This is a genomic window from Arthrobacter sp. SW1 (assembly GCF_001766675.1).
GTDB lineage: Bacteria > Actinomycetota > Actinomycetes > Actinomycetales > Micrococcaceae > Arthrobacter.
Genome location: NZ_MJLT01000012.1, coordinates 337,366 through 391,285 on the forward strand (window position 1 = coordinate 337,366; position 53,920 = coordinate 391,285).

Below are 53,920 nucleotides of genomic sequence, written 5' to 3' on the forward strand. Positions count from 1 at the left end.
ATCCTGGGTGTGACAGCGGGTGCGTCCCTCGGCGCAGTGTCGGTCTTGGTTTTGGCCGGCGGCGGTGCGGGTGGTTTGAGCGGTGCCGCCGCTGCGATCGGCTTGCCGTTGGCGGCCGGAACCGGGGCACTCCTGTTCGGGGGCGGTGTCTTCCTGTTGGCGATCCGCCGCGGGCAGGACGTCCTGGACAGCAACCGCATGGTGCTGGTGGGCCTCGGCGCCACCGCCCTGGCAACCAGCCTCGTGACGTGGATACTGACGCTGGGTGATGTCACCAACGCCGCGGCGGCCCTGACCTGGATGACAGGCTCCCTGAACGGGCGGGACTGGGCCGCCGTCGGTCCGATCATCCTGGTGGCGCTGCCACTGCTGTTGGCGGGCGCGGCCGCCGGCCGCTGGCTGCTCCTGGGTGCTTTCGACGACAACACCGCCCGCGGCCTGGGCGTCCCGCTGCGGCGAAGCCGCCCCCTGCTTTTGCTGCTGGCCGTGTTGCTGGCTGCGGCGGGTACTGTCATGGCCGGTCCCGTGGCGTTCGTGGCGATGGTGTGCCCGCTGGCGGCGCGCTGGCTGTGCGGGACAGTGGTCCCGCCCATGGCGGCGACGGCGTTGCTTGGCGCGGCGTTCGTGGTTCTTTCCGACCTCGTGGCCGGTTTCCTGTTGCCCAACGCGCTGCCGGTGGGAGTTTTGACAACCGTTCTTGGTGCGCCGGTATTGATCGCACTTGTGTTCCGCGCCCAGAGGAGGACCTCGTGAACCACCCCGTCTTGCCCGAGGAAGGTGTCCTGTCCGCAGAAGGCCTGAGCCTTGGTTTCGAGGACCGGGTTGTAGTCCGTGAACTGGATCTGACCCTCGAGCGCGGAAGCGTCACCACTATCATCGGCCCCAACGGCTGCGGCAAGTCCACCCTGCTCAAGGGCCTGTCCCGGCTCCTGAAGCCGGGAGGCGGCCGCGTCCTCCTGGACGGGAAGGATCTCCGTTCCTTTTCCCAGAAGGCCATCGCCCAGCGCATTGCCGTGCTTCCACAGACGCCCATTGCCCCCGCGGGCCTGACCGTGTCCGAACTGGTCACCCGCGGGCGGCATCCCCGCCAGAAGTGGTACCAGCAGTTTTCCGCCGGTGACGAAGCAGCGGTTGCCGCCGCCCTTGAGGCCACCGACGTTTCGGACATTGCGCACACGGCCCTCGAGGACCTTTCCGGCGGCCAGCGGCAGCGGGCCTGGATCTCCATGGCACTGGCGCAGGAGAGCGACATCCTCCTGCTGGACGAACCCACCACGTACCTGGACCTGGCGCACCAAGTGGAGGTCCTGGAACTGGTGCGCCGGCTGAACCGCGAACTCGGCCGGACCGTGGTGATGGTCCTGCACGATATTTCCTTGGCCGCCCGGTACTCGGACCGCATCGTCGCCATGAAAGACGGCGTCATCGAAGCACAGGGCAGCCCGTCCGAGGTGGTCACCGAGGAACTGCTCTGGTCCATTTTCGGTCTGCGCGCCCACGTGGTCCAGGAGCCGTCCGAGGGCCGGCCGCACGTCATCCCGCTGGGAAATGACGCCGCGGCAACGACGGCGCCCGGACTGCCTCCCGTTGAATCCGGACTTCCCGTCGAACCTGGGATCGCCGGCAAAGCGGCCCTTCCCGAGTCGTCAGGGTTGACGGCCTGACCCTGACGGCCTGAGCCGCTAGGCGGTCAGCGCGCGCCAGAGGAACTGCTGGCTGCGCGCCTGCAGAGCCGCGGCCTGCCGGTTGTCCGAGGCACCCGCGTGCCCGCCTTCCAGGGTTTCGTGGAACCAGACGTTGCGGATGCCCATGGCCTGCATCCGCGCGGCCATTTTGCGTGCCTGTACGGGGCCCACCCGGTCATCCGAGGTGGACGTCCAGATGAAGGTTTCCGGGTAATCGACGCCGTCGCGCAGCAGGTGGTACGGCGAGAAGGTCCGGATGAACTCCCACTGCTCCGGAACATCGGGGTCGCCGTATTCGGCGATCCATGAGTAGCCGGCGGACAGCTTGGTGTAACGGCGCATGTCCAGCAACGGCACACCGCAGGACACCGCGGCAAACAGTTCCGGGTACTGCGTAAGCATGTTGCCCACCAGCAGCCCGCCGTTGGAACCGCCCACGCAGCCCAGCCGCTCACGGCTGGTGACTCCGCGCGCCACCAGGTCCCGGGCCACCGCGGCGAAGTCTTCGTAGGCGCGGTGCCGCTTTTCCTGGAGGGCGGCGCGGTGCCAGGCCGGACCGTACTCGCCGCCGCCGCGGATGTTCGCCACCACGTACACGCCGCCGCGTGCACCGTCAGCAGTCATGCCGTCCGCAGGGGCTTCGGAGGACGCCGGAGCGGTGCGCCGCTCCAGCCAGGCCCGGCCGATCGCTCCGCTGTACGCCGGCGTACGCGACACCTCGAATCCGCCGTAGCCGGACAGCTGGGTGGGGTTGCCGCCGTCGAGCACCAGGTCCTTGGACGCGATCTGGAAGTACGGCACCCGGGTGCCGTCCGCGGACACCGCGAAGTGCTGCTGCACTTCGTAGGCGGAGTCGTTGAAGAACGACGGCGAGGTCTTGACGACGGCGTGCGTGCTCGCGACGGCGGCCCGCGCCCCGGCAGCGGCTTCGCCCGCCGTGAGCGTGCCCCGCATCAAGGTGGTGGGTGTGGTGAAGCCGGTGGCCACGAGCCAGAAATCGTTGGCGGCGCCTTCGCTCTCGTCTTCGTCGTCCACGGCATAGGCGTTGACGTCATGCAGCGGAGGGCAGGCATCCAGCTGCGTCATGGCCCAGCCGCCCGATCCGCCGCTGGCGTCTTCCGCGGCATGCCTGCCTGCAGCGCCCTTGCGGGACGGATCGAGCACCAGGATCTTCGAGGAGACGTCGCTGAGCAGGTTCAGGATGAGGAAGTCCCGGGTCCAGCTCCAGGACTGCAGGGAGGTGCGCTCGTCGGGAGTGAACAGCACCGTGAATTCCCGGGCTCCGCCGAGGTACCCTTCGAGCTCGGCGGCCAGCAGGCATCCGGCCGGGAACACGGCGTCGGCGGCTGCTCCGCCATCCACGGAGGCACCGGGAACGGCCCAGTCCTGGCGGGGCCGGAACAGCAGCCACTGGCGGTGGGTGCTGATGTTGACGTCGGTGGGGACCTCGATTTCGAGCCAGCCGCCGTCGCGCTGCAGGTAGGTGCGCTGGTTGAAGAAGTCGATCCAGTCCACGGCGAAGGTGCGCTCGAAACCGGGCGTGGAATCGTGCGCCACCAGGGCCATCATGTGGTCTTCGGGGATCTCGAAGATGCGCTCGGCCTGGTCCAGGCTCTGGCCGCGGGACAGCTTCACGCCGGTGCGGGCGTAGGAGGACGTGGTCTTCGGCAGCTCTCCCGCGGTGCTTGCGACCAGGAGGGTGTCGGCGTCGAGCCAGCCCACGTTGCCCTTGGCCACCGGAAGGTCGAAGCCGCCGTCCGCGGGATCCACGAAGCGGCGCTGTTCGACGTCGAACTCGCGGTAGCGGTTGGCGTCGCCGCCGTCGGGGGAGAGGGAGACCATGGCCAGGCGGTACGGTTCGCCCTCGGCCGGGCGCAGGAACGTAGCCCCGTGGAAAACCCACTCTTCGCCTTCCTCGGCGGCCAGTGCGTCGACGTCCAGCAGCACGTCCCATTCGGGTGCCTCGCTGAGGTAGCTCTCCCAGGTGGTGCGGCGCCACAGGCCCTTGGGGTTCTGCTTGTCGCGCCAGAAGTTGTAGTAGTGCCCGCCGCGCTTGGTGACCATGGCGATCCGGTCCGTGGAGTCCAGCACCTCGAGGATCCCGGCTTCCAAGGCCGCGAAATCCGCGTCATCCAGCAGTTCTTCCGTACGGGCGTTCTGTTCCCGGACCCACGCCAGCTGCTCCTCGCCGTGGATGTCCTCAAGCCAGATGTTCTCGTCAACGGGTTCCGGAGCGATGCCCCCGGCAGCTGTGGTGGTCATTGCCCCATCGTAGGCGGGCCCTCCGACAAGGAAGCAAGTCCCGGTGAAAGTAAGCTTGGGCGGTGGGCAATTCGCAAAGGACCAAGGTTGTAGTGATCGGCGCAGGGCCCCGCGGCACCAGCGTCCTGGAGCGGCTGCTCGCCAATTGGGCGGCCTCGGCGCCGTCCGGCCGCACCCTGCAGATCGACGTCGTTGACCCTTTCCCGGCCGGACCGGGCAGGGTCTGGCAGCCCGGCCAGTCGCGGCTGTACCTGATGAACACGCAGTCCTTTTACCCCACGCTGATCCCCGAAGACCCCGCCCTTGCCGCCCCGCTGGCCGGCGGCAGCTTTGACCGCTGGAGGGAAAAGCGCCGCGGCGACGGCCACGGCCTCGGCCCCGAGGAACAGGCCGAACTCGCGGAGCTGTGCTCCGGCGACTTCCCCAGCCGCGCCATCTACGGGCGGTACCTCAGCGAAACGCTCGCGGAACTGTTGGACCGCACGCCGGACGGCGTCGAACCCGTCTTCCACCGCAACACCGCCGCATCGGTGCGGAAGAACGCGGACGGAACGTTCGACGTCGAACTCGACTCCGGGGAGCACCTCACCGCCGACGCCGTGGTCCTGGCCCTCGGGCACCTTGAGTCGCAGCTGAACGCAGAGCAGCGTTCCTTTGCCGAAGCCGCCGTCGGCCTGGACCTGCTGTACCTGCCGCCCGCCGCGCCGGCCGACGTCGACTGGTCCCTGGTGCCGGACGGCGAGCCGGTGCTGGTCCGCGGCATGGGCCTGAACTTCTTCGACGTCATGGTGCAGTTGAGCGTGGGCCGCGGCGGGCGCTTCGAGGCTGCGGAGGACGGCCCGGGCACCCTGCGCTACGTCCCCTCCGGCCGGGAGCCCAAGATCATCGCGGCGTCCCGGCGCGGCACCCCGTACCGGGCGAAGGCGGGACTGGACGGCTACTACCCGAAGTCCATCCGGCTCCGCTACCTGAGCGAGGAAGCGCTGGAGCGTTTCACCGCAGCGGGGATCCGCCCCGGCTTCGACCACGACCTCTGGCCCCTGCTCCACCGCGACACCCTGGGGGCCTACTACTCCACGCTCGCCAAGGCCCAGCCCGCGGCCGTCAGCGATGCGGAGGAATTCCTCGAAGCACTCGAGGACGCCCTGCAGCCGCACGCCCACGCCGCCGGCAGCTGGGAGAAACGCGTAGCGGAACTGGTGGACAAGCACGTGGCGGCCCCGCGCCGCCTCGATCTGCCGGGCCTCGCCGCACCCCTGGCCGGACGTTCCTTTGCCGATCGCCGGGAGCTGGCTGCCGCCGTCGTGGAATACCTCGACGACGACGCCCGCCGCTCCGCCCTCGGCGAGGCGGACCCCATGAAAATGGCGATCGGTGCCCTGCACACCGGCCGTGCCGTGCTGAAAAGCGTAGTGGCCGACGGCGGCATCACCGATGAATCCTGGCTCGCCGAACTGCGCGGCTGGTTCGAGTCCTTCGTCGAGGGGCTGGCCAGCGGCCCGCCCGCTCTCCGCATCGAGCAGCTCGCCGCCCTGGCGCGCGCCGGCGTCGTCAGCTTCACCGGTCCCGACCCGCGCTTCAGCGTGGACCGCGCACGGAAGGTCTTCTCGGCGTCGTCCCCCTGGGTGGGCGGCGCACCCGCCACGGCGAAGACGCTCATCGAGGCACTGGCCCCCGCCAACCGGGTGGGCACCACCGCGTCGCCGCTCATGCGGCAGCTGCTGGCCGACGGCCTGGTGCGCCCCAAGGTGATGATGGGCGGCGAGGGCAGCCCGGTCCAGGCCACCGGGCTGGACGTCGAGCCGCATCCGTACCGCGCCGTGGGTGCCAATGGCTCGGTGACCGGCCGCCTTTACGTGCTGGGGCTGCAGTTGTCCGCCAACCAGTGGGGCACGGCCATCGCCGCGGAGGCCGTTCCGGCGGACGGCCCGGCATACCGCAGCGGGCAACGGACCCTGCGGGACGCCGACGAAATCGCCCGGGACATCCTGTCGCTCTAAACGGCGCCGCGGCTTAAACGGGACATGCCCTCCCTTCGTTCTGAAGGGAGGGCATGTCCTGTCTTGTTAAGGGGCTGTCAGCCCTTCAGGCACTTCTGGTATTCGATCCAGGCAATCGCGTACCGGATCCAGCCGATGAAGTCGTACCACTTGGTGGGCGGAACCGGGGCGGTGCACTTCGGCGGCAGCGGTGCGGCCACCTTGACGGCGGTCTTCACCACGGTCCCGGATTCGACGGCGGTCAGCACCAGGGTGCCCGTGCCCGCGGCAGCGGACGCCGGAACCTGGAGGTTCACCGTGGCGGCACCGCCGCTCACCGGAACCGAACCGAGCTGCGTTGCCACGCCCTTCGCGTCCGTGAACACCGCGGTGAGCGACGTGTTCACCGGGCTGCCGAGCGAGGTGAGGTCCAGCTTGGAGACGGCCAGCGCCATGGTGTCCCCGCCCTTGACTTCGTCGGCGGTGGTGTTGACCACGGCCACCGAGCGGCGGGCGAAGTCCGGCGAGACCGGCTTGTGGTTCTGCAGGTACTTGATCCAGGCATCCCGGTCCACGAGTCCGCTGTCCCGGGTGTCGGCGCCTTCCTTGAAGATGCGGAAGTTGTCGCCGCCGCCGGCCAGGAAGCTGAAGGTGCCGACCCGGTAGGACTTCGCGGGGTCGATCAGTTCGCCGCCCACCCGGATGGAGGTGACGCGGTCACCCGCCGGCCGTGCAGCATCGTAGCTGTAGTTGACGTTCTTGGACAGGCCCAGCTGCAGGTACGGGCGGCTGGGAACCGTGCCGTCCGGGTTGGTCTGCCACTGCTGCTCCAGGAGCGTCTTGAACTGGGCACCGGTCAGGGAGGTGGTCCAGAGGTTGTTCACGAACGGCAGCACCGCGTTGGCCTCTGCGTAGGTGATGGTTCCGTCCGGTGCGTAGTACAGCTCGTTGCGCAGGCCGCCCGGGTTCACGACGCCGATCTCTGCTCCGCCCAGCTCCGGCGCCTTGAGCGTGTCCACAAGGGAGTCCGCCACGAGGTTGCCCAGGGTGGATTCGCTCGAACGGTCGTCGCGCTTGGGTGCGCCGCCCGCGGGATCCGGCGTGAACGCCGTCGTGATATCCGCGGTGACCGTGCCCACCGGCTGGTTCCCGACGACGGCGGCCTCGGCAAGTGCCTTCTCCACGATCGTCTTCACCTGGGCCACCCGCGGGTACGTTGCGGACAGATCGGTGGTGATGCGCTTGACGTTGGACGCCGTGAACGCGGTGACGGCCTTGCTGGCGGCGTCAACGGTCAGGGTGATGCGGCCGATGTTCTCGCCGTAGTTGCCGGTCTGCACGATGGGACGGGTCTTGCCGGTGGGCTGGCCGTCGGCGCCGTACACAGGGGCTTCCCAGGCGTATTCCTTGTGGGTGTGGCCGGTGAAGATGGCGGCCACGTCCGGACTGGTTTCCTTGACCAGCTTGGCGAAGGGGCCGCCGGCGGCGACTTCCTGCTCCAAGGTGGCGCCTTCGGGCGTTCCGGCACCGGCGCCGTCGTGGTTTTCCACGACGATCACGTCGGCGAGCTTCTCCGCCTTGATCTTCGCGGCAACGCGGTTGATCGCGTCCACGGGATCGCCGAACTCAAGGTCCGCCACGCCGGCAGGGGACACCAGGGTGGGCACTTCCTGGGTCACGGTGCCGATCACGGCCACCTTGATCCCGTCCATGTCCAGCACGGTGTACTCCGGCAGGACCGGGGTGGTGGTGCCCTTCTGGTACACGTTGGCACCGAGCATCGGGAACTTCGCGTTGCTGCCGCCCGCGATGACGCGGTCCCGCAGGTCCGGCCAGCCGCCGTCGAACTCGTGGTTGCCCACGGCGGAGGCCTTCAGTTCGAGCGCGTTCAGCACGTCGATGGTGGGCTGGTCCTTCGCAACGGCGGAGGCGAACAGGGAGGCACCGATGTTGTCGCCGGCCGAAATGAAGGCGGTGGGGCCGGTGGCCTCGGCACGGAGCTTTTCGATGGTGCTCGCGAACAGGGCCGTGTTGGAGTCGATGCGGCCGTGGAAGTCGTTGATTCCCAGGAACTGCAGGTCAACGCTCACCGGCGTCTCCGCCACGGGCAGGTTCAGGCCCACCAGTACGGGATCGTGGTCGCTGGCGCGGAATTCGTCCGCCACGTAGTAGTTGCCCACATTGCTGTTATAGCGGCTGTACTCCAGTGCCACCGACTCCACGGAGTTGATGTTCCAGATATCGGTTCCGGTCACGGTGGCCTTGGCTGCCGGGGAGGCCAGGACGTGGTCCAGGGAACCCACCATGCCGCCGAAGAGGTACGAGTGCTTCCCGGTGCCGGACTCGAGGTCGGTGTATCCCGCGTCGCTGAGGACCTTGATGGGATCCTCCTGCGAGTACGCGTTGAAATCACCGATCAGGAACACCTTGTCCGTGCCCTTGGCGGCCTGCAAATCGTTGGCGAAGGCCAGCAGGGACTGGGCCTGCTTGGTGCGGGCGAGGTTGGAGGCGCCCTGGCCCTTGTCGGTGTCGTCCGGAGTGGCGGCGGAGCCCTTGGACTTGAAGTGGTTCACGATCGCGATGAACTTCTTGTCGTCCGCGGCGCCTACCGGCTTGAACACTTGGGCCAGCGGCTTGCGGGCGCTGGCGAAGGCCACCGTGTCATTGTGGATGATCGACTCACCGATCGGTTCGGCAACCGCCTTCTTGTAGATGAATGCGGTGCGGATCATGTCCTCGTCGCTGAGCGGCGGGGCGTTGGCGGGGGAGCGCACGTAGTCCCACACACCCGGGGTCTTGACGTTGAGGGCCTCCACCAGCTTGGCCAGTGCATCGTCCCGGTCCTTGCCGAACTGTGCGGAGTTCTCGATTTCCTCGAGGGACACGACGTCGGCACCGGCCTTGGTGATGGCGGCGACGATCTTGGCCTGCTGGCGCTCGAAGTTCTCCGCATTCGCGGCACCGCGGGCGTTGCAGCCGTCCTTGACCGTGATGGGGTTGCCGTCCCGGTCAGTGTAGAAGTTGCAGCCGGTGAGCTGGTCGCCGGTGGTGGGGAAGTAGTTCAGCACGTTGAAGGACGCGATCTTCAGGTTCCCGCCCACCTCGGCCGGCCCGGCCGGACGGCTGGCGGCGAAGGAAGCCGGCTGCACGGCCTCAGCCGTTGCCGGCGTGAGGTGCGAAAGCGGCTGGAACTTCCAGGCGTTGTTGCCGTAGCCGAGGATCACGTTGGTGCGGAAGGTCGCGGCGGAACCCACCCGGACGGGATCCGTGGTGCTCAGGTAGGGCAGCGGCATGGCCTTGGTGGTGGCGTCCTTCAGGAAGTTGGTGGAGGCGCCGTCGTCGAGCTTGATGGCGCGGCGCGCGTTCTCCGCGGCGATCGCGGTGTTCTCCGCCGTGCCGTAGGCGGCCAAGGCGTTCGGCTGGACCAGCGGGGTGGTTCCTGCTGCCAGGCCGATCTCGCCGTACTGGTTCAGGGCGTAGTTGTCGGTCACCGTGTAGGAGCCCTGCGGGGCCAGGAGCATACCTTCGTAGCGCTCGCGGGTGGCGTCGTCGGCGGGCAGGGCGAAGTTGCTGGGCTTCACCTCGGGTGCGGCGTCGGCCAGGACCTTCAGCCCGGCAGCTTCCACCGTCAGCTGGGTCTGGTTGGCGAATTCGCTGACCGTTCCCGTGAGCTCCAGGTAGTCGCCGCTGTGCACGGAGGCCGCCGTCGCGGGCGAGTAGACGAACAGGCCGTCCGACGCCGTCCTGGCCGCCGGATCGCTGTCGCCGCCGCTGCCGGGGGTCTGGACGTAGTAGCCGTTGAAGCCGCCCGTCGCATAGACGGCGGTGACCTTGCCGCGGGTGGTGACAGTGGCGCCCACCAACGGGCTCGCCGCGCCGGTGCCCTGGATCTCGGCAATGGTCTTCGTGCCGGGCTCCACGGGAGGAGTGGTGCCGCCGGCCGAGCCGGTGGGCGTGATCGTGGTGCTAAGGGCAAGGTCGGCTGCGTTGTTGTTGCTGTCCGCGCCGTTGCTGCGGTTCAGGCTCTTGACGTCCGTGTTGCCTGCAGGGGCGGTGGCTGCGGCGGTTTCGAAGGTGTTCGAGGTGCCGTAGCCGAGCAGGTCCGCCACTGCGGCGTTGGCCGTGACGGAGCCGGTGGGCAGGCTGCCGAGTGCCGTGGCCTGCTTGGCGAGGACGATCGTTCCGGCGCTTCCGGACGGGTTGAAGCTGCCGGAGCCGTCAACGTTGGCGGCGGGCAGTTCCGGTGCCGTGGACGTGGCGCTGTTGCTGGCGCCCTTGACGAGGAAGTAGCCCTTGGCCGGGATGGTGCCGCTCAGTGCCGTCACGCCGGTAGGTGCCGAGGTACCCGCCCCGGAGCGGTACTGCAGGGACCAGCCGGAAAGGTCCACTGCGGCGTCGCTGCTGTTGTAGAGCTCGACGAACTTGTTCCGGAAGGCTGCCCCGGAGCTTCCGCCGCTGAGATAGGCCTCGTTGATGACGACGCCGGGGGCGGCCGGTGCTTCGTCCGCAGCAACTGCGGGTATGGCGGTCAGCGGCGCTGCCAGCAAGGTTGCTGACAACGCCGAGCCCACCAGGAATTTCCAGTGTTTGCTGTGCATCCGTTCTTACTTTCTTCTCGGAACCGGTCAGGTTCTGCGTGCACCGCGGGCCGCGTTGTAACCGGCGACGGCGATAAGGGACGACGGCGCGGGGGGCCGTGCGGGATGAGGCATGGGTGGAGCTTGGCGTGCGGACGGGCCGCGTCCGGAAGAGCCGGAGGACGGATCGTGCCGCGAAGGAACTTTACCGCGGGTAAAGAAGTGTCCGTGGTATTGGAGCAGGGCAAAGTGAACCGCGGGTTGCCGTGCGGTGGCGGTGCGGGGCTGTCCCTGTGGGCGCTACTTCTTCGCGCCCTTCAGGCTTCCCTTGACCTGTTCGCCCCCTGCCCCGCCCACCAGGCAGACGATTTCCTTGTCTCCGGTCTTCCAGCTCTCGCTGGTTGGGAAGAAATAGGTGATTTCAAGGTCAGAATCCTTGAACGCCTTGCCGATGAACGTGGCGAATTCCTTGTCGCAGAAGTCTTCGGCCTTCTGGGAAATCACCGCGTCTCCCGGGTACGACGAGCCCTCAAGGTTGGTGGCCGCGAACGCCTCGAAATCGTGGTCCTGGGGGCAGGGGATGATGGTGACGTCCTTGACCTCCGAACCGTCGGGTTCCTGGAGGCAGTCGCCCACCTTCACCTTGAAGGCGTCCGCTTTGGACGATTCCGTGGCTACTCCGGAGGCATCGCGCTTGGCGTCGCCGCTGTTGATCAGTGAGCAGGCTCCCAGGGTGAGGGGGAACATGCACAGGGTGGCGGCCAGTGCCGCGGTGGTTTTGCTGGTGCGTGCGATGGACATGGTGTCCCTCATTTTCAGTGGTGATGCAGGCCGCTCCCCCTGCGCCGGCGGTAGCGTAGCCCGGCAGGCAAGATGCCGTGCCGGGCCACGGGTAAATCAACTCTCGGGGGTGAGGTCCTGCACCAGCCGGAACACCGCGCCCGTGGGGTCGGTCAACACGGCAATCCGGCCGAACGGTGTGTCCTCCGCCGGGTTGACCACGCTCGCGCCGAGGGCCAGCGCCTGCTCGATGGCGGTGTCGGTGCTGTCCACCGCGAAGTAGACGGTCCAGTGCGAGGGCACCTGCTCGGGCAGGTATCCGGAAGCATCCATGATCCCGGCCTTGGCGTCGTCGCCGGCACCGAGGGTGGTGTAGCGGAACTCGGGAGTGTCGCTCATGGTGCTGGTCTCCCAGCCGAAGACCTTCTGGTAGAAGGCCACCGCGTTCCCGTAGTCCTTGGTGTGGAGTTCGTGCCATGCGGGCGCACCGCTTTCCGCGGCGAGCTGGTAGCCCTTGTGCTCACCGAACTGCCAGAGGCCGATCGCTGCTCCGGAGGGATCGCCGACCATGGCCATGCTGCCCTGCTCCGGGACCTCCATCGGCTCGAGGAACACCTGGCCGCCGTTGGCGGCCGCCGCCTCGGTGGTGGCCCTGATGTCGTCGGTGCGCAGGTAGGTGGACCAGACGTCCGGCATGGGACCCATGTCCTCCTGCTTCTTCATGATGCCGGCCACCATCTTGCCGTCTTTCCATGCGGTGATGTAGCCGCCGTACTTTTCTTCGTCGCCGGTTTCGTAGCTCCAGCCGAACAGGGTGGTGTAGAAGGTCTTGGCCTTCTCCGTATCCGAGGTCATCAGGTCGATCCAGCAGGGTGCGCCGGGCGTGATCTCAGGGGTGGGCATGTTGCTCCTCTGGTTGGTTCCGGGACGGATTGCCCCGGATTTTCGGGCATGTGGTGGAGACAGACAGCACCCTATGCCGGGGGTCGGACAGTTTCAATGATCCGCATCGGCGGCTGCTTGGGGACGCGGTAATCCTTGTTGCTGTCAGTGCCCCGGCGTAGCCTTCGGGCATGGTCCACCAGTCGCCGCTCAACGCCGCAAAGACGCCCCTTCCCCGGGAAATCCAAGCGCTGTCCCGCGTGGGCAAGGTACCCGTCCTGGCCTATCTGGAATGGCCACGCTTCGGGCAGTACGTCCCGGCCATGGTGGTGCGCACGGCGCCGGGGCGGGTGCTGGTCCAGTGGTGGCCGGACCCCTTCAAGCCGGGCGAACGCCACACCTGGCTGAAGGACACGGACGTGCGGCAGGACCTGCGCGTGGCCCGGGGCAGCCCCCAGGCGCCGGGAAAGGATTGAGCGCCGGGAAAGGCATGAGCACCTGGGAAAGGACTGAGCCCCGGCTTCACGCCACGGGGTTGGGAACCTCCACCAGCCGGGTGTTTCCGTCCACCAGGTCAACCGGGCGAAGCTTCCAGGAGGAGGCCACGCCGTAGGCGTCGGCCAGGACCGCGTCCAACAGCCCCGCGCCGTTCTTCTCCCCGGGGTCGATCCAGTCGTTGATCATGTCCGGAGCAAGCGGAACCGGGAGCCGGTCATGCAGGTAGTGCAGTCCGGCGTGGGCTTCTTCCGGCGGCGTCGGCATGGTGAGGATGCTGCAGGACAGCCGCCAGGCACGGGGATCCCGGTTGTCCGCGACGGACTCATCCCGCCAGAAGGCGAACAGGCCCGCGAAAGTGATGATGTCGCCGTCGGGCTCCACGATGTAACGCTGCTTGGGGTCCTTCCGGCCCGGCCCGGACTTCTTGTACTCGTAGTAGGCCGAGACGGGCACCACCGCGCGCCACTTCTGGAGCGATGCCTTGAAACTGGGCAGGGTGGCCGCGGTTTCGGAGCGGGCGTTCCAGCTGGGCAGGCGCGAATCGAAGGTTTCGGCGAAGCTGGGAATCAAGCCCCACCGCCCGACGGCGAGCTCCCGCCGGAGCGATCCGTCGTCGCCGTTCCGTCCGCGCAGGAAGGTGACGGGATCCGTAGGGTTGAACTGCAGCGCGGGGGAGGGGTAGACGGTGTCATCCCGCAGCAGGGCGTCAAGCTTCCGGGAAAGATCGTCGGCTTCAAAACCGACACTGAATCGTCCGCACATGCGGCCATTCTCACGCACCCGACGGCGGGGCGCCAGCCCGAAGAAGGAAGGGGCGCCAGCCCGGGGCAAGAGCGGCGGGAAACAGCAGAGGCCGGTCACCGCCCATCCGAAGTGGAGCTGTAACCGGCCTCTGGCCTGCGCAAATGCCTAAGCAAAGACTGCGCTACGCGGAAGGTAAGGGATTTGAACCCTTGGTACGGGGTTACCGCACACTGGTTTTCAAGACCAGCTCCTTAGGCCGCTCGGACAACCTTCCCTGCCTAGTAGTGTTTCATAGGGAGTTGGCTGCTTCAAAAACCCGCAGCGGGCTCCTGGCCGCCGCGGCCGCGCACCATCACGCAAGAAATCGGGAGCATCCATGAAAGCCGTCTACATTTCGGAACCGGGCGGACCGGAGGTCTTGGAGGTCCGCGAGGTTCCAGCGCCGGTTCCCGGCCCCGGCGAGGTGCTGATCGACGTCGTCGCGGTTGGTTTGAACCGTGCGGATGCTCAGCAGCGCAGGGGCTTCTACCCGCCTCCGCCGGGCGCGTCCGAGGTGCCGGGCCTGGAGGTATCCGGCCGCATCGCGGCGTTCGGCCCGGACGTCAGCAAGCCCTTCACCCTCGGCGACAAGGTGGTGGCGCTGCTCGCGGGCGGCGGCTACGCGCAGCAGGTTGCCGTCCCGGCCGAGCAGGTCCTCAAAGTGCCGGACGGCGTAGACCTGGTGACCGCTGCAGCGTTGCCTGAGGTGGCGGCCACCGTTTATTCGAACCTGGTGATGACGGCGCAGCTTCAGCCGGGCGAGACGGTCCTTGTCCACGGTGCCACCGGCGGCATCGGCACCATGGCGATCCAGCTGGCCAAGGCCTACGGAGCGGTGGTCGCCACCACCGCCGGCACTGCCGAAAAGATCGCCACCGCAAAGGCGTTCCTCGGCGCGGACATCGCCATCAACTACACCGAGGAAGACTTCGCGGAAAGCCTCAAGGCACAGAACGGCGGCAAGGGCGCGGACGTGATCCTCGACGTCGTCGGGGCCAAATACCTGAAGCAGAACATCGAAGCGCTCGCCGAGTACGGGCGACTGGTGGTGATCGGCCTGCAGGGCGGCGTCAAGGGCGAGCTCGACCTCGGGCAGTTGCTCAGCAAGCGGGCGGCGGTCATCGGCACCACGCTGCGGTCCCGGCCCGTCGCGGAAAAGGGCATGATCATGAATGCCGTCCGCGAGCACGTCTGGCCGATGTTCGCTGACGGGCGCATCAAGCCGCTCGTGGCCAAGTCCTTCCCGCTGGAGCAGGTGCGCGAGGCCCACGAATACTTTGATTCCGGCGAGCACGTGGGCAAGGTGCTCCTGCTGCTCTGAGGCGTTGTTGCGCGGTGGCCGACGCTGCGGAAAGAGGGGGACATGGCAATCCGGCACGGCATCCTGGCGCTGCTCCAGGAGAAATCCCGCTACGGCTATGAGCTGCGCGCCGAATTCGAGGCCCGCACCGGTGCCGTCTGGCCCCTGAACATCGGGCAGGTCTACTCCACCTTGGACCGCCTGGAGCGTGACGGCCTGGTCACCCGGGAAGGCGACGACGGCGAAGGCCACGTCATCTACAGCCTCACGCCAGCGGGCCATGACGAACTCGGGCAATGGCTTTCCACCGCCGTGGCCCGCGATGCCTCGCCGCGGAACGAGCTCGCCATCAAGCTGTCGCTCGCAGCCACCATGCCCGGCGCGGATTTGCCGGGGCTGATCCAGGAACAACGCGGGGCCACGCTTGGCAGGCTCCAGGAACTCACCCGGCAGCGCAAGGACTTCTCCGCGGGGCCGCACGTGGCCGATACCGCCCGTGCCATGGTCCTGGATTCGCTTGTCTTCCAGCTCGAAGCCGAGCTGCGTTGGCTGGACCTGTGCGAAGCGCGGCTCGTGCACACGGGGCAGATTGCCGCCGTCGGCTCCCGCACTTCAGCGCCCGACGCCGGCCCCGCGCCAGCGGGGTCACCGGCGCCTTCCGCTTGACTGCTTTTGTCACAGCGGCTTGCTACAGTGCCGCTAGGATCACGCCATTCTCAAGCCAGCCACTGTTCTCAAGGAGGAGCCATGGGTACGCAGCCGAACGCGAAACGTCCGGAGTCCGCGCCGTCAGACGTTCTTGAACCCGATCCGGAGCTTCCGCCGCCCGCCGTGGATGACGCGGTCCGCGAGGCCGAGGAGCGCCGCTGGACTCCCGGGAAGATTGCCCTCTGGGTGGTGATTTCCCTGCTCGGGGCGGTCGCGTGGTTCATGCTGGCGATCGTCCGCGGGGAGACCGTCAACGCCATGTGGTTCGTTTTCGCCGCGGTGTGCACCTACCTCATCGGCTACCGCTTCTACTCGAAGGTCATTGAGCGGTACCTCCTGAAACCGGACGACCGCCGCGCCACCCCGGCCGAGTACAAGGCGGACGGCAAGGACTATGTCCGCACCGACAGGAACGTGCTTTTCGGCCACCACTTCGCGGCCATCGCCGGTGCCGGCCCGTTGGTGGGCCCGATCATCGCGGCGCAGATGGGGTACCTGCCGGGCACCATCTGGATCATCATCGGCGTCGTGCTTGCCGGTGCGGTCCAGGACTACCTGGTCATGTTCTTCTCCATGCGCCGCGGCGGACGCTCCCTCGGGCAGATGGCACGCGAGGAACTCGGCGTCATCGGCGGCACGGCCGCGTTGATCGCCACCCTGCTCATCATGATCATCATCGTGGCCATCCTCGCCCTGGTGGTGGTCAATGCACTCGGTGAAAGCCCCTGGGGTGTCTTCTCCGTAGGCATGACCATCCCCATCGCCCTGTTCATGGGCGTGTACCTGCGCTTTATCCGGCCGGGCAAGGTCATGGAAGTGTCTATCATCGGCTTCGTGCTGCTCATGGCCGCGATCATCGGCGGCGGCGCGGTGGCCGGCACCGAATGGGGTGCCGCGTTCTTCCACCTGGACAAGACCACCATCGCCTGGGGAATCATTGTTTACGGCTTCATCGCCGCGATCCTGCCGGTCTGGCTGCTCCTGGCTCCCCGGGACTACCTGTCCACGTTCATGAAGATCGGCGTGATCGTCATGCTGGCCGTGGCCATCATCGTGGTCCGCCCGGAAATCACCGTGCCGGCATTCAGCGAGTTCGCGGGCAGGGACAACGGCCCGGTGTTCTCCGGCGCACTGTTCCCGTTCCTGTTTGTCACCATCGCCTGCGGTGCCTTGTCCGGCTTCCACGCCCTGATTTCCTCCGGCACCACGCCCAAGCTTGTGGAGAAGGAACGGCAGACCAGGTTCATCGGTTACGGCGGCATGCTGATGGAATCCTTCGTGGCCATCATGGCCCTGGTGGCGGCAATCTCCATCGACCGCGGTATCTACTTCGCCATGAATTCGCCGGCCTCCCTCACAGGCGGCACGGTGGAGGCGGCGGTCCAGTGGGTCAACAGCCTGGGCCTGAGCGGAGTCAACCTCACTCCCGCGGAACTCTCGCAAACCGCGCAGAACGTCGGTGAGTCCAGCATCATCTCCCGCACGGGCGGCGCCCCCACGCTCGCCGTCGGCCTCGCCCACATCATGCAGCAGTTCATCGGCGGCACCGCGATGATGGCCTTCTGGTACCACTTCGCCATCATGTTCGAAGCCCTGTTCATCCTCACCGCCGTTGACGCAGGCACCCGCGTGGCCCGCTTCATGCTGCAGGATTCCATCGGAAACTTCGTGCCGAAGTTCAAGGACACGTCATGGCGACCCGGCGCCTGGATCTGCACCGCGGTCATGGTGGCTGGCTGGGGCTACATCCTGATCCTCGGCGTGACTGATCCCCTGGGCGGCATCAACACCTTCTTCCCGCTCTTCGGCATCGCCAACCAGTTGCTGGCCGCCATCGCTTTGGCGGTATGCATGGCTATCGCGGCGAAGAAGGGCGCTTTCAAGTTCCTCTGGATCGTGGGCCTCCCGCTGGCCTTCGCCGCCGTCGTGACCATCACCGCGAGCTTCCACAAGATCTTCTCGCCGGTTCCCGCGGTGGGCTACTTCGCCAACAACGCCGCGTTCGCCAAGGCTTTGGCCGACGGAAAGACGTCCTTCGGAACAGCCAAGACGGAAGCCGCCATGGAGGCTGTGGTCAGGAACACCATGGTGCAGGGCGTCCTGTCGGTGGTCTTCGTGGTGTTGAGCATCATTGTGATTGCTGCTGCCGTCGTCGCCACGGTCAAGGCCTTCCGGAACGGCGGCGGCCATAACCACGAGGACGCGCCGCGGCCGTCCCGCGTCTTCGCGCCGGCAGGGCTGGTCCCGACGGCGGCAGAACGCGAACTTGCCGCAGCGTGGGCAAAGGTTCCCGCGGACAAGCGCCTCGACCGGCCGGTGCACCACTGATGGACGCGCTCAGGCAGGGCTTGCGGGGCGTCGCCGCGTACTTCCGTGGAGTCATGGGGGCCGACGCGTACCAGAAGTACCTGGAGCATCATGAGGCCTGCGGGCATGGCATGCCGCCCATGACGGAACGGCAGTTCTGGCGGGACCGGATGGACCGCCAGGACACCGAACCGCAGGGGAGGTGCTGTTGAGAGGCGGTACCCCGCTTGCCGGAACACTGCGCCAAAACCACCCGTGGACGGCTTGCGGAGACATGAGAGTATGAAGCCATGACCGAATCCGATGTGCCCGAGGACAAGAGCATCGACGATGTCCCCATGGAAGGAACCACGCTGGATGACAGCCCCGCTTCGAAGATTTCGGGGGATGGAAACCGCAAGGAACACGGTGAGGACGAGTCGTCCAAGAAGCCGAACCACCTCCAGGACCTCGTGGGTGAGCCCGCGAAGGTCATGCGGATCGGCACGATGGTCCGGCAGCTGCTCGAGGAAGTGAAGAGCGCGCCCTTGGACGACGCTGCCCGCGGCCGGCTCGCCGAGATCCACGAACGCTCCATCAAGGAGCTCGAGGACGGCCTGGCTCCTGAACTCATCGACGAACTCGAACGGATCAGCCTGCCGCTCCCTGAGGAAGCGCCGCCGTCGGACGCGGAACTCCGCATTGCCCAGGCGCAGCTGGTGGGCTGGCTGGAAGGCCTGTTCCACGGAATCCAGGCCGCAATCGCGGCGCAGCAGGCCGCCAGGGAGCATGCCGCAGCTCAGATGCAGCTGCGCCAGCTTCCGCCCGGAACCATGATCGCTCCCGGCGTCGTGATCGGGGCGAACGGCGAGCCGCAGCGTGCGCCGGCACATCGTGGCGAACCCGGGAAAGCGCAGCCGGGCAGCATGGAAGATCCGGACCACGGTCCGGGCCAGTACCTCTGAGCGTCATTTGGGATTCTTCGGGGAGCTCCGCCAGGGGCGCAGGGATGATGCCGAACTCGGCAAGGGCCTCTGGCGGCGCGCCCACGACCGCTTCCACCGTGGCCTGGACCGCTACCACCAAGTGCTTGAGGGCATGGAAGACGAGCAGTCCTACACGGAGCTCGTGGCCATAGCCAACGACCTTGCGGAGCTTTCCGCCCGCGTCCGCGCAGTGTGCATGGCCGCCCAACGCCTGGCGCCCAGCGACGGCCTGGACATCCCGGGGCAGCTGGCGGATGTCCACCGGGCGTTGTCCAAAGCGGGCAACTCGCTTGCGACGACGGCGGAGGCGGCCGCCATGCTCCGCCTCGCCGCAACCGCGGCGCCGGCGGGTGCGGCATCGGTCCGGCGCAGGGCGGAGGCAGTCCAGGAACACGTGGATGAAGCGGAGCGGCTGCTGCACCGCTGAGGCTTATCGAAGGGCCGTCCTTATTCCCGTGTGAAGGCAATTAAGCGGTGAGCTTAGCTGTGGTGAAATCAGTAGCTCCCTCGCAGTTTCCGCTGGCAGGATGTGGCCATGACTTCGTCTCCAGATCTGACTTTCAATGACGGCAACTCCATTCCCCAGCTCGGCTACGGGGTGTGGCAGGTTGAGGACGATGTAGCCGAAAAGGTTGTGCGCCAGGCCTTCGAAGCCGGGTACCGCCACATCGATACTGCCAAGATCTACGGCAATGAGGCAGGTGTCGGCCGTGCCATCGCGGCCTCCGGCCTGAAGCCCGAAGAAATCTTCATCACCACCAAGCTGTGGAACGCAGACCAGGGCTACGAATCCACGCTCGAAGCCTTCGAAGCGTCCATGGACCGCCTTGGCCTGGAGACCCTCGACCTGTACCTGATCCACTGGATGCAGCCCAAGCAGGACAAGTACGTGGACACCTGGAAAGCGCTCATCGAGCTGCAGAAGCGTGGCCGCGTCAAGAGCATTGGCGTCTCCAACTTCAGCAAGGAAGGCCTGCAGCGCCTGATCGACGAATCCGGCGTGGTCCCGGCGATCCACCAGATCGAGCTGCACCCCTTCTTCAACCAGGCGGAGCTGCGCGAATTCAACGCGGCCAACGGCATCCTCACCCAGGCGTGGTCCCCGCTGGGCCAGGGCGGCGAGCTGCTCTCGGACGAGACCATCGCAGGCATCGCCGCGAAGCACGGCGCCACGCCGGCGCAGGTGGTCATCGCCTGGCATCTGGCCATCGGCAACGTCGTGATCCCCAAGTCCGTCACCGCTGAGCGCATCGTGGAGAACTACGCAGCGCTGGATGTCACCTTGGACGAGGCCGATATCGCGGCCATCAACGGACTCGACCGCGGCGCCGACGGCCGCATCGGCCCGGATCCGGCGGTGTCCGACTTCGCCTAGGCCTCACAGGCTCCGCACAAGGGGTCCCGTGCTCGACAGAGCAAGGGGCCCCTTTGCCGTTCCGGGTCCGCCGGGGCGCAAGCGAATCCGCTTTCCGTGCCCTACAGGGCGTCGTAGCGTTCCCGGGCGGCGAATACCTCGGGCATGTAGTCCTCGGCCCAGAGCTTCAGCTGGCCCATTACCTTCAGCAGTGAGCTTCCCAGCTCGGTGAGGGAGTAGGTGACTGTCACCGGAACCGTGGCTTCGACGTCCCGGTGCACCAGCCCGTCGCGCTCCAGGTTGCGCAGCGTCTGGGTCAGCATTTTTTGGCTCACCCCTGCTACAACCCGCGCGATCTCCGAATACCGGGCCGGCCCATCGCCCAATTCGTTGAGCACGAGCACTACCCACTTGTTCGAAATGCGCTCCAGGAGCTGCCGGCTTGGGCAGGCTGCCAGATAGGCGTCGTAGTCATGCTTGCGGTCGGCCCGTTGCTGCGCTGCGTTCTTGGTCGCCACTCTTACCTCCACGGGGGATACGCACTTTCAGGTGCCTACTTACCAAAAGAGAGTAGCGGCGGAAGGATCGAAGTGGAAACAATCCCACGCCTTCACAGGAGGAAAACATGAAGACGGCCATCGCCACGCCCCGGGGAATCGAACTTGCCGCTTTGGAGGAACTGAGCCCCGCTGCCGGAGAAGTGCTGCTCGAGGTCCGTGCCGCCGCGGTGAACCCGATCGACGCCATGATCCAGGCCGGCATCCCGCGGGAGTTGGGTTGGGTCGAAGCAGACGCTCCGATCGGCCTCGGGGCCGACGTCGCCGGGGTCGTGCTCGGCCTTGGCGACGGCGTCGCCTCGGAGCGTCCGGAACTGGCCGTGGGCGCCCGGGTCGCCGGATTCCGGGGCGATTTCGTGTCGCCCCGGGGCACCTTCGCCCACCGGGTGGTGCTGCCCGCGGCCTCGCTTGCGGCGATCCCTGAGGACCTTGGCTTCACCGCCGCCGCCACGATTCCGTTGAACGCCTCGACCGCCGCGCAGGCCATCGCCCTCGCCGGCAGTCCGTCCGGAACGCTGCTCGTCACCGGCGCGGCAGGCGCGGTCGGCGGCCTGGCGGTGACGCTGGCCCGCCGCGCCGGGTGGCGCGTCGCCGCGCTCGCCCGGCCCTCCGACGTCGGCTTCCTCGAGGAAGCCGGCGCGGACATCATCGTGACGGAGCCCGGAAAGGCACGTTTTGACGCGGTGCTCGACGCCGCGGCCCTGGGTGACGCGGCGGTGGATGCCGTGGTCGACGGCGGAAGGTACGTGGGCCTGATTCCGCCGGCGCTGCCTGCCTCGGACCGGGTGACGACGGCGGCCCTCACCGCCGTCCCGGACAGCTCCGAGCTGGCCGGCCACCTTGAGCTGGCGGCCGACGGCGTGCTGGCGCCGCGGGTGTTCGCCGAGTGGCCGCTGGAACGGGCCGCCGAAGCGGTATCCGCGGTCGCGGCCGGCGGGGTGCGCGGGCGCTACGTGCTGGTGCCGTAAGGACGCGCGGTCAGGCTCTCGGTAGCATGGGCCGTAGTGTGGCCGAGAGCCGGCCGCTGCAACATTGGGGGAAACATGAGCGCGCCTTTTGGCGGAATTCTCGCTTTCCTTATTTCGGAGTCACAGCCGCGGTTGCTGTACTGGCCGTCTGGGCGTTGATCCTGGTGATCATCTTCCTGAGGCTGCGGATCGCTGAACTGCGCAGGCCTGGCATTCCGGTTGACGGTCGGGACGGATAGCCGGGCGGTAAACAGGCGGGCCGCGGTCAGGCCATCAACGCATATCCGGCCGTCACGGCCAGCCCGGCAGGAACGGCGGCCACAACCTGTGCAGGGGTGTGGTCGCCGAGCTGTATCCGGGACCAGCCGATCACTCCTGCGGCGAAAACAGCGGGTAGCCAGGTGGGCCCATGTGCCGAGGCCACGGCCGTCGAAACGAACACTGCGACCGCCATATGCACCGAAAGCTTCCAGAACGCGTTCACGGCGCCCACGATGACCATGCCGGAGGCGACCGCCACGAGGCCGACGGTAGCGGTTGCGGGGGCGCCAAGGGCCAGTAGGACAGCGAAGCCGAGTGCCGCGGAAGCGACCGACGAAAGCAGCACCGGAAGGCGCTGCTCCCGCTGGCTCACGTGATGGTCGCTCAATTTCCCCCGGCGCGTGGCCAGCAGAATCCCTGCGAACGGGCCGATGGCAGTGAACACCGCCGCCACGAGCCCGAACAGCAGTCCGCGCCCGCCGGCGGCCAACCATCCGGTGAGCAGGAGGAATCCGGTCACGAGGACCGTCGGAGACAGGACTTCAGTGATGATCCGGGCGACTTTTTGCACCAGCCAATGATAGGTGCGGGCTGGCCCCTGACCTCGTTCGGAGAGCGGCAGGGAGGCAAAGCAAAAGGCCCCGATCCCTTGCGTTTGCTGGGATCGGGGCCTCTTGGCTTTCCGAGCTTCCTGCGAGAATCGAACTCGCGACCTTTTCATTACGAGTGAAACGCTCTACCGACTGAGCTAAGGAAGCACCGCGGATTTCCGGAGACCGGCTGAATCACGCAAGACACAACTGTAATGGAGCCGCCGCGCCGGGTCAAAACGGTCCCGAAGACGGGAAAGACGCCGGGAAAAACTGTTCCGGAATGGGTCCTGGCGATGATTGGCGGCGTGTTCATCCGGCGGTCAGCAGGGGTTCAGCGTGCCGTCGCGGACCGGGCGGATGCTGGGCGGAATACCGTGGCCGGCACGGACGCCGGCCACTGACGCCAGGACCTGCAGGGGTCCATCAGCAAAGGGGAGCGATGAACATGGACAGCATGGGGTCGGCCGGGAACCGGAAGGGCGCCCCGCGCCTGCGGCTGGCAGTCCTGGACATGGTGGGCACCACCATCACCGACGACGGCCGCACAGAGCAGGCCATGGCGCGGGCCCTGCTCGAACACGGAGTGCAGCCGGGGTCCGCGCGCTTCGAGAGCATGCTCGGCTACGCCCGGGACACCATGGGCTATTCGAAATTGACCGTCTTCACGCACCTGTTCGAGGACGTCCGTCAGGCAGAAAACGCCAATAAGACATTTGAGCGGATCTACGACGAACTCATCGCCGACGGCGGCGTCCGCGCCATTCCGGGCGCTGCGGACACCATTGCCTGGCTGCGGGACGCCGGAATGAAGGTGTGCCTGGCCACCGGTTTCGGACGCCACACCCAGAACATGGTCCTCGAATCCCTCGGCTGGATGGGGGAGGCGGACCTCAGCCTGTGCCCGGACGACGCCGGCCGCGGCCGCCCCTACCCGGACATGATCCTCACCGCGGTGCTAGCCCTGGACCTCGACGACGTCCGTGAGGTCGTGGTGGTCGGCGACACCAGTTCGGACATGTTGTCCGGTGTACGGGCCGGTGCCTCCGCGGTCGTGGGCGTCCTCAGCGGCTCCCACTCGGAGGCGACGCTGCGCGCCGCCGGCGCCACCGACGTCGTACCGTCCATCCGGAACCTGCCCGCACTCCTGGAACCCCGCGCGGCGCGGCTGTAAGCGCGGCCCGGCTGTAGCGCCGGAACCAGCCGGAACGGGCGGAGTCAGCAGCGGGTGCCGTCGGCGGGCACCTCACCATTCACGAAGTAAGCGTCGACGGCGTCCGCGACGCAGCTGTTCGAGCGGCCGTAGGCCGTGTGGCCTTCGCCCTCCCAGCTCAGGAGGACCGCGTTGCCGAGCTGCTTCCGCATGGCCTCCGCCCACTGGTAGGGGGTGGCGGGGTCGCCGGTGGTCCCGATGACGACGATCGGTGCCTTGCCGCTGTACTCCGCGGGGCCGGGGGAGCCGACAGCCTTGTGGGGCCAGTCCTTGCAGTTCAGTCCGCCGTAGGCGAAGTAGGGGCCGAAAGTGGGCGCCAGGGCGGTGAGCCGCTTCGCTTCGGCCCGCATGCCGGCGGTGTCGGTGACCATCGGGTAGTCGAGGCAGTTGATCGCGTTGAACGCGAAGCCGGTGTTGGACCTGTAGCTCCCATCCGGGTCACGGTCCGCCCCCATGTCGGCGATGCGCAGCATGAGGGAGACGTCCCCCTGGAACGCGGCGGTGAGTGCCTGGGTGAGGACCGGCCAGGAGGCGTCGTCGTACAGCGGCGTGTACAGGGCCGTGGCCATGGCGGGGCCGGTGACGAGGCGGCCGTCCTCGGCGGTTTCGGGGTTGGCGTCAACGGCGGCAACAAGTTCCTGGAGCTGCAGCATGGCGTCATCAAGGCTGCCGGACATGGGGCAATCCGGGCCGTCCAGGCAATCCTGCACGTAGCGTCGCAGGGCTTTTTCGAAGGCCTCTACCTGCTCGGCCGTCATGTCCTCGTTGTTGAGGGACAGGTCCATGGCGCCGTCCAGCACCAGCCGCCCCACGTTGTCCGGGAACAGCTCCGCGTAGGTGGCGCCGAGCGAGGTCCCGTAGGAGTAGCCCAGGTAGTTGAGCTTGGTGTCGTTCAGGACGGCGCGCAGGATGTCCATGTCCTTGGCCGAGCTTTCGGTGTCGATGTGTGCCAGGGCGGGGCCGGACTTTTCAACACACTTGGCGATGATCGCCTTGTTGTCCTCAATGGCCGCCTGGATGCCTTCGTCCGTCTCATAGCGATACACCTTCTCCCGGGCGGCGTCGCGTTCGGCGTCGCTGAGGCAGGTCACCGGGGCGGAACGCTTCACGCCGCGCGGGTCGAAGCCCACCATGTCATAGCTGGCGCGCAGCTTCGCGGTGAAGCGGGTCCGGCCGGCGTCGCGGACGTAGTCGTAGCCGGAAGCGCCGGGTCCGCCCGGGTTCACCAGGATGGAGCCCTTTTTGCCGCTGCGGGAGGCATCCAGCCGGATCACGGCGATGGCGATGCTGCCGGCGTCGGGGTTGGCGTAATCCGTGGGCACCTTGATGTTGGCGCACTGGAAGCCGTCTTCGCACGTACTCCAGTCGACGTCCTGGGCGTAGAAGGATTCCAGGCCGTCCGGGGCGGACTCCAGGATGTCGGGGTTGCGTCCGCTGGCCTTGCCTGAGCCGGAGTTGCTCCCCTGGTTTCCGCCGAAGGGCGGCGAGAACACGCAGCCGCTCAGCAGCAGGCCCGCTGAAAGCAGCATGGCGACGGCGCCGGAAACCCCGCGCAGGCGGCTCCGGCGTGCGCGTCCGGGCCGGGGTGTGGCGGGGGTCATGCGGGTCTCCTCAATGCTGCGCGGTTGCGGGCTACTGCTGGATCAGGCTGGTGGCCATGGACTCCACCGCGAGCAACGGGGCCACGTTGCTGGTGGTGATCCGGACCCGCGCCTTGTTGATGGCGTCCATCCGGGCCAGGGTGGTTTCCGGCGTGGAGTTGGCCGCGTAAGCTTCCAACTCGCTCCTGAGTTCAACGTTGACCAGCTCCACCGCGTTCCCGAGCTGGATCACCAGGACATCCCGGTAGAAGGAGAGCAGGTCCGTAAGCGTGCGGTCCAGGGAATCGGTGATGGACCGCTTGGCGCGGCGCTTCTGGTCGTCTTCCAGTTGCTTGATCTGGCTGCGCATGGCCGGCGGCAACGTCCCTGTTTCCGGTGCGCCCAGGGTGGCCAGCAGCGCGGCTTTCTCTGCGGCGTCGCGTTCCTCGTTGGAACTTGTGGCTTCGTCCGTGGCGATCTTCACCAGTTTTTCGGCCATCATCACGGCGGCGGTCACCCCGCGCAGCCCCAGCGGGAAACGGACCGTTTCCAGGCGCCGTTCCCGGGCTTCCGGGTCGCGGGCCAGGCGGCGGGCGATCCCCACATGGCTTTGCGCCGCGCGCGCCGCGCGTTCCGCGAGGGCGGGGTCGACGCCGTCGCGCCTCACCAGCAGGGCGGCCACGTCCGCGGGCGGGGGGAGCCGCAGCCCCACGGGGCGGCAGCGTGAGCGGATGGTGACCAGCACGTCCGCGGGGGAGGGCGCGCACAGCATCCAGATGGTGCGGGGAGTGGGTTCCTCGATGGCTTTGAGGAGTACGTTGGTGGTGCGTTCGGCCATGCGGTCGGCGTCTTCGACGACGATGATCCGCCACCGGCCCGACGACGGCCGGTCGCCGGCCTTGGCCACCAGCTGCCGTGCTTCCTCGATGGTGATGGTGACTTTCTCGGTGCGCACGAAGGTCACATCCGAATGGGTCTCCGCCAGGATCGTGTGGCAGGACGCGCATTCGCCGCAGCCGCGCAGCGAGACATCGTCCTGTTCGCAGTTGAGCGCGGCAGCAAAAGCCTTCGCCGCATTGGAGCGGCCGGACCCCGGAGGGCCCGTGAACAGCCACGCGTGGGTCAGGCCATCACCCTGGGCGGCCTGCCGGAGCTGGGCAACTACCGGGGCCTGGCCTTGGAGATCGTCCCAAACCGTCACGGCTGGCCTCCGGGCACCGGCGCCGCCAGCAGCTGCCGGACCCGTTCCAGGATGCGCGCGGCAAGGTCCTCCACCGGCTCCTCGGCCGGCAGCACCAGGTACCGTTCCGGGGCGGCCGCGGCCAGGTCAAGGAAGGCGTGGCGGATGCGGGAATGGAAGTCGTCCGGCTCGGATTCGAGGCGGTCTTCCCCGGCATCGCCGGCAGTGCGGCGTTCGCGGCCTTCCTCCGGATGGACGTCCAGCAGCACGGTGAGGTCGGGTTCCAGGTTCTCGGTGGCCCATTCGTTGAGCCCGCGCACTTCGGCCGGGCCGAGCCCGCGCCCGGCCCCCTGGTACGCCACCGAGGAGTCGATGTAGCGGTCGGTGATCACGACGGCGCCCTCCGCCAGGGCGGGCCGGATCACCTGGTGCGCGTGGGCGGCCCGGGAGGCAGCGAACATGAGTGCCTCGGTGCGGGGATCGATAATGCCGTGGCCGTGGTCCAGAACGAGGGACCGTAGTTTTTCGCCGATGGGGGTGCCGCCGGGCTCCCGGGTGCGCAGCACGGTGCGGCCGAGGGATTCGAGGGCCTCCGCCAGGCGGGCGGCCTGCGTGGACTTGCCCGCTCCGTCCCCGCCCTCGAAGGCGATGAAGATTCCTCGGCTCTGCGTAGTCACGGATCTAAGGTTACAGAGGATCACTGACAGGAAAGTGACCGCCCGCCGGTCTGTAACGCTTTCCCCGGGTGCCGGGCACGGCCATACCCTTATAGCCATGAGCCTTTTCCGAGAGCACGCAGCGGAGCTGTCCGCCGAAACCGTCGTGGTGGCTGCCGGCCGTCCGGACCGCGCACACGACGAAGCCGTCAACCCGCCGGTGGTCCTGTCGTCCACCTATTACGGCACTGGTTCGCTCGGCGACGGCGACCGCGGCTACGGACGCTACGCCAACCCCACCTGGGAGCCTTTCGAGGAGGCGCTCGCCCAACTGGAGGGTGCGGAGCTCCCCGGCCTGTTGTACGCCTCAGGCCTCGCCGCCGTCAGTTCGGCGCTGTCCTTGCTTCCGGCGTCCGGAGTGCTGGTCATGCCCTCGCACAGCTACGCGGGTTCCCTCGTGATGGCCGGTGAACTGGCTGCCAAGGGCCACTTCGAGCTGCGCACCGTGGACATCACGGACACGGACGCCGTGAAGGCGCTCCTTGCTCCTGCGGACGGCAAGGCAGCCGACATGCTCTGGCTCGAAAGCCCCACCAACCCCATGCTCGGCATTGCGGATGTCCAGGCCCTTACGGACGCCGCCCACGCGGCCGGGGCCATCGTCGTCACGGACAACACCTTCTCCACACCCCTGGTACAGCAGCCGCTCAGCCTGGGCTCCGACGTCGTCCTCCACTCGGTGACCAAATACCTGGCCGGCCACTCCGACGTCGTCCTCGGGGCACTCGTCACCTCCAATCCGGAGATCCGCGCCGAACTGTTGCACCACCGCACCATCCATGGCGGCATCGCGGGCCCCTTCGAAGCGTGGCTCGCCCTGCGCGGGCTGCGCACCCTGGCCCTGCGCGTGGAGCGCTCGCAGGCGTCGGCCGCCACCCTGGCCCAGCGGCTCAAGGACCACCCCCGCGTGGAAAGCATCCGCTTCCCCGGCTTGCCGGACGATCCCGGGCACGAGCGCGCCAGGAAGCAGATGAAGGGCTTCGGGTCCATCGTGTGCATCCAGGTCTCCGGGGATGCCGCACGGAGCGGCGCCGAGGCCGCCGACGCACTGGTGAAGGCGCTGCGGCTCTGGCTGCCGGCCACCTCGCTGGGCGGTGTCGAGTCGCTGATTGAACGCCGACGCCGGCACACGGCCGAACCGGAAAGCGTTCCGGAGAACCTGGTCCGGATGAGCGTCGGAATCGAGAACGTCGAGGACCTGTGGGCCGACCTGGAGCAGGCGCTGGCCTCGCTGGACACCTAACAAGTTAGGCTTAGCCTGTGGACGGAAAATTCTTGATCGGTACCATCCAGAACGGAATCTACTTCATTTTGGGGTTGATCGCGTTCGGGCTGGAATTGTGGGCACTGGTGGACTGCCTGCGCTACAAGCCCGCCCACTTTGAGGCGGCTTTCAAGCGCACCAAGACGTTCTGGCTTGCCATGACCGGTATTTCCGCTGCTATCGGCGCGTTCTCCGTCTTTGTCGGCGGGGGTGGGCTGGGACTGTTCGGCATCGCCGCCGTGACGGCCGCCAGCGTCTACCTTGCCGACGTCCGCCCGGCCCTCCGCGAGATCGGCAACAGCGGCCGCAGCCAAGGCCCGTACGGCCCCGGCCCCTACGGCTGGTAAACCTACCCGCGCGGGATTAGCCCGGCGAAAGCTCAGGCCGGCGCCACCGCCATCCAATCCACAGTCAGCTCGCCCAGGCGCCAGCGTGCCGGGCCGTCCTGCACCGGCCAGCCGGCGTCGCGCAAGGAGATGCACATCGCGGTCCAGCGCTGCCGCTTGCCGAAAGATTCCATGGGCGCCGCGGCCAGCCACGCCTGGTCCATCGCCTGCAGGAAGGCGTAAATCCGTTCGCCGGGCACATTGCGGTGGATGAGGGCCTTGGGCAGCCGTTCCGCGAGCTCGGAAGGCAGTTCGAAGCTGCCGAAGCGCGCCGAAAAGCTCAGGCTGAGCGGCCCGCCCGCGCCCAGCGCAACCCAGGTCATGCGCCGGCCGATTTCGTCGCAGGTGCCGTCGATGAACAGCCCGCCCGGTGCCAGCCGCGCACACACCAGTTCCCAGATTGAGGCTACATCGGCTTCTTCGTACTGTCGCAGCACGTTGAACGCGCGCACGATCACCGGCTTCCCTGGCACGGGCATCTCGAAGCCGCCCAGATGGAAACTCAGCCCGGGCCGCTCCAGGTCCTTGGCCACGCGTACTCGCTCCGGCTCGATTTCGATCCCGCATACCCGCACGTCCGGCCGCACGGCCTGCAGCCGTTCGAAGAGTTCGACGGCGGTGGCCGGCGAGGCGCCATAGCCCAGGTCCACCACCAAAGGGTCGACGGCGGCGCGGAGCCGCCAGGCCTGCGGGCCCGCCAGCCAGCGGTCCAGGCGTCGCATGCGGTTGGGATTGGTGGTGCCGCGGGTGATGTTGCCGACGGGTTTGCCGCGCTTGCCTGTTACCCGTTCCGCTTTCTGAACCACGGCCCCACCTTATCCTGCGACGCGGGGTCACTTACGGCCCATGTTGGGGACAAACATGGGCCGTAAGTGACCCCGTGTTGGGCTTCGTAACGACCGGTAACGCCCGGAGCCGCTCCGATAGGATGTGGACCATGACTTACAAGCTGATTCTGCTGCGCCATGGCCACAGCGAATGGAACGCCAAGAACCTGTTCACCGGCTGGGTGGACGTCGACCTGAACGACCAAGGCCGTGCGGAAGCAGCCCGCGGTGGAGAGCTCCTGGTTGAGAACAACGTTCTCCCGGACATCCTCTATACCTCCCTGCTCAAGCGTGCGATCAACACCGCCAACATCGCCCTGGACAAGGCTGACCGCGGCTGGATCCCGGTCAAGCGCGACTGGCGCCTCAACGAGCGCCACTACGGTGCGCTGCAGGGCAAGGACAAGGCCCAGACCCTCGCCGAGTTCGGTGAAGAGCAGTTCATGGAATGGCGCCGCAGCTACGACACCCCGCCGCCCGCCCTCGCCGATGACAGCGAATTCTCGCAGGTCAACGATCCCCGCTACGCGGACCTCGGCGATGAGCTGCCGCGCACCGAATGCCTCAAGGACGTCCTGGTCCGCCTCCTGCCGTACTGGGAATCTGACATCAAGGAAGACCTCAAGGCCGGCAAGACCGTCCTGGTCACCGCGCACGGCAACTCCCTGCGCGCACTGGTCAAGCACCTCGACGGCATCAGCGATGACGACATCGCCGGCCTGAACATCCCCACCGGCATCCCGCTGGTGTACGAACTGGACGAGGACTTCCAGCCGATCAACCGCGGCGGCACCTACCTCGACCCCGAGGCCGCAGCCGAGTCCATCAAGGCTGTTGCCGCCCAGGGCAAAAAGTAAACGAACGACGCCGGCCGCTCACCTTGCAAGGTGAGCGGCCGGCGTCGACGTTTAAGCAGAAGTCCTAGAAGCCTTCAGGCTGCCATTCGCCGGTCACGAGGTAGCTGACCTTGCGGGCGACGGACACGCCGTGGTCGGCGAAGCGTTCGAAGTAGCGGCTCGCCAGGGCGACGTCCACGGTGGTCGACGGCGCTTCTTTCCACGCGGGATCGGCGATGCTCTTGAAGACGCTCAGGTGGAGGTCGTCGAGGGCGATGTTCAGCTTGAGGATGTCCCGGGCGACCTCGAGGTCGCGGGTCTCCAGGAGCCGGGTGACCTTGAGGCTGATTTCGAGGTCGATCTGCGCCATTTCCTTGAAGGTGGCCGTCAGGGACTCCGGAATGACGGTGGCCGGGAAGCGCAGGCGGGCCAGCTGGGCCACGTGGCGGGCGAGGTCGCCCATGCGCTCGAGCGAGGCACTCATCCGCAGCGAACCCACGATCATGCGCAGGTCGCTGGCCACCGGTCCCTGCAGGGCAAGGATTTCGATGGCGCGCTCGTCCAGGCTGTTCTGCAGGAAGTCGATCCGGGCATCGGCCGCGATGACTTCCTGGGCGAGGTCGACGTCGGCGCCTTCGAACGCCGTGGTTGCGTTCCTGATCGCCTCCGTGACCAGCTTTGAGATCTCGATGAGGTCTTCGCCTACCTGGGCGAGTTCCTCCTGAAAAACCTTGCGCACGTGGCGTCCTCTCTCTGTAACATCGCTGCAGTGCCGCATTTTCTGCGCGCTGCCGTCAGTGGTCCAACCAGCAAGAGTGGCAGCGCCCGGTGAACGGTCGCGCATCTTTAGATGAACGTTAGTTGAACCGGGCCTGTTTGGCTGCCTAACCCCGGATCGCCGTGTTTTGAACGCCTATGCTGGATTCGTGGATCCAGTGCTCGTCGGTGTCATCGCAGGCCTTATCGGCTTGTCCTGTGGTGTGTTGGGCGTGCTCGCGTTCAGGCTGAGCGAACGGCAGCGCACCATCACCGATGTCGACGTCGATGAGCCGCTCCTGCCTGAAGGCGCCGCGGAAGTCCTTTCCGTCGTCGGGCGCGCCTTTGTGGTGGTTGACGCGATCGACGGCGTGGTCCGCGCAAGTCCCGCCGCGTACGCCTACGGCCTGGTGCGCGGGCACACCGTGGTCCACAAGCAACTGCTGGACATGACGGCGAAGGTCCGCCGGGACGGCGTGATCCTCGAAGAAACCCTCGAACTTCCCCGCGGCCCCATGGGCAAGGGAAGCATCGTGGTGCAGGTCAGGGCCGCCATGCTCGGGTGGGAGTACATCGTGCTGCTGGCCGATGACCGCACTGAGATCACCCGCACCGAGGAAATCCGCAACGACTTCGTCGCCAACGTCTCGCACGAACTCAAGACCCCGGTAGGCGCCATCTCCCTCCTGGCGGAGGCCCTTGAAGCGAGCCCGGATGACGAGGAAGCGGTCCGCCGCTTTGCCCGGCGCATGCACAAGGAATCCGGCCGCCTGGCCGCGCTGGTGCAGGACATCATCGAACTTTCCCGGCTGCAGGGCGCCAACGTGGCGCAGCAAGGGCATGCCGTGGACATCAACAGCGTGGTGGCCGAGGCCGTGGACCGCTCCCAGCTGCCGGCCGAAAGCAAGAACATCACCATCGTGGTCGGCGGACGCAGCGACTCCCAGGTCTTCGGCGACCAGGACCTCCTCGTCACCGCACTGCGCAACCTCATCGACAACGCCATCCGCTACTCGCCGGAAAACACCCGCGTCGGCGTCGGCGTCCGCACCAAGGAAGGCGTCGTCGCCATCTCGGTGACGGACCAGGGCGAGGGCATCGGCCCCGAGGAACAGGACCGGGTCTTCGAACGCTTCTACCGCGTGGACGCCGCCCGCTCCCGCCAGACCGGCGGCACCGGCCTCGGCCTGAGCATCGTCAAGCACGTGGTGTCCAACCACGGCGGCGAGGTCACCCTGTGGTCCCAGCCGGGCCAGGGATCGACGTTCACCATCCGGCTGCCTGAGCTTGAAGGCCAGGAAGCCGACGACGCCGGAGCGGCACCGCGCGGCGCGATTCAGACCGCGGGCGCGGCCAGCGCCCATGAGCAAGGAGCAAGTGCTTGAGCAGGATTCTCATTGTGGAGGACGAGGAGTCCTTCAGCGATCCCTTGTCCTATCTGCTGGGCAAGGAAGGCTTTGACGTCCAGGTGGTGGACAACGGCAGCGACGCCCTGGTGGAGTTCGACCGCAACGGAGCCGACCTGGTGCTCCTGGACCTCCAGCTTCCCGGCACTCCGGGAACCGAGGTGTGCCGGCAGCTGCGCCAGCGCTCCGGTGTCCCGGTGATCATGCTGACGGCCAAGGACTCGGAGATCGACAAGGTGGTGGGCCTTGAGCTCGGCGCCGACGACTACGTCACCAAGCCCTACTCCTCCCGTGAGCTCGTGGCACGCGTCCGCGCGGTCCTCCGCCGCCAGGGCGAACCCGAAGAACTCATCACCTCCACCGTTCAGGCCGGCCCCGTGCGCATGGACATCGAACGGCACGTGGTCAGCGTCAACGGTGAACAGGTGGCCCTGCCCCTGAAGGAGTTCGAGCTCCTGGAGATGCTCCTGCGCAACTCGGGCCGGGTGCTCACCCGCGGCCAGCTGATCGACCGTGTGTGGGGCTCCGACTACGTGGGGGACACCAAGACCCTCGATGTCCATGTGAAGCGCCTCCGCGGCAAGATCGAACCTGATCCTTCGGCGCCGCGCTACCTGGTCACCGTGCGCGGCCTCGGCTACAAGTTCGAGCCGTAAGCCGCTTCGCTCGCCCCGGTTGGCATGAGCCGCGGATACAAGCGACGGATACGCAAAAGGAGGGGCTCCCCGCGGGGAGCCCCTCCTTTGTGCTTTGGCAGCTTGTGCTTTGCCCGGACCTTAGTGGCCGGACTCGCTCGGCGTTGCCGAGGGTTCTGCGCCGTGCGACTCTTCGGTACCGTGCGATTCCTCGGTGCCGTGGCTTTCTTCGGTGCCGTGCGATTCCTCGGTGCCGTGGCCTTCGCCCTCGTGGGCGCTTTCGGTGGAGCTCGGGGTCGGCGACGGGGTGGCGCCTTCAGGCAGGTACTTGGTGTATTCCACCAGCGAACCGTCCAGGACCGGAACCTGCAGCTTTGCGGAGTCCGAACCGGCGGAGATGGAAACAGTCACCAGGGAGCCCGGGTTGCCGCCGGTGGTGCTCAGGATGGCGGAGTCGCTTTCCTCGTTGAGGTAGGTCTCGGCACTGGCCTTCACCGGGATGCTGGTCTGGGCGCCGTTGGCACCGTCGATCACCAGGGTGGCGTCGGAGGAGGACTGGTTGAACACGGCGCCGATGACGCGGCCCTTCTTGTCTGCGCCGGTGGAGACAATGGCGATGTTACGCAGTTCCAGCGAACCGAGGTCTGCTTTGACTCCGTCAGAGGCTGCGTACTGGTGGCTGGTCTGCTGGGCGTTGATGTAGCCGCAGCCGGTCACGGACAGAAGGCCGGCACCGATGGCCACAGCCGCCATGGCCAGCTTGCCGCGCTGGACACGGTTCATCGCAGGATTGCGCACGACACGTACTCCTCTAAGAGTGAATGGGACACTTTTTCAGGCATAGCCTATCGGCAAACCATGTAAAACAAGGATTCCTGTACGGAATGTGGCCGGCGCCCCGCGGTCCCGGCAGCGCCGCGCCGAGGCAGTCACATGCACTTTTGGGGACATTCGTCAAGAGGGTTCGCTGCGGGCCAATTGCCCCACTTCCGCGTGATTCCGGGCTTCCAGGCCGATGCCCGGGCCAGTCGTATGCCTTAAACGTGATAAACTAGTCTGCGGGAAAGGGGAAAGTCCACATGGTTTTTGAGGTCGGCGAGACAGTAGTTTACCCTCACCACGGTGCAGCGAAGATTGAGGAAATCAAGATGCGCACCATCAAGGGCGAAGAGAAGATGTATCTCAAGCTCAAGGTGGCTCAGGGTGATCTGACCATTGAAGTTCCAGCAGAGAACGTTGACCTTGTTGGGGTTCGTGACGTGGTGGGCAAGGAAGGCCTGGAGCACGTTTTCGACGTCCTCCGCGCCGAGTTCACCGAAGAACCCACCAACTGGTCGCGTCGTTACAAGGCAAACCTGGAGAAGCTTGCTTCCGGTGACGTCATCAAGGTTGCAGAGGTTGTCCGCGACCTGTGGCGCCGGGATCACGACCGCGGCCTCTCCGCGGGCGAGAAGCGGATGCTGGCCAAGGCCCGCCAGATTCTGATTTCAGAACTGGCCTTGGCGGAAAAGACCGACGAAGAGAAGGCAGCAAGCGTTCTCGACGAGGTCCTGGCTTCCTGAGAATTGAACCCCGGCAGCACCGAACGGTGCGGCCGGGGTTTCTTTTGCCCACTCGCTGAACCCGCTCGCGGAGCCTGTCCGCTCACGTAGGCTTGGCGCATGAGTACACCATCCCCGGCGGGGGCGACCGCCGTCGTCGTCGTGGCAGCCGGCTCCGGCCAGCGCCTCGGTTACGGCATGCCCAAAGCGAGAGTGCCCCTCGGCGGGGAAACAATCCTGACCCACGCGCTGCGTGGCGTGGCCGCGGCCGGCATCGCCCGGCAGGTCTGCGTGGCCGTCCCGGAAGGGGACAGCGAATTGCGCGCGTTGTGCGAGGAGTTCGCGGCGGAGAACGGTCCGGACGGCCCGCTGCTGAGCGTCGTCGACGGCGGCGCCACCCGCTCGGAATCGGTGCGGGCAGCGCTGGAAGCCGTCCTCGAGGGGACCCGGTGGGTCCTGGTCCACGACGCCGCCCGCGCGCTGACCCCGGACCGCGTGTTCCACCGGGTGGCGGACGCCTTGGCGGCCGGGGCAAAGGCCGTCATCCCGGCGATGCCGGTCGTCGATACGGTCAAGACCGTCGTCGCGAGCGAAGGCGGGGACGCTGAAATCGCTCCGGAACTGGTCACCGGAACGGCGCCCCGCGAAGAACTGCGCGCGGTCCAGACCCCCCAGGGCTTCGATCTTGAAACCCTGCTGCAGGCCCACGATTCGGCCGCTTCCTCCGGCGACGGCCACGCTGCCGCCATCACGGATGACGCCATGCTGGTCGAGCTCCTCGGAACGCCGGTGCACGTGGTGAAGGGCGCCAGCCAGTCGCTCAAGATCACCACTCCGCTGGACCTGATCATCGCCGAAGGCCTCCTCGAAGGCCCGCTTGGAATGCGTTGGGTGGAGGGCTGATGGTGTACGAACCGATCCTGCCGCGCACCGGAGTCGGCGTGGACGTGCACGCTTACGCTGCCGACGACGACCCGCAGCCCCTGTGGCTGGGCGGCCTCTTCTGGGAGGGCGAACGCGGGCTGTCCGGACATTCCGACGGCGATTGCGTCGCCCACGCGGCGGCCGACGCCCTCTTCTCGGCCTGCGGCATCGGCGATCTCGGCACGCACTTCGGCACGGACCGGCCCGAATACGCGGGCGCTTCCGGCACCACGCTGCTCAGCGAGGCTGCGCGGATCGTGCGTGAGGCCGGATTCGAGATCGGCAACATCGCGGTCCAGTTCGTCGCCAACCGCCCCAAGTTCGGACCGCGGCGCGAGGAATCCCAGCGGGTGCTCAGCGAGGCCGCAGGCGCCCCTGTCAGCGTCAGCGCCACCACCAGCGACGGCCTCGGCTTCACGGGCCGCGGCGAGGGCATTTCCGCCGTGGCCACCGCACTGGTCTATCCGGTAGCCGGGCGCCCCTCGGCAGACTCTCCCATCGGATAATCTGGAGCGGTGACCCTGCGCTTTTACGACACCGCCTCCGCCGAAGTCCGCGACTTCGTTCCCCTCGAAGCCGGAAAGGCCAGCGTCTACTACTGCGGTGCCACGGTGCAGGGCATGCCGCACGTGGGCCATGTCCGCTCGGCCATCGCCTTCGACCAGCTGACCCGCTGGCTCGAATACCGGGGTCTGCGCGTCACCGTGGTCCGCAACGTCACGGACATCGACGACAAGATCCTTGCCAAGTCCGCCGACTCCTTCGGCCCGGACTTCGAATACGGCCCGGATACGGTCCGCGAAGAGGAGTGGTGGGCCTTGGCCTACCGCTACGAGCAGGAATTCGAGAAGGCCTACGAAACGCTCGGCGTGCAGCGGCCCACCTACGAACCCCGCGCCACGGGCCACATCCCGGAAATGCATGCGCTCATCCAGCGGCTCATCGACCGCGGCCACGCCTATCCGGCCTTGGACGATTCCGGCGACGTGTACTTCGACGTCCGGTCCTGGGACAAGTACGGCTCCCTGACCCGCCAAAAGATCGACGACATGCAGGCGGCCCCCGACGCCGACCCGCGCGGCAAGAAGGACCCTCGGGACTTTGCGCTGTGGAAGGGACACAAGGCAGGGGACCCGGAAACCGCCAGCTGGGCTTCGCCGTGGGGTGCGGGCCGCCCCGGCTGGCACCTTGAATGCTCCGCAATGGTCACCAAATACCTTGGCGCCCGCTTCGACATCCACGGCGGCGGCCTGGACCTGCGCTTCCCGCACCACGAAAACGAAATGGCCCAGTCCCAGGCGGCAGGGGACGGCTTCGCGAATTTCTGGATGCACAACGGCATGGTCACCTATGAGGGTGAAAAGATGTCGAAGTCCATTGGCAACACCATCAGCCCCGCCGAGATGCTGGAGATCGCCTCGCCGCGCGTCGTCCGCTACTACCTCGGCCAGGCGCATTACCGCTCGGTCCTCGACTACCGGCCGACGTCCCTGCAGGAGGCGGCCGCCGCCGTCGAACGCATTGACGGCTTCATCGGCCGCGCCGTCCGAGCGCTGTCCTCCGTGAACGGAACGCTCCACACCGCTAGCCACGGCACCGTGCCGGAAGCCTTCGAAGCCGCGATGGACGATGACCTTAACGTGCCCCAGGCCCTCGCCGTGCTGCACGACACTGTCCGTGCGGGCAACGCGGCCCTGAGCTCCGGGGACCTCGACGCCGCCCGCCAGGCCCTGGTTTCCGTGACGGACATGCTCCGGGTCCTCGGCATCAGCGACGCCGCGGCCCCGGCCCGCGACGACCACGCCAACGACGCCCTCGCCGTCCTGGTCGAGTCGCAGCTGGAAGCGCGGGCCAAAGCGCGTGCCAGCAAGGACTGGGCCGCATCCGACGCCATCCGGGACACCCTCGCAGCGGCGGGAATCGTCGTCGAGGACGGTGCCGAGGGCGCCAGCTGGAGCCTCAAGCGCGACTGATCCGCGGCTGGCGGCCCCGCGCCACCGGGCCCCTGCAGCCGAATTGCAGGGGTCCACTAGACTTGTCTGCAGACTCATCAATTCAAACAAGGGTGGAAACAACCATGGCCAACAACGGTCGCCGGGCGGTCAAGAAGAAGAAAGGCCCCTCCGTCGGAACCGGCGGCCACGGTCGGAAGGCGCTGGAAGGCAAGGGCCCCACGCCCAAGGCCGAGGACCGCGTTTACCACAAGGCGTACAAGAACAAGCAGCTTGCCGAGCGCTCCGCTGCCAAGCGTGCCACCGCACGCCCGGGCCAGGGTGCCCGCTCCGGCCCCAAGGGCCGCGCCACCGAAGAGGTCGTCACCGGCCGCAACTCCGTGGTCGAGGCACTGCGCGCCGGCATCCCCGCCAAGGCACTGCACGTAGCCATCCGCATTGACATGGACGAACGCGTCCGTGAATCCCTCAAGCTCGCCGCCGAACGCGGCATCCCGCTGATGGAAACCGGCAAGCCCGAACTCGACCGGATGACCGACGACGCCGTCCACCAGGGCCTCGTGCTGCAGATCCCGCCGTACGAATACGAGGACGCCTACGACCTCGCCGAGGAAACCATCACCAAGTGGAAGAAGGGGCACATCGGCAACGCCCCGCTCTTCGTTGCGCTGGACGGCATCACCGATCCCCGCAACCTCGGTGCGATCATTCGCTCCGTTTCCGCCTTCAGCGGCCACGGCGTGATCGTCCCCGAACGCCGCTCCGTCGGCGTCACCGCCTCCGCCTGGAAGACCAGCGCCGGTGCCGCAGTCCGCGTGCCCGTCGCCCGCGCGTCGAACCTCAACAACACGCTCAAGCAGTACAAGGAGATGGGCATCTACGTGCTGGGGCTCGACGGCGGCGGCGACGTCTCCCTGCCGGACCTCACCCTGGCAACGGAACCCGTCTGCATCGTGGTCGGTTCCGAAGGCAAGGGCCTCAGCCGCCTCGTCCGCGAAAACTGCGACCAGATCGTCTCCATCCCGATCGACTCGGCCATGGAATCGCTGAATGCCTCCATGGCGGTGGGCATCTCCCTGTACGAAGTCTCGCGGCAGCGGGCGGCTCAGTAAGCCTCCTCCCGGCTGGGTTGGTGGCGGCGCAACCGCCATCCTCCGCGTGGCTCCTTCGTCGCTTTGACGCACGCTTCCGGATGCCGGCCGCACTGCATCCAGCACACCTTTTCGTACTAGCAGCAACGCTCCCTTCACTCTTCGTGCAGGGAGCATTGCTGTTTTTGTTGTTAAAGGGCGCGGCGGTTGGCCAGGACCGGGAGTTTGGTTCTGGCTTCTTCCACTGTTGCGGGGTCGAGGTCGGCGAAGAGGAGGCCCGGGGCGCCGTCGAGGGATTCGAGGACCTCGCCGAACGGCGAGACCACCATGGAATGCCCGACGCCGGTCGGCGCCGCCCCTTTCGGCTCGACGCCCTGCGTGGCCGGGTCGCCCTGCCCGCAGGCCAGCACAAAGGTGGTGGTGTCCACCGCCCGGGCACGGGCCAGGAGCTCCCACTGGGACACTTTGCCGGGCCCGGCGCCCCACGACGCACAGACAATGTTGGCCACGGCCCCGCGCGCGGCGTTGGCTGTGAACAAGGCCGGGAAACGGATGTCGTAGCAGGTGGCCAGGCCGAAGGTGAGGCCGCCGGCGTCGAACGTCACCGGGCCGGTGCCGGGATCCACGGTGTCCGACTCCGCAAAACCAAACGCGTCGAACAGGTGGATCTTGTCGTAGCTCGCCTCGACGCCCGGTCCGGTGGCCAGGAGGGTGTTGCGGACCTTGCCGTTGCTGCTGCCGTCCGCGGCGCGGCCGGGTGTGAACATGCCCGCCACAATGACGATCCCCAGCTCCGCGGCGATCCGGCGCACCGCGGCCGCCCAGGGGCCGTCAACATCCTCCGCGATGTCGGTGAGCGAGTTCCCGAAGGCCCGCATGGTCGCTTCCGGGAACACCACCAGTGCCGCCCCGCCGTCCTTGGCTTGCCGGGCATGGTCTTCGAGCTGTTCCAGGTTGGCCGCGAGGTCGCGGCCGGTGATGATCTGAGCGAGCGCAATGCGCATGGGCACCTCCAGTGAGCGGGACATGTCCAGTATGCCGGGCTGCGGGGAACGGACGGAATCCGCAACAGAACGGCGGATTCATACGGCTTTTACGGGCGGGGGCTAAGCTTTGAGGCGATGGTTATGCCGATTTTTGAAACCGCATCCGCCGTTGACGCAGCGTGTCCGTCGCCCCTCGGCGTGAGTGCCGCACGGCCCGGAAACACTGCTTCGGATGCGCCGGACCGCGTCAACGTGGCGGTCTGGGCCCCTGGACTCGAACATGTCGATGTCGCTTTCAAGGCACCTGGCGGCACCTGGCGCGTCCGCACCCTTCCGAACAAGGAAGACGGCGTGCATTTCGGCATCGTCGAGGGCATGCCCCCCGGCACGCGCTACGGCTTCCGTGCCTCCCGGGAGGGCGAAGAAGCCCTTCCCGTGTCGCTTCCCTCCGCGGATTTCGACGACGACGGCGCCCCGCACCTGCTGCTCGATCCCTACGGCCGCGCGGTCCACCAGCACGGCGAGATCCTCAGCAGCGTCCACATGGACTCCGGATTCGACTGGGGAGAGGACCGTCCGGTGCGCACCCCGTGGCGCGACACCATCGTCTACGAAGCGCACGTCCGAGGGCAGAGCATGCTGCACCCGGATATCCCGGAGCACCTTCGCGGAACGTACGCCGGCATGGCCCATCCCGCCATGATCGAGCACTTCCTGTCCCTGGGCGTCACCGCCATCCAGCTGCTGCCCGTGCATTTCCACATGGACGAACAGCACCTGCAGAACCTTGGCCTGACCAACTACTGGGGCTACAACACGGCGGCGTTCTTCGCCCCGCACCCGGACTACGCCACCAAGGCCGCCCAGGAGGCCGGCCCGCACGCGGTCCAGGACGAGTTCAAGGGCATGGTCAAGCTCCTGCACGCCGCGGGGCTCGAGGTGATCCTCGACGTCGTCTACAACCACACCGCCGAAGCCGGCCCGGACGGCGACGTCATCAGCTTCCGCGGCCTGGGCGAAGAGCAGTACTACCGCCACGACGCACACGGCCGCTACCTGGACACCACCGGCTGCGGCAACACGCTGGACTTCAGCCAATCCCGCGTGGTGGACCTTGCCCTCGACTCGCTGCGGTACTGGGTGGAGGAATTCCATATCGACGGCTTCCGCTTCGACCTTGCCGTCACACTGTGCCGCAACGCCCGCAACGAATTCGACCCCGAGCACCCCTTCCTCAAGCGCATCGAGGCCGATCCCGTGCTGTCCACGGTCAAGCTGATCTCCGAGCCCTGGGATGTCGGTTGGGGCGGCTGGCAGACCGGCGGCTTCCCGAAAGGCTGGGCGGACTGGAACGACCATTTCCGGGACGAGGTCCGGCGATTCTGGCTTTCGGACCGTGCCGCCGCCGAAGCCGGACATCCCACGGGCAATATCGGGGCGGTGGCCGATGCCCTGAGCGGTTCGGCCGGCCTCTTTGCCCGTTCCGGCCGTTCGCGCCTGGCCTCCGTCAATTTCATCACCGCCCACGACGGCTTCACCCTGGCCGACCTGGTGTCCTACGACCGTAAACACAACGAGGCCAACGGCGAGCAGAACCGCGACGGCCACAGCGACAACCGCAGCTACAACCATGGATTCGAGGGCCGCACCGAGAACGAGGCCATCGTTGCCGAGCGTGCCCGTTCGCGCCGGAACCTGATGACCACCCTACTGGTATCCCTGGGCGTCCCCATGGTCACCGCAGGCGATGAGCTCGGCCGTACCCAGCACGGCAACAACAACGCCTACTGCCAGGACAACCCCCTGACCTGGATCGACTGGACCCAGACCCCGGAATCCCACGAGATGCTCCGCAGCACCAAGCGCGTCATCCGTATCCGCAAGGAGTTCCTGGCCGCCCAGCCGCAGACCTTCCCCGAGGAGATCGCGGGCATCGAATGGTTTGACGAAAAGGGCGAGCGGATGACCGACGCCCGTTGGAGTGACCCTTCCTTGCGCCTGGTCCAGCTGCTCATGGGCTCGGAAGGCGGCGGCTTCAGCGGCCTGATCGTCCTGAACGGCTACAAAGACGACGTCAAGATCGTGCTGCCCAAGCTCGGCCCGGCGGCCGGTGGCGGCACGCCGCGCTTTGAACTGCGCCTGACCACGTCCGAACTGAACGACCGCCGGCGCGGAGCACTCGTCGCCGCAGGCGAAAAAGACATCATCCAGGGCAACACCATCAACATCTACCGCGCCTGAGCCGCCCGGAAGGAAGGAATCCATGGGCGGAATGCGCCTGAAGGGCTTCCTGGCCATCGCCGGCCTGGCGGTCGCCGTCGTCGTTCTCCTGCTGACGGGGCTGAATCCCGGAGGTGGCGGAAACGCCGTCAAGGAACCGGCCCCGACCCAAAGCCAGGGCAACACGCAAGCCACGGCACCCCGACAAGCGCCGGCGTCGAACCCCTCCTGCCTGCCGGAGATCAACGCCTCGCAACTGCCGGCGGAAGCCCGGCAGACCCTGGCCCTGATCGCCAAGGGCGGTCCATATCCGTATTCCCGGGACGGCGTGACCTTCGGGAACCGGGAACGGCTCCTGCCGCGGAAGCCGTCCGGTTTCTACAAGGAGTACACGGTGCGCACGCCGGGCGAATCCGACCGGGGCGCGCGGCGCATCATCGCTGGCAAGGACGGCGGCAAGTTCTATACGCCAGACCATTACGCATCGTTCAGCTTCATCATCGAAGGGAAATAGGGCGCCATGAAGATCTACTCAGCGGATACGTGGACCCTGGAGGAACTCCAGGGACAGATCGCCGACGCCGGACGCCGCACCGTGCTGGTGCCGCCCGCATCCACCAAGCAGGCTGTCCTTGAAGTCTTCGGGCAGGTCCTGGACTTTCCCGAGTACTACGGGGTGAACCTGGACGCCCTTAACGACTCCCTCCACGATTTCGCGGACGGCCTGTCCGAGGACGGCGAAGCCCCGGTCACCCTCGTGTGGCAGGTTCCCGCCGCGTACCGCACGGACCGCTCCTTCGGCGTCGTCTGCGAAATCCTGCAGGACGCCGAGGCATATTCCGGCCGGGACCTGGCCATCATCGCGGTTTTCCAGCAATAGCGTTTTCCAGCAGTAGCGCGTTAAACGGAACGGGCGCCGGAGCGGAATGCTCCGGCGCCCGTTTCCGTATCAGCCTCAGGCGTTGGCGATGAGTCCGAGTTCGGCCTTGGACCCCAAAGCCGGGTTCTTCGGCAGGACCCGCACGGTGTAGCCGAATGATCCCGAACGGTTGATCAGCACCGAACCGGTGAAGAGGTAGCGGCCGTTGCCGAGTTCCTCGAAGGCTTCCAGCTCGGCAACGGTCACGTCTTCCAGCTCGTCGCTGTCCTCTGCGCGGCCGTAGGCGATCTCCACACTGACGTCGTCCGGCGTGAGCGAGCGGAGCGCGATGTACGCGTTGACCTGCAGGGAGTCGCCGATCCGCGGTTCTTCGGAAACGCCCACGGAGTCCACATGCTCCACCACCAGCTGCGGCCAGGCCCCGCGCACCCGGGTGATCCAGGCTGCCAGGTCCTTGGCCTCCTTGAATTCACCAGCTGCGGCACGGCGGCCGGAGGTGGCAGCGGGGCGGTACAGCTGGTTGACGTAGTCCTGCAGCATGCGTTCCGCGGAGACGGCAGGGCCCAGCTTGGCCAGGGTGTGCTTGATCATGGAAATCCAAGCGGTCGGCACGGCCTGAGGAGCGGACTCCGAGGGCCCGGCCGCACCGGCACCCTGGGACACCACCGAGCCGTAGAAACGCGGTGCCACCTGGGTTTCCAGCAGCTCATACAGGGCCGCCGCTTCGATGTCGTCACGTTCCTCGGCCGAGGCCCCGTTGTTGGCCGTGGGAATCGCCCAGCCGTTTTCGCCGTCGTACATCTCGTCCCACCAGCCGTCCAGCACGGACAGGTTGAGGGATCCGTTGATGGCAGCCTTCATGCCCGAGGTGCCGCACGCCTCCAGCGGGCGCAAGGGGTTGTTCAGCCACACATCGCAGCCCGGGAACAGCGTGCGGGCCATGGCGATGTCGTAGTTGGGCAGGAAGACGATCCGGTGCCGGACCTCGGGGTCGTCGGTGAAACGGACCAGGTCCTGGATCATTTTCTTGCCGGCGTCGTCCGCAGGGTGCGACTTGCCGGCAATGACCAGCTGGATGGGGTGCTTCTCATCCAGCAGCAGCGCCTTCAGGCGATCGGGGTCGCGCAGCATGAGCGTCAGGCGCTTGTAAGTGGGCACACGGCGGGCAAAGCCGATGGTAAGCACATCGGGATCCAGCACCGTGTCCGTCCAGCCGAGTTCGGCGTCGGCGGCACCGCGCTTCTTCCAGGAGGCACGCAGCCGGCGCCGCACATCCTCCACGAGGGAAACGCGCAGCTTGCGGCGCAGGGCCCAGATGTCCTCGTCGCTGACGTTGTAGGCGAGGTCCCAGCGTCCAGGTTCCCCCGCCTCGGCACCGAACTGGGTTCCTGCGAGCTCGGAAATCCGCGGATCCACCCAGGACGGCACATGTACGCCGTTGGTCACCGAAGTGATGGGAACCTCCGAGTGGTCGAATCCCGGCCACAGCCCGGAGAACATTTCCCGGGACACCACGCCGTGCAGCTTGGCCACACCGTTGGCGCGCTGGGCCATGCGCAGGCCCATGACCGCCATGTTGAACACGGCCGGGTTGCCGCCGTCGTAGTTTTCGCGGCCCAGTTCCAGCACCTTGTCCACCGGCACGGCAGGCGCCAGGCCGGCGTCGAAGAAGTGCCGGATCTGCACGGCCTCGAAACGGTCGATGCCCGCCGGCACCGGGGTGTGGGTAGTGAACACGGTGGACGCGCGTCCGGCGGCAAGTGCCTCGTCCCAGTTGAGTGGGTTCTCGGCGGACATGAGTTCCTGGATGCGTTCGATTCCGAGGAAGCCGGCGTGGCCTTCGTTGGTGTGGAAGACCTCGGGTGCGGGAGTTCCGGTGAGGCGCTGGTAGGCGCGCAGGGCCTTCACCCCGCCCATGCCGAGGAGCAGTTCCTGCTGCAGGCGGTGGTCCCCGCCACCGCCGTAGAGGCGGTCGGTGATGCCGCGCGCGGCGTCGTCGTTACCGGAGACGTTCGAGTCGAGCAGCAGCAACGGAACACGCCCGACGTCGGCCCGCCACACCTGTGCGTTGAGCTTGCGGCCGTTGGGCAGCGGCAGAGTGATGATCACCGGCTTGCCGCTGCCGTCCGTTGACGGTTCGCGCAGCAGGGTCAGGGGGAGGCCGTCCGGGTCCAGGACCGGGTAGGTTTCCTGCTGCCAGGCATCCTTCGACAACGACTGCTTGAAGTAACCGGCCTGGTACAGCAGTCCGACGCCGATCAGCGGCACGCCGAGGTCCGAGGCCGCCTTGAGGTGGTCGCCGGCCAGGATGCCGAGGCCGCCCGAGTACTGCGGCAGTACCTCGGTGATGCCGAATTCGGGGGAGAAGTAGGCGATGCACGCCGGCGCGTCCTCGCCCAGGCCCTGGTACCAGCGGGGTTCGCTGAGGTAGCAATCAAGGTCCGCCGCCGCCTGGTTGACGCGCTCCACGACGCCGGCGTCCGAGGCCAGGCGGTCGAGCTGTTCGCGGCTGATCGATCCAAGCAGGCTGACGGGATCATGCCTGCTCGCTTCCCATAGCTCCGGGTCCAGGCTGGCAAAAAGCTCGCGTGTGGGGCGGTGCCAGGACCAGCGGAGATTGTTCGCCAAGCGTGCCAACGGCTTGATCGGCTCGGGAAGTACGGTGCGGACGGTAAACCTTCGAATTGCCTTCACGAGCGTCACACTAACCGACCGAATCGGCCTCAGGAACAGCTTTAGGTTTCTTTTAGGTAAATGACACCCGACATCAATGAATATGTACCGGACCTTAGCGAAACGTGATTTTTGTCGCTAACGTCGAGCCTGTGACTACTACCGCAACACCGCGATCCCGCGCAGCCAGCAAAGCCCCTGCCAAGGCGAAAGCGAAGGCAGATATCACCGCCGGACTCCGCTTCGGACGGTTCCCGATCACAGCGGTTCAGCCGGTGATCGAAGAAGGCAGGTTCCCGGCGAAGGCGCTGCCGGGGGAGGACATCGTGGTCGGTGCCACGGTGTTCCGCGAAGGCCACGACCAGCTCGGCGTCACGGCCGTGCTGCTGGACCCCAGGGGCAAGGAACGCCAGCGTGTCCGCCTCGCCCCGCCGGCCGGTGAACGCGGCCAGGGCACCGACCGCTGGGAAGGCCGGATCACTCCGGGCGCCCCGGGCAATTGGAGCTTCCTGATCGAGGCCTGGCATGACCGGTACGGCACCTGGCACCACAACGCGGAAGTGAAGATCGCAGCGGGCGTGGACGTCGAGCTCATGCTCGCCGAAGGTGCCGCCCTCCTGTCCCAGGCAGCCGACGACGCCGGGCGGAGCGCCGCGGACAAGCGCACCTTGCGCTCGGCTGCTGCAACGCTCGCTGACACGGGGCTCTCCGTCGAGGAACGCCTCGGCGCCGGTTTCAGCGAGGAGGTCGCCGCCGTCGTCGAACGCCTCCCGATCCGCGAACTGGTCACCGAATCCGCAAAGTACCCCCTCCTGGTGGAACGCGACCTTGCCGGCCGCGGCGCCTGGTATGAATTCTTCCCGCGCTCCGAAGGCGCGGTGTACGACCCCGTGAGCGGCACCTGGACGTCCGGGAATTTCCGGACCGCGGCGAAGCGGCTGGATGCCGTGGCCGCCATGGGCTTTGACGTGCTGTACATGCCGCCCATCCACCCCATCGGCTTCCAGCACCGCAAGGGCCGGAACAACACCCTCACCCCGGGTCCGCAGGATCCCGGCTCGCCGTGGGCCATTGGTTCTCCCGCGGGCGGGCACGACGCCATCCATCCCGAGCTGGGCACCTTCGAGGACTTTGACGCCTTCGTCGCCCGGGCCAACGAGCTCGGCCTCGAGGTGGCCCTGGACCTTGCACTGCAGGCCGCACCGGACCACCCCTGGGTGGAAAAGCACCCCGAATGGTTCACCACCCGCGTGGACGGCAGCATCGCTTATGCGGAGAACCCGCCCAAGAAGTACCAGGACATCTACCCGCTGAACTTCGACAACGATCCCGAGGGCCTGTCGAAGGAAATCCTGCGGATCGTCCTGCTCTGGGTCAGCCACGGGGTGAAGATCTTCCGCGTGGACAACCCGCACACCAAGCCGGTGTGGTTCTGGGAATGGCTGATTGCCAAGGTCAACAAGAAGCACCCCGAGGTCGTGTTCCTGGCCGAGGCCTTCACCAGGCCCGCGATGATGCACGCACTGGGCCGTGCCGGCTTCCAGCAGTCCTATACCTACTTCACGTGGCGGAACACCAAGCCCGAACTGGAAGAGTACTTCCACGAGGTCAGCCACGTCTCGCCGGCCTATTTCCGGCCGAACTTCTTCGTGAACACCCCGGACATCCTCACCGAGTACCTGCAGTACGGCGGGCCGGCAGCTTTCCGGATCCGCGCAGTGCTGGCCGCGACGGCAAGCCCGCTGTGGGGCGTCTACGCGGGCTTCGAACTGTACGAACATGTGGCACGGCCCGGCGCCGAGGAATACATCGACAACGAAAAGTACGAGTTCAAGAACCGGGACTGGGGCGCCGCAGCCGCCTCCGGCCACACCCTGGCGCCGTACATCACCCGGCTCAACGAAATCCGCAAGGCACATCCCGCGCTCGGGGACCTGCAGAACCTCACCCTGCACCGCAGCACGGATGACGCCACCGTGGTGTTCTCCAAGCACAAGACCCTCCCGGACGGGCGGAAGGACACCTTGATCATCGTGGTCAACGTGGATCCGCACAGCGCCCGGGAAAGCACCGTGACCCTGGACCTGGCGGCGCTGGAGCTCGACCCGGAGAATTTCACCGCCAACGGCCGCTTCCGGGTGGATGACCTGATCAGCGGCGAAAGCTGGGAGTGGGGCGAGTACAACTACGTCCGGCTCGACGCACATGTGGAACCGGCACACGTCCTGAGCATCCGGAGGTAGCCAGTGAGTTTTGCTCCGCAAGGCAACAACCCGTATTTCACACCGAAGAACACTTTCGAGCTCAGTGCTCCGGGCCTGCAACACGACCCGCACTGGTATCGCAAGGCAGTCTTCTATGAGGTGCTGGTCAGGGCCTTCGCGGATGCCAACGGGGATGGCTCGGGGGATTTCCATGGGCTGATCGACAAACTCGATTACCTCCAATGGTTGGGTGTCGACTGCCTGTGGCTTCCCCCGTTCTTCCACTCACCGCTGCGCGACGGCGGCTACGACATCTCCGATTACAACTCGGTCCTGGACGAGTTCGGCACCATCAGCGATTTCAAGCGGCTGGTGGCCGAGGCGCATGCCCGGGGTGTCCGGGTGATCATCGACCTTCCCTTGAACCACACCTCCGACCAGCATCCGTGGTTCCAGGAATCGCGGAAGGACCCGGACGGGCCGTATGGCGATTTCTATGTCTGGAGCGACACCGACGAAAAATACCAGGATGCGCGCATTATTTTCGTCGATACTGAAGAGTCCAATTGGACCTTTGATCCCATCCGGCGCCAGTTTTTCTGGCATCGTTTCTTTTCCCACCAACCGGATTTGAATTTCGAAAATCCAAAGGTGGTCGAGGCGCTTTATGACGTGGTCCGTTTCTGGCTGGACCAGGGAATTGACGGCTTCCGCGCGGACGCTGTTCCTTATCTTTTCGAAGAGGAAGGAACCAACTGCGAAAACCTGCCGGCCACGCACGCTTTCCTGCGCGACTTGCGGAAGATGGTGGACGAAAACTATCCCGGCCGCGTCATCATCGCCGAGGCCAACCAGCTGCCCAACGACGTCGTGGATTATTTCGGGACGGAAGAAGAGCCGGAATGCCATATGGCCTTCCATTTCCCGATCATGCCGCGACTGTACTACGCCCTCCGGGACCAAAAAGCCGCTCCGATCATTGAAACCCTGCGCGATACGCCGGAAATTCCGGCCGGGGCGCAATGGGGCACCTTCCTGCGCAACCATGACGAACTGACCCTGGAAATGGTCACCGCCGACGAACGCGCCGCAATGTATGGCTGGTACGCCCCGGACCCGCGCATGCGGGCGAACATCGGCATCCGGCGCCGGCTTGCGTCGCTACTGGACAATTCCCGCGCCGAGATCGAACTGATCAATGCCTTGTTGCTGTCCCTGCCCGGCAGCCCGTTCCTGTACTACGGGGATGAGATCGGCATGGGCGACAACATCTGGCTCGATGACCGCGACGCCGTCCGCACCCCGATGCAGTGGAACCCCGACCGGAACGCCGGTTTCTCCAACGCCGACCCCGGCAAGCTGTACCTTCCGGTCATCCAGTCCCTCGTCTACAACTACTCGATGGCGAACGTGGAAGCCGAGGCCGCCCACTCCGGCTCGTTGCTGCGCTGGACCCGGCAGATCCTCAGCGTCCGGAAGAACCATCCGGCCTTCGGCCTGGGTGCTTTCCGCCATGTTCCGGCTGACCATGAGGTGGTACTGGCCTATCTGCGGGAGCTCCCGGAAGGCAACCCGGAAGGTGAGGACGCCGAGACCATCCTGTGCGTGTTCAACCTGTCCCAGCACCCGGTCGCCGCCACCCTGGACATTCCGGAGTACGCCGGCCGCGGGCTGCGGGACGTGTTCGGCGGTCAGCCTTTCCCGGCGATCGGCAGCGACGGCACCTTCACCCTGACCCTGGGCAGCCACGACTTCTTCTGGCTGCGTGTCCGCTCGCCGGGTTCCACGGGGCCCTCCCCGTACACCCAGGCCATCCCCGTGCTCTCGATCGAAGGCTGACATGTTTTTCTCCGTGCCGAAACAGCCCCTTGACGGCTTGTTCCGCGAGTGGCTGCCCCGGCAGCGTTGGTTCCCCGTGAAGAGCGGCGGCTTCGCGATGGACGAGACGGCGTCGATCCCCCTGCGCGGCGGGGTCGATGCCGCCTTCGAAGTCTTTCTCCTGTCGGTTGCGTATACCGGCGCGGGCGGAGCCCGGCAGAGCGACGTCATTCAGGTGCCGCTGAGTTTCCGTCCGGAGGCGGTACCGGAACTGGAGCCTGCCCTGCTGGGGATCCTTTCCGACGACGACGGCGGCCGCTGCTGGGTGTACGACGCCCCCTTTGATCCGGGCTTTGTCGAGCCCTGGCTGGCCCTCATCCGTGAGGGCGGCACCCACGGCGGCGCGGGAGCCGGCAGCCCGGACCGCGCCGGCGCCGCGGCATTTGGTCGTTCCCTGCAGGGCCCCGGCGCCCTGCCTTCTTTCCCGGCCCGTTCGCGTGTCCTCGGCGGCGAACAGTCGAACACCTCGGTCATCGTGGACGACGGCAGTTCGGCCGCCATCGTGAAGATCTACCGGGTAGTGTCCACCGGCACGAATCCCGAAATCGAGGTCGGCGCCGCCTTGACCAAAGCCGGCAGCAGCGAGGTTCCTGCCACGCTCGGCTGGATCACGGGAACCTGGCAGCAGGGGAGCGGTGAGGATGCGGCGCCGGTGTCGGCGGAGCTCGCCGTCGCCCATGAATTCGTGAAGGACAGCCAGGACGCCTGGCGCCTTGCAGTCGGTGCCGCCGCTGCCGCGCGGGATTTCACCGAACAGGCCCGGCAGCTCGGACGGGCGACGGCGGCCGTCCACTGCCGGCTCGCGGAAGCATTCGGCAACGGCCCGGAGGCGGACCCCGGCTACGTCGTCGCGCCTGCTGTCGCCAGCCGCATTCGGCACTCCTGGGCGGAAGCCGGTGCCGCCGTCGGGCCCTATGAGGAACAACTGGAAGCCCTGCTGTCCCGCCTTGCCGGGCATGAGGCAGGGACGCTGCAGCGGATCCACGGTGACCTGCACCTGGGCCAGATCCTGCTGGCACCGCAGCCCGCCGGCGGGCCCGCCCGCTGGGTGATCCTCGACTTCGAGGGCGAGCCCCTGCGCCCCATTGAGGAGCGGAACCTGCCGGATGTCCCGATGCGTGATGTCGTGGGCATGCTGCGATCCTTCGACTATGCCGCCGGTGCCGCGGAACGCGAGAATCCCGGCACAACCGTGCCTGCGTCCTGGGTCAGTGATTGCGCCGATGCCTTCCTCGCCGGATACAGCGACGTCACGCCCGGAACCATTGACCGCGGTTCGGCCCTGTTTGTGGCATTGTGGCTGGACAAAGCCTTGTATGAGGTGGTCTACGAGTTGCGCAACAGGCCCGATTGGTTGTCCATCCCGGTCAACGCTTCGCGGCACATTCTTGGCAAGACCAGCCCCGGCACAGTAGCCGCGGCGACATCGGAAGGTGAAGAAATGACAGGCTCTGCACGCACTGAACGGCCACGGATTCCGCTTCCCGTGGACGGCGACACCTTGGCCCGGGTGGCCGCCGGGGCCCACCATGCGCCCCACTCCGTTCTGGGCGCACACCTGGATGACCACGGCCATGTCACCGTCCGCACGGTGAAGCACCTGGCCCAGTCCGTCGCCGTCGTCACCGAGGCCGGGACCACGGAAATGCGCCATGAGGCGCACGGCGTCTGGGTTGCAGTCCTGGAGCCCGTGCAGCACGGCCATGTGCCGGATTACCGCCTTGAGGTCGTGTACGACGGCGGCGCCCCCGTCACGATCGACGACCCCTACCATTACCTTCCGACCGTCGGCGAGGTGGATCTCCACCTGATCGGGGAGGGCCGTCACGAGCGGCTATGGGACGCCTTGGGTGCCCACGTCCAGCACTACCGCTCCGCACTGGGCGATGTCGACGGCGTTGCCTTTGCCGTGTGGGCGCCGAACGCCCAGGCGGTCCGGGTCAAGGGTGACTTCAATTCCTGGGACGGCCGCGAACATGCGTTGCGATCGCTCGGTTCCACGGGCGTCTGGGAAGTCTTCATTCCGGGTGTTGTAGCAGGGGCGTGCTACAAATTCGAGATCCTCACCAAGGCCGGCCACTGGGTGGAAAAGGCCGACCCCCTTGCCTTCGGCACGGAGGTCCCGCCGCTCACCGCTTCCCGCGTGGTGGAGTCCCATTACAGCTTCAAGGACGATGCCTGGATGGCGGAGCGGGCCAACAAGGACCCGCACAACTCGCCCATGAGTGTGTACGAGGTCCACCTCGGCTCCTGGCGCCTGGGCCTGGGATACAAGGAACTCGCCAAGGAACTGGTGGAGTACGTGAAGTGGCTGGGCTTCACCCACGTGGAATTCATGCCCGTGGCGGAGCACCCCTTCGGCGGATCCTGGGGCTACCAGGTCACGTCCTACTACGCACCCACGTCCCGCTTCGGCCACCCGGATGAATTCCGCCACCTGGTCGATTCCCTGCACCAGGCCGGCATCGGCGTCATCCTCGACTGGGTCCCGGCGCACTTCCCGAAGGACGAATGGGCACTGGCCCGCTTCGACGGTGAAGCCCTCTACGAGCACGCTGATCCCCGGCTGGGTGAACACCCGGACTGGGGCACCCTGATTTTCGACTTCGGCCGCCGCGAAGTCCGGAACTTCCTTGTGGCCAACGCCCTGTACTGGCTTGAGGAATTCCATATCGACGGCCTCCGCGTGGACGCTGTGGCCTCGATGCTCTACCGCGACTATTCCCGCGAGGAAGGGCAGTGGTTCCCCAACGTCCATGGCGGCCGCGAGAACCTCGAAGCCATCTCCTTCCTCCAGGAAGTCAACGCAACCGTGTACAAGACCCACCCCGGCGCGGTGACCATCGCCGAGGAATCCACGGCGTTCCCCGGCGTCACCGCGCCCACGAGCTCCGGCGGACTGGGCTTCGGCCTCAAGTGGAACATGGGCTGGATGCACGACTCCCTCAAGTACATGTCCGAAGATCCCGTAAACCGCCGCTGGCACCATGGCACCGTCACCTTCTCGCTGGTGTACGCCTTCACGGAAAACTTCCTGCTTCCGATCAGCCACGACGAGGTTGTCCACGGCAAGGGCTCGATGCTGCGCAAAATGCCGGGCGACCGCTGGCAGCAACTTGCCAATCTGCGTGCCTTCCTGGCGTACCAATGGGCGCACCCCGGCAAGCAGCTCATCTTCATGGGCACCGAATTCGGGCAGGAAGCCGAATGGTCCGAACAGCACGGACTCGACTGGTTCCTCGCAGACATTCCTGCGCACCGCGGTCTGCAGTTGCTCACGAAGGAACTGAACGCACTGTACAGCTCGACGCCGGCACTCCACGTGCGCGACAACGAAGGTGGCGGTTTCCAGTGGATCAACGGTGGAGACGCGGACCGCAACGTCCTGACTTTCATCCGCTGGGACCATGACGGCAACCCTTTGGTTTGCGCCGTGAACTTCTCCGGCGGTCCGCACCACGGCTACGTTCTCGGAGTCCCGCTTGAAGGCGCCTGGAAAGAAGTCCTCAACACCGACTCCGAGGAGTACGGCGGATCGGGCGTGACGAACGACGGCGAGCTCACCGCCTCCGTTCCGGGAGCAGAAGGGCAGCCGGCAGCGCTGACCGTGACCTTGCCGCCCCTCGGCGCCTCGTGGTTTACGCCCGTGAAGTAGCGGATTTTCGCGGCTTGCCGCGGCGTGTCGCTTGCAAAGGAGGGTCTCCGGACCCTCCTTTTGCGCCTTCCGGGAAGTGGTGCTAGAGTTAGTACCCGCGCTGCTCCACAGGAGCGATCAGCGGGATTGACTTGATTTCCTTCGGAAACCTTGAGTCTGGAACGCCGATTTGACTGCTAGAGAGTCAGCGGGTAAGTTTGAAAAGTTGCTCCGGAGCGATCCTGGACCGGTTGGTTTGGGTGGTACTGCTTTGGAATAGTGACCTGTTGTTTGAGAACTCAATAGTGTGCCAAGTTTGTTGATACCGATTTTTTATTGAATTGGTTAGGCGCCAGGTTGTCCACCCCCGTGGATGGTTTGGTGTTTTTAGCTGGTTTCAGATTTTGTGCAGCCATGGTTGGTGTTATTTCCACCGTTGTGGTTGTGTCTGTTTTTTTGACGGAGAGTTTGATCCTGGCTCAGGATGAACGCTGGCGGCGTGCTTAACACATGCAAGTCGAACGATGAAGCACCGCTTGCGGTGTGGATTAGTGGCGAACGGGTGAGTAACACGTGAGTAACCTGCCCTTGACTCTGGGATAAGCCTGGGAAACTGGGTCTAATACCGGATATGACCTTTTACCGCATGGTGGAGGGTGGAAAGCTTTTGTGGTTTTGGATG

Annotated in this window: 44 protein-coding genes, 2 tRNA genes and 1 rRNA gene (1 of these 47 cut by a window edge); 30 read left to right on the forward strand and 17 right to left on the reverse strand. The window is 66.6% G+C overall.

The annotated features are described in order from the left end of the window. Window positions 1-753 carry the 3' portion of an iron ABC transporter permease gene (locus tag BIU82_RS08960; protein ID WP_070349102.1) on the forward strand. 333 nt of this gene lie to the left of the window's left edge, so only the last 753 of its 1,086 coding nucleotides appear in the window; its start codon lies beyond the left edge, outside the window; the stop codon is at window positions 751-753. Next, a complete protein-coding gene (locus BIU82_RS08965) occupies window positions 750-1,664 on the forward strand; it encodes an ABC transporter ATP-binding protein (protein ID WP_253182725.1) in 915 nt (304 codons plus the stop codon). Before BIU82_RS08960 ends, BIU82_RS08965 begins: the two co-directional genes overlap by 4 nt. A gap of 18 nt (window positions 1,665-1,682) precedes the next feature. Here BIU82_RS08965 and BIU82_RS08970 read toward each other — a convergent pair whose 3' ends face one another. Then, on the reverse strand, window positions 1,683-3,947 hold the full coding sequence (locus tag BIU82_RS08970) for a prolyl oligopeptidase family serine peptidase (RefSeq protein ID WP_070349103.1): 2,265 nt from the start codon (window positions 3,945-3,947) through the stop codon (window positions 1,683-1,685). A 62-nt stretch (window positions 3,948-4,009) separates the two neighbouring features. Here BIU82_RS08970 and BIU82_RS08975 point away from each other — a divergent pair, with 62 nt between their 5' ends. Next, a complete protein-coding gene (locus BIU82_RS08975; protein WP_070349104.1) occupies window positions 4,010-5,947 on the forward strand; it encodes an FAD/NAD(P)-binding protein in 1,938 nt (645 codons plus the stop codon). A 77-nt stretch (window positions 5,948-6,024) separates the two neighbouring features. Here BIU82_RS08975 and BIU82_RS08980 read toward each other — a convergent pair whose 3' ends face one another. From BIU82_RS08980 to BIU82_RS08990, 3 genes are all read right to left on the reverse strand, one after another. Next, window positions 6,025-10,524, reverse strand: a complete 4,500-nt coding sequence (locus BIU82_RS08980) for an ExeM/NucH family extracellular endonuclease (protein WP_070349105.1) — start codon at window positions 10,522-10,524, stop codon at window positions 6,025-6,027. A 279-nt stretch (window positions 10,525-10,803) separates the two neighbouring features. Further along, on the reverse strand, window positions 10,804-11,304 hold the full coding sequence (locus BIU82_RS08985) for a septum formation family protein (protein ID WP_070349106.1): 501 nt from the start codon (window positions 11,302-11,304) through the stop codon (window positions 10,804-10,806). Window positions 11,305-11,400: 96 nt separating this feature from the next. After that, a complete protein-coding gene (locus tag BIU82_RS08990; RefSeq protein ID WP_070349107.1) occupies window positions 11,401-12,186 on the reverse strand; it encodes a VOC family protein in 786 nt (261 codons plus the stop codon). Window positions 12,187-12,356: 170 nt separating this feature from the next. Between BIU82_RS08990 and BIU82_RS08995 the strand changes: the two genes are divergently transcribed. Further along, complete coding sequence (locus BIU82_RS08995; RefSeq protein WP_070349108.1) at window positions 12,357-12,641, forward strand: hypothetical protein; 285 nt, start codon at window positions 12,357-12,359, stop codon at window positions 12,639-12,641. 46 nt (window positions 12,642-12,687) lie between these two features. Here BIU82_RS08995 and BIU82_RS09000 read toward each other — a convergent pair whose 3' ends face one another. After that, the gene (locus BIU82_RS09000) at window positions 12,688-13,425 is read right to left on the reverse strand and encodes an SOS response-associated peptidase (RefSeq protein WP_070349109.1); all 738 of its coding nucleotides are present in this window, start codon (window positions 13,423-13,425) and stop codon (window positions 12,688-12,690) included. 168 nt (window positions 13,426-13,593) lie between these two features. Continuing rightward, window positions 13,594-13,681: transfer RNA gene (locus tag BIU82_RS09005), tRNA-Ser, on the reverse strand. Between the two features lie 102 nt (window positions 13,682-13,783). Between BIU82_RS09005 and BIU82_RS09010 the strand changes: the two genes are divergently transcribed. From BIU82_RS09010 to BIU82_RS09040, 7 genes are all read left to right on the forward strand, one after another. Further along, window positions 13,784-14,767 (forward strand): NAD(P)H-quinone oxidoreductase, encoded by a 984-nt coding sequence (locus tag BIU82_RS09010; protein WP_070349110.1) that lies wholly within the window; start codon window positions 13,784-13,786, stop codon window positions 14,765-14,767. 42 nt (window positions 14,768-14,809) lie between these two features. Continuing rightward, the gene (locus BIU82_RS09015) at window positions 14,810-15,412 is read left to right on the forward strand and encodes a PadR family transcriptional regulator (protein ID WP_070349111.1); all 603 of its coding nucleotides are present in this window, start codon (window positions 14,810-14,812) and stop codon (window positions 15,410-15,412) included. Window positions 15,413-15,493: 81 nt separating this feature from the next. Then, window positions 15,494-17,782, forward strand: a complete 2,289-nt coding sequence (locus tag BIU82_RS09020) for a carbon starvation CstA family protein (RefSeq protein ID WP_070349112.1) — start codon at window positions 15,494-15,496, stop codon at window positions 17,780-17,782. Next, a complete protein-coding gene (locus BIU82_RS09025) occupies window positions 17,782-17,973 on the forward strand; it encodes a YbdD/YjiX family protein (protein ID WP_070349113.1) in 192 nt (63 codons plus the stop codon). Before BIU82_RS09020 ends, BIU82_RS09025 begins: the two co-directional genes overlap by 1 nt. Window positions 17,974-18,051: 78 nt before the next feature. Further along, window positions 18,052-18,705 (forward strand): bacterial proteasome activator family protein, encoded by a 654-nt coding sequence (locus BIU82_RS09030; RefSeq protein WP_070349114.1) that lies wholly within the window; start codon window positions 18,052-18,054, stop codon window positions 18,703-18,705. A 7-nt stretch (window positions 18,706-18,712) separates the two neighbouring features. After that, window positions 18,713-19,153 (forward strand): hypothetical protein, encoded by a 441-nt coding sequence (locus BIU82_RS09035; protein WP_070349115.1) that lies wholly within the window; start codon window positions 18,713-18,715, stop codon window positions 19,151-19,153. A 108-nt stretch (window positions 19,154-19,261) separates the two neighbouring features. Next, entirely contained in the window at window positions 19,262-20,101 is an 840-nt protein-coding gene (locus BIU82_RS09040) for an aldo/keto reductase (protein WP_070349116.1), read from the forward strand. 101 nt (window positions 20,102-20,202) lie between these two features. On the opposite strand, the gene BIU82_RS09045 is transcribed toward BIU82_RS09040, so the two are convergent. Then, window positions 20,203-20,598, reverse strand: a complete 396-nt coding sequence (locus tag BIU82_RS09045; RefSeq protein WP_070349117.1) for a helix-turn-helix domain-containing protein — start codon at window positions 20,596-20,598, stop codon at window positions 20,203-20,205. 107 nt (window positions 20,599-20,705) lie between these two features. On the opposite strand from BIU82_RS09045, the gene BIU82_RS09050 reads away from it, so the two are divergent. Further along, window positions 20,706-21,605, forward strand: coding sequence for a zinc-binding dehydrogenase (locus BIU82_RS09050; protein ID WP_070349118.1), 900 nt, complete (start codon window positions 20,706-20,708; stop codon window positions 21,603-21,605). Between the two features lie 265 nt (window positions 21,606-21,870). Here the strand turns inward: BIU82_RS09050 and BIU82_RS09055 are convergent, their stop codons facing one another. Both BIU82_RS09055 and BIU82_RS09060 read right to left on the reverse strand, forming a co-directional pair. Beyond that, complete coding sequence (locus BIU82_RS09055; RefSeq protein ID WP_083292260.1) at window positions 21,871-22,437, reverse strand: hypothetical protein; 567 nt, start codon at window positions 22,435-22,437, stop codon at window positions 21,871-21,873. Between the two features lie 114 nt (window positions 22,438-22,551). Continuing rightward, a tRNA-Thr gene (locus tag BIU82_RS09060) sits at window positions 22,552-22,624 on the reverse strand. 280 nt (window positions 22,625-22,904) lie between these two features. On the opposite strand from BIU82_RS09060, the gene BIU82_RS09070 reads away from it, so the two are divergent. Then, the gene (locus tag BIU82_RS09070; RefSeq protein ID WP_139146551.1) at window positions 22,905-23,630 is read left to right on the forward strand and encodes an HAD-IA family hydrolase; all 726 of its coding nucleotides are present in this window, start codon (window positions 22,905-22,907) and stop codon (window positions 23,628-23,630) included. A gap of 44 nt (window positions 23,631-23,674) precedes the next feature. Here BIU82_RS09070 and BIU82_RS09075 read toward each other — a convergent pair whose 3' ends face one another. From BIU82_RS09075 to tmk, 3 genes are read right to left on the reverse strand one after another with little or no spacing between them, the layout of a single operon-like run. Continuing rightward, on the reverse strand, window positions 23,675-25,270 hold the full coding sequence (locus tag BIU82_RS09075; RefSeq protein WP_070349122.1) for an alpha/beta hydrolase: 1,596 nt from the start codon (window positions 25,268-25,270) through the stop codon (window positions 23,675-23,677). A gap of 31 nt (window positions 25,271-25,301) precedes the next feature. Continuing rightward, window positions 25,302-26,450: a DNA polymerase III subunit delta' gene (locus tag BIU82_RS09080; protein ID WP_070349123.1), complete on the reverse strand. Its 1,149-nt coding sequence runs from the start codon at window positions 26,448-26,450 to the stop codon at window positions 25,302-25,304. Then, entirely contained in the window at window positions 26,447-27,106 is a 660-nt protein-coding gene (gene tmk, locus BIU82_RS09085; RefSeq protein ID WP_070349124.1) for a dTMP kinase, read from the reverse strand. Before tmk ends, BIU82_RS09080 begins: the two co-directional genes overlap by 4 nt. Window positions 27,107-27,203: 97 nt before the next feature. Between tmk and BIU82_RS09090 the strand changes: the two genes are divergently transcribed. Both BIU82_RS09090 and BIU82_RS09095 read left to right on the forward strand, forming a co-directional pair. Next, window positions 27,204-28,388, forward strand: a complete 1,185-nt coding sequence (locus BIU82_RS09090; RefSeq protein WP_070349125.1) for an aminotransferase class I/II-fold pyridoxal phosphate-dependent enzyme — start codon at window positions 27,204-27,206, stop codon at window positions 28,386-28,388. Between the two features lie 17 nt (window positions 28,389-28,405). Next, window positions 28,406-28,756, forward strand: coding sequence for a DUF2516 family protein (locus BIU82_RS09095; RefSeq protein ID WP_070349126.1), 351 nt, complete (start codon window positions 28,406-28,408; stop codon window positions 28,754-28,756). 32 nt (window positions 28,757-28,788) lie between these two features. Here BIU82_RS09095 and BIU82_RS09100 read toward each other — a convergent pair whose 3' ends face one another. Beyond that, on the reverse strand, window positions 28,789-29,601 hold the full coding sequence (locus BIU82_RS09100) for a class I SAM-dependent methyltransferase (RefSeq protein WP_070349127.1): 813 nt from the start codon (window positions 29,599-29,601) through the stop codon (window positions 28,789-28,791). 131 nt (window positions 29,602-29,732) lie between these two features. On the opposite strand from BIU82_RS09100, the gene BIU82_RS09105 reads away from it, so the two are divergent. After that, complete coding sequence (locus tag BIU82_RS09105; RefSeq protein ID WP_070349128.1) at window positions 29,733-30,479, forward strand: phosphoglyceromutase; 747 nt, start codon at window positions 29,733-29,735, stop codon at window positions 30,477-30,479. Window positions 30,480-30,543: 64 nt separating this feature from the next. Here BIU82_RS09105 and phoU read toward each other — a convergent pair whose 3' ends face one another. Further along, entirely contained in the window at window positions 30,544-31,197 is a 654-nt protein-coding gene (gene phoU, locus BIU82_RS09110) for a phosphate signaling complex protein PhoU (RefSeq protein ID WP_070349129.1), read from the reverse strand. A gap of 196 nt (window positions 31,198-31,393) precedes the next feature. Here phoU and BIU82_RS09115 point away from each other — a divergent pair, with 196 nt between their 5' ends. Together BIU82_RS09115 and BIU82_RS09120 are read left to right on the forward strand one after the other, a co-directional pair. Further along, a complete protein-coding gene (locus tag BIU82_RS09115) occupies window positions 31,394-32,599 on the forward strand; it encodes an ATP-binding protein (protein WP_070349176.1) in 1,206 nt (401 codons plus the stop codon). Beyond that, on the forward strand, window positions 32,596-33,276 hold the full coding sequence (locus BIU82_RS09120) for a response regulator transcription factor (protein ID WP_070349130.1): 681 nt from the start codon (window positions 32,596-32,598) through the stop codon (window positions 33,274-33,276). Before BIU82_RS09115 ends, BIU82_RS09120 begins: the two co-directional genes overlap by 4 nt. A 120-nt stretch (window positions 33,277-33,396) precedes the next feature. On the opposite strand, the gene BIU82_RS09125 is transcribed toward BIU82_RS09120, so the two are convergent. Then, on the reverse strand, window positions 33,397-34,038 hold the full coding sequence (locus BIU82_RS09125) for a hypothetical protein (RefSeq protein WP_070349131.1): 642 nt from the start codon (window positions 34,036-34,038) through the stop codon (window positions 33,397-33,399). A gap of 296 nt (window positions 34,039-34,334) precedes the next feature. Between BIU82_RS09125 and BIU82_RS09130 the strand changes: the two genes are divergently transcribed. The 5 genes from BIU82_RS09130 to rlmB all read left to right on the forward strand — a co-directional run bounded on the left by BIU82_RS09130 (window position 34,335) and on the right by rlmB (window position 38,784). Next, window positions 34,335-34,817 (forward strand): CarD family transcriptional regulator, encoded by a 483-nt coding sequence (locus BIU82_RS09130; RefSeq protein WP_011690592.1) that lies wholly within the window; start codon window positions 34,335-34,337, stop codon window positions 34,815-34,817. Window positions 34,818-34,916: 99 nt separating this feature from the next. Next, a complete protein-coding gene (gene ispD, locus BIU82_RS09135; protein WP_070349132.1) occupies window positions 34,917-35,699 on the forward strand; it encodes a 2-C-methyl-D-erythritol 4-phosphate cytidylyltransferase in 783 nt (260 codons plus the stop codon). Then, window positions 35,699-36,226 carry a 2-C-methyl-D-erythritol 2,4-cyclodiphosphate synthase gene (gene ispF, locus BIU82_RS09140; RefSeq protein ID WP_070349133.1) on the forward strand — a complete coding sequence of 176 codons (528 nt, stop codon included), beginning with the start codon at window positions 35,699-35,701 and terminating at the stop codon, window positions 36,224-36,226. The genes ispD and ispF overlap by 1 nt, the downstream gene beginning before the upstream one ends. A 9-nt stretch (window positions 36,227-36,235) precedes the next feature. Next, entirely contained in the window at window positions 36,236-37,693 is a 1,458-nt protein-coding gene (cysS, locus tag BIU82_RS09145; protein ID WP_070349134.1) for a cysteine--tRNA ligase, read from the forward strand. Between the two features lie 104 nt (window positions 37,694-37,797). Beyond that, complete coding sequence (rlmB, locus tag BIU82_RS09150; protein WP_070349135.1) at window positions 37,798-38,784, forward strand: 23S rRNA (guanosine(2251)-2'-O)-methyltransferase RlmB; 987 nt, start codon at window positions 37,798-37,800, stop codon at window positions 38,782-38,784. 170 nt (window positions 38,785-38,954) lie between these two features. Here the strand turns inward: rlmB and BIU82_RS09155 are convergent, their stop codons facing one another. Next, the gene (locus BIU82_RS09155) at window positions 38,955-39,767 is read right to left on the reverse strand and encodes a carbon-nitrogen hydrolase family protein (RefSeq protein ID WP_070349136.1); all 813 of its coding nucleotides are present in this window, start codon (window positions 39,765-39,767) and stop codon (window positions 38,955-38,957) included. A gap of 117 nt (window positions 39,768-39,884) precedes the next feature. On the opposite strand from BIU82_RS09155, the gene glgX reads away from it, so the two are divergent. Genes glgX through BIU82_RS09170 form a run of 3 tightly spaced genes read left to right on the forward strand, consistent with a single transcriptional unit; the run spans window position 39,885 to window position 42,849 of the window. Continuing rightward, window positions 39,885-41,990 carry a glycogen debranching protein GlgX gene (glgX, locus tag BIU82_RS09160; protein WP_070349137.1) on the forward strand — a complete coding sequence of 702 codons (2,106 nt, stop codon included), beginning with the start codon at window positions 39,885-39,887 and terminating at the stop codon, window positions 41,988-41,990. Between the two features lie 31 nt (window positions 41,991-42,021). Next, window positions 42,022-42,483 carry a ribonuclease domain-containing protein gene (locus BIU82_RS09165; protein WP_139146559.1) on the forward strand — a complete coding sequence of 154 codons (462 nt, stop codon included), beginning with the start codon at window positions 42,022-42,024 and terminating at the stop codon, window positions 42,481-42,483. A gap of 6 nt (window positions 42,484-42,489) precedes the next feature. Further along, on the forward strand, window positions 42,490-42,849 hold the full coding sequence (locus tag BIU82_RS09170; RefSeq protein WP_070349139.1) for a barstar family protein: 360 nt from the start codon (window positions 42,490-42,492) through the stop codon (window positions 42,847-42,849). Window positions 42,850-42,924: 75 nt separating this feature from the next. Here BIU82_RS09170 and glgP read toward each other — a convergent pair whose 3' ends face one another. Beyond that, window positions 42,925-45,543, reverse strand: coding sequence for an alpha-glucan family phosphorylase (gene glgP, locus BIU82_RS09175; protein WP_216099007.1), 2,619 nt, complete (start codon window positions 45,541-45,543; stop codon window positions 42,925-42,927). Window positions 45,544-45,746: 203 nt separating this feature from the next. On the opposite strand from glgP, the gene BIU82_RS09180 reads away from it, so the two are divergent. The 4 genes from BIU82_RS09180 to BIU82_RS09195 form a co-directional block, all read left to right on the forward strand. Further along, on the forward strand, window positions 45,747-47,765 hold the full coding sequence (locus tag BIU82_RS09180) for an alpha-1,4-glucan--maltose-1-phosphate maltosyltransferase (protein ID WP_253182731.1): 2,019 nt from the start codon (window positions 45,747-45,749) through the stop codon (window positions 47,763-47,765). 3 nt (window positions 47,766-47,768) lie between these two features. Further along, entirely contained in the window at window positions 47,769-49,565 is a 1,797-nt protein-coding gene (gene treS, locus BIU82_RS09185) for a maltose alpha-D-glucosyltransferase (RefSeq protein WP_070349142.1), read from the forward strand. A 13-nt stretch (window positions 49,566-49,578) separates the two neighbouring features. Then, window positions 49,579-53,259, forward strand: coding sequence for a 1,4-alpha-glucan branching protein GlgB (glgB, locus tag BIU82_RS09190; RefSeq protein ID WP_253182726.1), 3,681 nt, complete (start codon window positions 49,579-49,581; stop codon window positions 53,257-53,259). A gap of 435 nt (window positions 53,260-53,694) precedes the next feature. Continuing rightward, a 16S ribosomal RNA gene (locus BIU82_RS09195) occupies window positions 53,695-53,920 on the forward strand; the annotation flags it as partial.

Excerpts from the sequence above, each read along its gene's own strand:
- BIU82_RS09000 (WP_070349109.1), bottom strand. The coding sequence starts at position 13,425 with ATGTGCGGACGATTCAGTGTCGGTTTTGAAGCCGACGATCTTTCCCGG.
- BIU82_RS09075 (WP_070349122.1), bottom strand. The coding sequence starts at position 25,270 with ATGACCCCCGCCACACCCCGGCCCGGACGCGCACGCCGGAGCCGCCTG.
- BIU82_RS09125 (WP_070349131.1), bottom strand. The coding sequence starts at position 34,038 with ATGAACCGTGTCCAGCGCGGCAAGCTGGCCATGGCGGCTGTGGCCATC.
- BIU82_RS09090 (WP_070349125.1), top strand. The coding sequence starts at position 27,204 with ATGAGCCTTTTCCGAGAGCACGCAGCGGAGCTGTCCGCCGAAACCGTC.
- BIU82_RS08990 (WP_070349107.1), bottom strand. The coding sequence starts at position 12,186 with ATGCCCACCCCTGAGATCACGCCCGGCGCACCCTGCTGGATCGACCTG.
- rlmB (WP_070349135.1), top strand. The coding sequence starts at position 37,798 with ATGGCCAACAACGGTCGCCGGGCGGTCAAGAAGAAGAAAGGCCCCTCC.
- BIU82_RS09155 (WP_070349136.1), bottom strand. The coding sequence starts at position 39,767 with ATGCGCATTGCGCTCGCTCAGATCATCACCGGCCGCGACCTCGCGGCC.
- glgX (WP_070349137.1), top strand. The coding sequence starts at position 39,885 with ATGGTTATGCCGATTTTTGAAACCGCATCCGCCGTTGACGCAGCGTGT.
- BIU82_RS09130 (WP_011690592.1), top strand. The coding sequence starts at position 34,335 with ATGGTTTTTGAGGTCGGCGAGACAGTAGTTTACCCTCACCACGGTGCA.
- BIU82_RS09050 (WP_070349118.1), top strand. The coding sequence starts at position 20,706 with ATGAAGACGGCCATCGCCACGCCCCGGGGAATCGAACTTGCCGCTTTG.
- BIU82_RS09015 (WP_070349111.1), top strand. The coding sequence starts at position 14,810 with ATGGCAATCCGGCACGGCATCCTGGCGCTGCTCCAGGAGAAATCCCGC.
- BIU82_RS09030 (WP_070349114.1), top strand. The coding sequence starts at position 18,052 with ATGACCGAATCCGATGTGCCCGAGGACAAGAGCATCGACGATGTCCCC.
- BIU82_RS08985 (WP_070349106.1), bottom strand. The coding sequence starts at position 11,304 with ATGTCCATCGCACGCACCAGCAAAACCACCGCGGCACTGGCCGCCACC.
- ispF (WP_070349133.1), top strand. The coding sequence starts at position 35,699 with ATGGTGTACGAACCGATCCTGCCGCGCACCGGAGTCGGCGTGGACGTG.
- BIU82_RS09020 (WP_070349112.1), top strand. The coding sequence starts at position 15,494 with ATGGGTACGCAGCCGAACGCGAAACGTCCGGAGTCCGCGCCGTCAGAC.
- BIU82_RS09170 (WP_070349139.1), top strand. The coding sequence starts at position 42,490 with ATGAAGATCTACTCAGCGGATACGTGGACCCTGGAGGAACTCCAGGGA.
- BIU82_RS09025 (WP_070349113.1), top strand. The coding sequence starts at position 17,782 with ATGGACGCGCTCAGGCAGGGCTTGCGGGGCGTCGCCGCGTACTTCCGT.
- BIU82_RS09010 (WP_070349110.1), top strand. The coding sequence starts at position 13,784 with ATGAAAGCCGTCTACATTTCGGAACCGGGCGGACCGGAGGTCTTGGAG.
- BIU82_RS09070 (WP_139146551.1), top strand. The coding sequence starts at position 22,905 with ATGGACAGCATGGGGTCGGCCGGGAACCGGAAGGGCGCCCCGCGCCTG.
- ispD (WP_070349132.1), top strand. The coding sequence starts at position 34,917 with ATGAGTACACCATCCCCGGCGGGGGCGACCGCCGTCGTCGTCGTGGCA.
- BIU82_RS08980 (WP_070349105.1), bottom strand. The coding sequence starts at position 10,524 with ATGCACAGCAAACACTGGAAATTCCTGGTGGGCTCGGCGTTGTCAGCA.
- BIU82_RS09040 (WP_070349116.1), top strand. The coding sequence starts at position 19,262 with ATGACTTCGTCTCCAGATCTGACTTTCAATGACGGCAACTCCATTCCC.
- BIU82_RS09165 (WP_139146559.1), top strand. The coding sequence starts at position 42,022 with ATGCGCCTGAAGGGCTTCCTGGCCATCGCCGGCCTGGCGGTCGCCGTC.
- BIU82_RS09105 (WP_070349128.1), top strand. The coding sequence starts at position 29,733 with ATGACTTACAAGCTGATTCTGCTGCGCCATGGCCACAGCGAATGGAAC.
- BIU82_RS08995 (WP_070349108.1), top strand. The coding sequence starts at position 12,357 with ATGGTCCACCAGTCGCCGCTCAACGCCGCAAAGACGCCCCTTCCCCGG.
- BIU82_RS08970 (WP_070349103.1), bottom strand. The coding sequence starts at position 3,947 with ATGACCACCACAGCTGCCGGGGGCATCGCTCCGGAACCCGTTGACGAG.